General features: G+C 66.8%; 46 protein-coding genes and 1 tRNA gene. 36 read left to right on the top strand and 11 right to left on the bottom strand.

Features of this window, described 5'->3' with window-relative positions; all coding sequences use genetic code 11:
• Window positions 1-371: 371 nt before the first annotated feature.
• The 7 genes from B5G02_RS08075 (at window position 372) to B5G02_RS08045 (ending at window position 9289) form a co-directional block, all read left to right on the top strand.
• Window positions 372-1532 carry a linear amide C-N hydrolase gene (locus B5G02_RS08075; protein ID WP_094335852.1) on the top strand — a complete coding sequence of 387 codons (1161 nt, stop codon included), beginning with the start codon at window positions 372-374 and terminating at the stop codon, window positions 1530-1532.
• 243 nt (window positions 1533-1775) lie between these two features.
• Window positions 1776-2195 (top strand): DUF3830 family protein, encoded by a 420-nt coding sequence (locus tag B5G02_RS08070; protein WP_094335851.1) that lies wholly within the window; start codon window positions 1776-1778, stop codon window positions 2193-2195.
• Window positions 2196-2198: 3 nt separating this feature from the next.
• On the top strand, window positions 2199-2714 hold the full coding sequence (locus tag B5G02_RS08065; RefSeq protein ID WP_094335850.1) for a hypothetical protein: 516 nt from the start codon (window positions 2199-2201) through the stop codon (window positions 2712-2714).
• Between the two features lie 547 nt (window positions 2715-3261).
• Window positions 3262-4338 (top strand): phenylalanine--tRNA ligase subunit alpha, encoded by a 1077-nt coding sequence (gene pheS / locus B5G02_RS08060; RefSeq protein ID WP_094335849.1) that lies wholly within the window; start codon window positions 3262-3264, stop codon window positions 4336-4338.
• A 56-nt stretch (window positions 4339-4394) separates the two neighbouring features.
• Entirely contained in the window at window positions 4395-6866 is a 2472-nt protein-coding gene (pheT, locus tag B5G02_RS08055; protein ID WP_094335848.1) for a phenylalanine--tRNA ligase subunit beta, read from the top strand.
• A gap of 74 nt (window positions 6867-6940) precedes the next feature.
• Window positions 6941-7786 (top strand): hypothetical protein, encoded by an 846-nt coding sequence (locus B5G02_RS08050; RefSeq protein WP_094335847.1) that lies wholly within the window; start codon window positions 6941-6943, stop codon window positions 7784-7786.
• A gap of 642 nt (window positions 7787-8428) precedes the next feature.
• A complete protein-coding gene (locus tag B5G02_RS08045; protein WP_241146204.1) occupies window positions 8429-9289 on the top strand; it encodes a DUF559 domain-containing protein in 861 nt (286 codons plus the stop codon).
• 292 nt (window positions 9290-9581) lie between these two features.
• Here B5G02_RS08045 and pyk read toward each other — a convergent pair whose 3' ends face one another.
• Window positions 9582-11054, bottom strand: a complete 1473-nt coding sequence (gene pyk, locus B5G02_RS08040) for a pyruvate kinase (protein WP_094335845.1) — start codon at window positions 11052-11054, stop codon at window positions 9582-9584.
• Window positions 11055-11460: 406 nt separating this feature from the next.
• Between pyk and B5G02_RS08035 the strand changes: the two genes are divergently transcribed.
• The 15 genes from B5G02_RS08035 (at window position 11461) to B5G02_RS07965 (ending at window position 26400) form a co-directional block, all read left to right on the top strand.
• On the top strand, window positions 11461-14142 hold the full coding sequence (locus B5G02_RS08035; RefSeq protein WP_094335844.1) for a cation-translocating P-type ATPase: 2682 nt from the start codon (window positions 11461-11463) through the stop codon (window positions 14140-14142).
• A 363-nt stretch (window positions 14143-14505) separates the two neighbouring features.
• On the top strand, window positions 14506-15087 hold the full coding sequence (locus B5G02_RS08030; RefSeq protein ID WP_094335843.1) for a zinc ribbon domain-containing protein: 582 nt from the start codon (window positions 14506-14508) through the stop codon (window positions 15085-15087).
• 9 nt (window positions 15088-15096) lie between these two features.
• Window positions 15097-16248, top strand: a complete 1152-nt coding sequence (rsgA, locus tag B5G02_RS08025) for a ribosome small subunit-dependent GTPase A (protein WP_094335842.1) — start codon at window positions 15097-15099, stop codon at window positions 16246-16248.
• 340 nt (window positions 16249-16588) lie between these two features.
• The gene (cpaB, locus tag B5G02_RS08020) at window positions 16589-17362 is read left to right on the top strand and encodes a Flp pilus assembly protein CpaB (protein WP_241146203.1); all 774 of its coding nucleotides are present in this window, start codon (window positions 16589-16591) and stop codon (window positions 17360-17362) included.
• Window positions 17359-18783 carry an AAA family ATPase gene (locus B5G02_RS08015; RefSeq protein ID WP_094335840.1) on the top strand — a complete coding sequence of 475 codons (1425 nt, stop codon included), beginning with the start codon at window positions 17359-17361 and terminating at the stop codon, window positions 18781-18783. The genes cpaB and B5G02_RS08015 overlap by 4 nt, the downstream gene beginning before the upstream one ends.
• Entirely contained in the window at window positions 18780-20111 is a 1332-nt protein-coding gene (locus B5G02_RS08010; protein WP_019239379.1) for a CpaF family protein, read from the top strand. Before B5G02_RS08015 ends, B5G02_RS08010 begins: the two co-directional genes overlap by 4 nt.
• On the top strand, window positions 20090-21145 hold the full coding sequence (locus B5G02_RS08005; RefSeq protein ID WP_019239378.1) for a type II secretion system F family protein: 1056 nt from the start codon (window positions 20090-20092) through the stop codon (window positions 21143-21145). The genes B5G02_RS08010 and B5G02_RS08005 overlap by 22 nt, the downstream gene beginning before the upstream one ends.
• A 6-nt stretch (window positions 21146-21151) precedes the next feature.
• Window positions 21152-21784 carry a type II secretion system F family protein gene (locus tag B5G02_RS08000; RefSeq protein WP_019239377.1) on the top strand — a complete coding sequence of 211 codons (633 nt, stop codon included), beginning with the start codon at window positions 21152-21154 and terminating at the stop codon, window positions 21782-21784.
• 10 nt (window positions 21785-21794) lie between these two features.
• The gene (locus B5G02_RS07995) at window positions 21795-22022 is read left to right on the top strand and encodes a Flp family type IVb pilin (RefSeq protein ID WP_019239376.1); all 228 of its coding nucleotides are present in this window, start codon (window positions 21795-21797) and stop codon (window positions 22020-22022) included.
• Window positions 21986-22678 (top strand): hypothetical protein, encoded by a 693-nt coding sequence (locus B5G02_RS07990; RefSeq protein WP_232385519.1) that lies wholly within the window; start codon window positions 21986-21988, stop codon window positions 22676-22678. The genes B5G02_RS07995 and B5G02_RS07990 overlap by 37 nt, the downstream gene beginning before the upstream one ends.
• 100 nt (window positions 22679-22778) lie before the next feature.
• The gene (locus B5G02_RS07985; RefSeq protein ID WP_232385518.1) at window positions 22779-22985 is read left to right on the top strand and encodes a hypothetical protein; all 207 of its coding nucleotides are present in this window, start codon (window positions 22779-22781) and stop codon (window positions 22983-22985) included.
• A 24-nt stretch (window positions 22986-23009) separates the two neighbouring features.
• Entirely contained in the window at window positions 23010-23507 is a 498-nt protein-coding gene (locus B5G02_RS07980) for a TadE/TadG family type IV pilus assembly protein (protein ID WP_232385517.1), read from the top strand.
• Window positions 23491-25524, top strand: a complete 2034-nt coding sequence (locus B5G02_RS07975; RefSeq protein WP_094335839.1) for a hypothetical protein — start codon at window positions 23491-23493, stop codon at window positions 25522-25524. The genes B5G02_RS07980 and B5G02_RS07975 overlap by 17 nt, the downstream gene beginning before the upstream one ends.
• A 2-nt stretch (window positions 25525-25526) precedes the next feature.
• Entirely contained in the window at window positions 25527-26036 is a 510-nt protein-coding gene (locus B5G02_RS07970; protein ID WP_019239371.1) for a TadE/TadG family type IV pilus assembly protein, read from the top strand.
• A gap of 16 nt (window positions 26037-26052) precedes the next feature.
• Complete coding sequence (locus B5G02_RS07965; protein ID WP_019239370.1) at window positions 26053-26400, top strand: DUF192 domain-containing protein; 348 nt, start codon at window positions 26053-26055, stop codon at window positions 26398-26400.
• A 68-nt stretch (window positions 26401-26468) separates the two neighbouring features.
• Here B5G02_RS07965 and B5G02_RS07960 read toward each other — a convergent pair.
• A tRNA-Phe gene (locus B5G02_RS07960) sits at window positions 26469-26544 on the bottom strand.
• Between the two features lie 163 nt (window positions 26545-26707).
• Here B5G02_RS07960 and B5G02_RS07955 point away from each other — a divergent pair.
• The 6 genes from B5G02_RS07955 (at window position 26708) to B5G02_RS07930 (ending at window position 33823) form a co-directional block, all read left to right on the top strand.
• Window positions 26708-27769 (top strand): glycoside hydrolase family 5 protein, encoded by a 1062-nt coding sequence (locus tag B5G02_RS07955; protein ID WP_094335838.1) that lies wholly within the window; start codon window positions 26708-26710, stop codon window positions 27767-27769.
• 10 nt (window positions 27770-27779) lie between these two features.
• Window positions 27780-28688, top strand: a complete 909-nt coding sequence (gene rsmI, locus B5G02_RS07950; protein ID WP_094335837.1) for a 16S rRNA (cytidine(1402)-2'-O)-methyltransferase — start codon at window positions 27780-27782, stop codon at window positions 28686-28688.
• A 162-nt stretch (window positions 28689-28850) separates the two neighbouring features.
• Complete coding sequence (gene metG, locus B5G02_RS07945) at window positions 28851-30473, top strand: methionine--tRNA ligase (protein ID WP_094335836.1); 1623 nt, start codon at window positions 28851-28853, stop codon at window positions 30471-30473.
• Window positions 30474-30568: 95 nt separating this feature from the next.
• A complete protein-coding gene (gene rsmA / locus B5G02_RS07940; protein WP_094335835.1) occupies window positions 30569-31468 on the top strand; it encodes a 16S rRNA (adenine(1518)-N(6)/adenine(1519)-N(6))-dimethyltransferase RsmA in 900 nt (299 codons plus the stop codon).
• On the top strand, window positions 31465-32466 hold the full coding sequence (locus B5G02_RS07935) for a TatD family hydrolase (RefSeq protein WP_094335834.1): 1002 nt from the start codon (window positions 31465-31467) through the stop codon (window positions 32464-32466). Before rsmA ends, B5G02_RS07935 begins: the two co-directional genes overlap by 4 nt.
• A gap of 97 nt (window positions 32467-32563) precedes the next feature.
• Window positions 32564-33823, top strand: a complete 1260-nt coding sequence (locus tag B5G02_RS07930) for a PHP domain-containing protein (protein ID WP_094335833.1) — start codon at window positions 32564-32566, stop codon at window positions 33821-33823.
• 76 nt (window positions 33824-33899) lie between these two features.
• Here the strand turns inward: B5G02_RS07930 and B5G02_RS07925 are convergent, their stop codons facing one another.
• Window positions 33900-35246, bottom strand: coding sequence for a D-alanyl-D-alanine carboxypeptidase family protein (locus B5G02_RS07925; protein WP_094335832.1), 1347 nt, complete (start codon window positions 35244-35246; stop codon window positions 33900-33902).
• Window positions 35247-35395: 149 nt separating this feature from the next.
• On the opposite strand from B5G02_RS07925, the gene B5G02_RS07920 reads away from it, so the two are divergent.
• From B5G02_RS07920 to B5G02_RS07905, 4 genes are all read left to right on the top strand, one after another.
• Window positions 35396-36091, top strand: coding sequence for a response regulator transcription factor (locus B5G02_RS07920; protein ID WP_094335831.1), 696 nt, complete (start codon window positions 35396-35398; stop codon window positions 36089-36091).
• A gap of 9 nt (window positions 36092-36100) precedes the next feature.
• Entirely contained in the window at window positions 36101-37372 is a 1272-nt protein-coding gene (locus tag B5G02_RS07915; protein WP_342631708.1) for a HAMP domain-containing sensor histidine kinase, read from the top strand.
• Between the two features lie 212 nt (window positions 37373-37584).
• On the top strand, window positions 37585-38265 hold the full coding sequence (locus B5G02_RS07910; RefSeq protein WP_094335853.1) for a response regulator transcription factor: 681 nt from the start codon (window positions 37585-37587) through the stop codon (window positions 38263-38265).
• Between the two features lie 21 nt (window positions 38266-38286).
• Complete coding sequence (locus tag B5G02_RS07905) at window positions 38287-39708, top strand: sensor histidine kinase (protein ID WP_094335829.1); 1422 nt, start codon at window positions 38287-38289, stop codon at window positions 39706-39708.
• Between the two features lie 90 nt (window positions 39709-39798).
• Here the strand turns inward: B5G02_RS07905 and B5G02_RS07900 are convergent, their stop codons facing one another.
• Entirely contained in the window at window positions 39799-43368 is a 3570-nt protein-coding gene (locus tag B5G02_RS07900; protein ID WP_241146202.1) for a leucine-rich repeat domain-containing protein, read from the bottom strand.
• 237 nt (window positions 43369-43605) lie between these two features.
• On the opposite strand from B5G02_RS07900, the gene htpG reads away from it, so the two are divergent.
• Window positions 43606-45657 (top strand): molecular chaperone HtpG, encoded by a 2052-nt coding sequence (htpG, locus tag B5G02_RS07895; protein WP_094335827.1) that lies wholly within the window; start codon window positions 43606-43608, stop codon window positions 45655-45657.
• A 165-nt stretch (window positions 45658-45822) separates the two neighbouring features.
• Here htpG and B5G02_RS07890 read toward each other — a convergent pair whose 3' ends face one another.
• Window positions 45823-46044, bottom strand: a complete 222-nt coding sequence (locus tag B5G02_RS07890) for a hypothetical protein (protein WP_241146201.1) — start codon at window positions 46042-46044, stop codon at window positions 45823-45825.
• A 320-nt stretch (window positions 46045-46364) separates the two neighbouring features.
• A complete protein-coding gene (gene vsr / locus B5G02_RS07885; RefSeq protein ID WP_094335826.1) occupies window positions 46365-47330 on the bottom strand; it encodes a DNA mismatch endonuclease Vsr in 966 nt (321 codons plus the stop codon).
• Between the two features lie 128 nt (window positions 47331-47458).
• Between vsr and B5G02_RS07880 the strand changes: the two genes are divergently transcribed.
• From B5G02_RS07880 to B5G02_RS07870, 3 genes are all read left to right on the top strand, one after another.
• Entirely contained in the window at window positions 47459-47677 is a 219-nt protein-coding gene (locus tag B5G02_RS07880) for a hypothetical protein (RefSeq protein ID WP_019239355.1), read from the top strand.
• Window positions 47678-47853: 176 nt separating this feature from the next.
• Window positions 47854-48642, top strand: a complete 789-nt coding sequence (locus B5G02_RS07875; protein ID WP_019239354.1) for an ABC transporter ATP-binding protein — start codon at window positions 47854-47856, stop codon at window positions 48640-48642.
• Complete coding sequence (locus B5G02_RS07870; protein WP_094335825.1) at window positions 48632-50833, top strand: ABC transporter permease; 2202 nt, start codon at window positions 48632-48634, stop codon at window positions 50831-50833. Before B5G02_RS07875 ends, B5G02_RS07870 begins: the two co-directional genes overlap by 11 nt.
• A 490-nt stretch (window positions 50834-51323) precedes the next feature.
• Here B5G02_RS07870 and B5G02_RS07865 read toward each other — a convergent pair whose 3' ends face one another.
• From B5G02_RS07865 to B5G02_RS07845, 5 genes are all read right to left on the bottom strand, one after another.
• On the bottom strand, window positions 51324-51548 hold the full coding sequence (locus B5G02_RS07865) for a hypothetical protein (RefSeq protein WP_019239352.1): 225 nt from the start codon (window positions 51546-51548) through the stop codon (window positions 51324-51326).
• A 161-nt stretch (window positions 51549-51709) separates the two neighbouring features.
• Window positions 51710-53350: a hypothetical protein gene (locus B5G02_RS07860; RefSeq protein WP_094335824.1), complete on the bottom strand. Its 1641-nt coding sequence runs from the start codon at window positions 53348-53350 to the stop codon at window positions 51710-51712.
• Between the two features lie 12 nt (window positions 53351-53362).
• Window positions 53363-54154 carry an ABC transporter ATP-binding protein gene (locus tag B5G02_RS07855; protein ID WP_094335823.1) on the bottom strand — a complete coding sequence of 264 codons (792 nt, stop codon included), beginning with the start codon at window positions 54152-54154 and terminating at the stop codon, window positions 53363-53365.
• A gap of 109 nt (window positions 54155-54263) precedes the next feature.
• Complete coding sequence (locus tag B5G02_RS07850; RefSeq protein WP_094335822.1) at window positions 54264-54461, bottom strand: Arc family DNA binding domain-containing protein; 198 nt, start codon at window positions 54459-54461, stop codon at window positions 54264-54266.
• A gap of 168 nt (window positions 54462-54629) precedes the next feature.
• The gene (locus tag B5G02_RS07845; protein WP_019239348.1) at window positions 54630-55664 is read right to left on the bottom strand and encodes an SPFH domain-containing protein; all 1035 of its coding nucleotides are present in this window, start codon (window positions 55662-55664) and stop codon (window positions 54630-54632) included.
• Window positions 55665-56140 lie beyond the last annotated feature (476 nt).

Here is a 56140-nt window from a genome sequence, read left to right as displayed (position 1 = left end):
GGGACAGGTCGCTTTGAAGGCGGCCCCGCGGGGGCGCCAGCAGGTAGATGGGTCACCGCGCCGCGTACCGACATGGTATCCGCCGAACGGCGGTACGACCATATTGCAAATTATCAGTGCAGGTAGCCGAGTTGCCCGTTTGCCGGCTACTCGGCTACCCCCGCATAAACCGCTCGTTTCGCGCCATTTGGTATTCCGCTGGCGCGAAGAGGCCCACACCCCCTCCCTCAATTTGACGAAATTATAAATAACGTCAGCAAAATGACGAATCATGTTAGGATGATGCGCCGCTGCATCACGGCTGGCAGGCGCGCGGGCGCGTGTCCCGGCCACGAGTAGCGAAGATGCACGTCGAATCTGAGGGGGAATCAATGTCCGAAGAGAATACGTCTGGAACGGGTGCCACCGGCAACGCCAAGCGTCCCGGCCGCGCGCGGCGCATCGTCGTCCGCGTCATCATCGCGCTCGTAGTGCTCGTCGTGATCGCGGTTGCCGGCCTCGCGTTCATGTTCCGCAACGAGATCGCCACCGTCGCCTCGATCAAGAAGGTGAACGATTACCCGTCCTACACCATGACCTACCAGGGAGATTACGGCATCGATGAGTTCCTGGAGCAGGGCGGCGCCTCGAATGATGCCGAGCTCATCGACTTCGTGGTCCAGCACCTCATGAAGGGCCTGCCCGTCACCATCGAGTTGCCCGACCTCGCGTGCTCCACGTTCAACGCCGTGACGCCGGAGGGCGACGACATCTTCGGCCGCAACTTCGACCTCTCGTATTCGCCGAGCATGCTCGTGCGCACCGACCCCGATAACGGCTACGCGAGCATCTCGATGGTGAACCTGGGCTTCCTCGGCTACGGCGAGGAGAAGCTGCCTGATTCGCCCACCTCGAGCATCACGGCGCTCGCCGCGCCCTACGCCCCGCTCGACGGTGTGAACGAGAAGGGGCTCGCCGTGGGCGTGCTGCTCATCGACACCGACCCCACGGATCAGCGGACCGACAAGGTGGACATCACCACCACGACGGCCATCCGCCTCATGCTCGACAAGTGCGCCACGGTGGACGAGGCGCTCGAGCTGCTCGGGCAGTACGACATGCACTCGAGTGCGAACAGCTGCTACCACTTCCAGATCGCCGACGCGAGCGGCCGCACCGTGGTGGTGGAGTACATCGACGACGAGCTCTCGGTGCTCGAGGCCGACGACGCCACGACCGCGGGTACCCCCGCCGAGGGCCAGACGTATATGGCGGCCACGAACTTCCTGCTCACGCCCGGTGACTACGACTTCGGCGGCGGCCAGGACCGCTACGAGATCGTGATGAGCGGCCTCACCGCTGCCGACGGCGTGCTCAGCGAGGAGGATGCCATGGGGCTGCTGGCCGCCTGCGCGCAGGAGCCGCACACCAACAGTCGCGGCGAGGAGAGCGCGACGCAGTGGTCCGTGGTGTATAACCTGGACGATTGCACGGCAACCATCGCCACCGGCATGGATTACGAGAACACGTACACGGTGAGACTGGCGGAGTAGCGCCAGGAGCCATCGGGGGCGGGTTCACGTGACTCGAAATGGGTTGAAAGGAACCCGTCCCCACCGAACCCATCCCCAAGCTGCCGCGTTACTACGCCAGTGGTAAGATAGAGGAGCTAAACGGACAACACGGGCTGGGGCGACGGTTTTCTACCGGCGTGAAGTTGGGGCTCGGCGACCCCGTGCACCGTTTGCTCCTTATCCGCCAGCGAGCCCTTTGAGCGACGGATCAAGGAGGCTTCCATGGCACAAAAGCTCAAAATCACCCTTGGCGGCGAGTCGTATCTCGCCGACCTACTCTGGCAGGAGGCGCCGCGCACGTGCGAGGCGTTTATCGCCGCGTGCCCGTTCGAGTCGCGCATCTTCTCGGCGAAGATCTGCGACGCCGAAGTCACGTACCCGGTGCCCGGCGAGATCGCCGACCTCGACCTCATGGAGAACCCCAAGTTCGAGGAACCTGCGGGCGCTGTCGTGTGGTACGGCGCGTGGTCGTCGATCTGCATCTTCTTCGACATATGCGAGCCGTATGGCACCTGCAACATGTTTGCGCGCATCTGCGATGCCGACCGTGAGCGCTTCGCTGCCGCATGCCGTGCCGTGTGGGACGATCAGGGCGCGCCCATACGCAACGAAATCGTCGACGTCGAGGATGAGGAGGCGTAAGCCATGGCAACGATCGAGCATCTTTCGGGCTTGACGGCGGGCGAGTTGGCCTCGGCGCTGCGCGTCCTTGCGGATGATATGGTATGCAACGAGCCCGAGGACATCGAGCGCCTGCGCGCGCGAAAGCTGGATACCGGCCGCGAGTTCGCGGTGTGGGAATACGTCATGGGGTACTGCATGAACTTCTCCGACCAGATCTGCGTGCTGCGCACCCAGGCGGATGCCGTCGCGCGCGGCGAGGAGCCGGGCGACGCGGCGACGCTCGCGCGGAGCATGCAGCGCTTGTGCGCCTGGTATTCCGGCCAGTTCGACACGACGGCGAAGATGGACGACGCTGTGGCGATTCTGGCGCACGCGGGAGAGTGCTTCGGTGGCGTTTGCGACCTCGCGGCGTTCAGCGACTTGGCGCGCGGCCTCGAGCGATACCTCGTCCAGCTCATGTTCTGGGTCGACCGCCAGATTCCCTGGAGCGCGGTAAGCGACCTGGTGCATGGGTATAGGTTGCGCACGGCGAAGTAGAACCAGGCGAGCCGAGGGGTTGGTTGGAGACGTGTTCCGGCCAACCCCTTTTTGAGCTGGATGAACCTGGCCTCAATGACTCAAGCAGCGTTCGGTGCTCAACCGGGCACCTTTTGGAAGTTTCGACCTTTACTATCTAGCTGCGAATATCTTTCTCCTACCTGTACGCCATCTCCTCCGCAACCTGTGCTATCATTTCGACCAACGCGTTGACGGAGAGGGTTGCGCCCGCCGCGTCGCCGCACAGAGAGGGAGGGTCACCGGCTGAAAGCCTTCCTGCGGGGGCAAGGACGCAGCGTTCACTCCCGAGCAGCGACCTGAACGGAGCCCGCGCGGCGCACCCCGCCCGCGCACTGCTCTGAGTAGGGAAGCCGCCGGCCCGAGCGAGAACGGGCAAAAGCGGGCATGCCGGGCAGACATCCGGCAGCCAATCAAGGTGGTACCGCGGTAACTATGCCGTCCTTGGGTTCGTCCCAGGGACGGTTTTTTGTTCTATCGGGAAAGGCGCGTGCCCCTGGCGCGCGAAGCGATGAGGAAGAGGGAGTTCATGGGCTTGATAGAAGAGCTCGACGCGCTCGAGGCGCGTGCGAAAGACATGATCGCCGCGGCAGATGACGCGGCGGCGCTCGAGGCGGCGCGCGTGGCGCTGCTCGGCAAGAAGGGCGAGATCACGCAGGTCATGCACATGATGGGCAAGGTCGCGCCGGAGGAGCGCCCGGTGCTGGGCAAGCGCGCGAACGAGCTGCGCCGCATGGCGGAATCGCTCATCGAGCACGCGCAGGGCGACCTCAAGCGCCAGGCCATGCAGCAGCTCATGGCCACCGAGGCCGTCGACGTGACGCTGCCCGGCGCGCGCCCCACGATCGGCCACGCGCACCCCATCAACCAGATCAAGGAAGAGATCGAGGACGTGTTCTGCGGGATCGGCTACACCGTGGAGGCCGGCCCCGAGGTCGAGACCTCGTGGTACAACTTCACCGCGCTGAACGCCCCGATGGATCATCCGAGCCGCTCCGCGCGCGACACGTTCTACGTGGTGGACAACGCGCCCGGCAGCGTGCCGCACCCGGAGGAGCACGCGCACGGCGAGTCCGACGTGCTGCTGCGCACGCAGACCTCGGGCACGCAGATCCACATCATGGAGCACCAGAAGCCGCCCATCTACGCGATCGTCCCGGGCACGGTGTACCGCCCCGACACGGCCGATGCCTGCCACCTGCCGCAGTTCAACCAGGTCGAGGGCCTCGTGGTGGATGAGGGCATCACCTTCGGCGATCTCAAGGGCACGCTCGACTACTTCGCCAAGGCCATGTTCGGCCCGGAGCGCAAGACGCGCTACCGCCCGCACTTCTTCCCCTTCACCGAGCCGAGCTGCGAGCTCGACGTGTCGTGCCATGTGTGCGGCGGCAAGGGCTGCAGCTTCTGCAAGCACAGCGGCTGGATCGAGATCCTAGGCTGCGGCATGATCGACCCCAACGTCCTCGTGAACTGCGGCGTCGACCCGGAGCGCTACACCGGCTTCGCGTTCGGCATCGGCGTCGAGCGCGTCGCGGCGCTTCGCTACGACCTGCCCGACCTGCGCACGCTCATGACCGGCGACATGCGCTTCCTGAACCAGTTCTAATGTAGAAAAACCCCTGGGGTACTGTTGCATGCAGCATAGTTGAGAAGGACGATGAGATGAAAGTATCGTATAACTGGCTGAAGACGCTCATCGACGTGCCGGAGTCGCCGGAGGAGCTCTCGGCCGAGCTCATCCGCACCGGCACGGAGGTCGAGTCGATCGATACCGTGGGCGAGGCGTTCGACCATGTGGTCACGGCGCGGGTGGTCTCGAAGGAGCCGCACCCCGATTCCGACCACATGTGGGTGTGCAAGGTGGACGTGGGCCGCTGCAACCTGGGCGAGGACGGCGAGCCCGAGCCGCTCACCATCGTGTGCGGCGCCCAGAACTTCGAGCAGGGCGACCATATCGTCACGGCGCTCGTGGGCGCGGAGCTGCCCGGCGGCGTCAAGATCAAGAAGAGCAAGCTCCGTGGCGTTGTGAGCTGCGGCATGAACTGCTCGGCGCGCGAGCTGGGGCTCTCCGGCGACCACTCCGGCATCATGATCCTGCCCGAGGACGCCCCCGTGGGCGTGCCGTTCGCCGAGTACCACGGCAGCTCGGACACCGTGCTCGACTGCGAGATCACGCCGAACCGCCCGGATTGCCTATCCATGGTGGGCATCGCACGCGAGGTGGGCGCCATCTTCGACCGCGACACGCACATCGAGCTCCCGCAGATCCAGCGCGAGGACACCTCCGTGCATGTGGACGACATCGTCGACGTGCGCATCGCCGACCCGGAGCTCTGCAGCCGCTACACCGCGCGCGTGGTGCGCGGCGTGAAGATCGGCCCCTCGCCCGCGTGGCTTGCCGAGCGCGTCACCGCGGCGGGCATGCGCCCCATCAACAACGTCGTGGACGTCACGAACTACGTCATGATGCTCACCGGCCAGCCGCTCCACGCCTTCGACCTCGGCAAGCTCACCGAGCGCGACGGCCGCCGGCACGTGGTGGTCCGCGCCGCGTGCGACGGCGAGCAGATCGTGACGCTCGACGGCCAGGAGCGCGAGCTCTCGTCCGACATGTGCGTCATCACAGACGACGGCAACCGCCCCGTGTGCCTCGCCGGCGTCATGGGCTCGCTCGACTCCGAGATCGACGACACGACGCACGACGTGCTGCTCGAGGCCGCGTGCTTCGATTCGAGCCACATCTCGCGCACGAGCCGCGACCTCGCGCTCATCTCCGAGGCGTCCATCCGCTACGAGCGCCAGGTCGACCGCACGCGCTGCGACCAGGTTTCGGCCATCGCGGCGGCGCTCTTCGAGGAGTGCTGCGGCGCGACCGTCATCTCCGGCGCCATCGACGTGTACCCGTCGCCCATCGAGCTGCCCGAGCTCACGCTGCGCCAGAGCCGCGTCGAGCTCATCTGCGGCGCGCCGATCGAGCCGGAGTTCGTGGAGCGCTCGCTCACGCGCCTGGGCTGCGCGGTCGAGCGCGCGGAGGCAGACGGCGAGCCCGTGTTCCGCGTGGTGCCGCCCACGTTCCGCCCCGACCTCGAGCGCGAGATCGACCTCATCGAGGAGGTGCTGCGCCTGTGGGGCATGGGTCGCGTCGAGGCGACAATCCCCGCCGCGAGAAACCACATCGGCGGGCTCACGCACGACCAGCGGCTGCTTCGTCGCATCGGCTCGATCATGCGCTCCTGCGGCCTGAACGAGACCACGACGTACTCGTTCGCCGCCCCCGGCGACCTCGAGCGCACGCGCATGAGCGCCGAGGGCCGCGGCCTGCCCGTGGTGCTCATGAACCCGCTCGTGGCCGAGCAGACCGAGATGCGCCGCTCGCTGCTGCCCGGGCTTTTGCAGTCCGTGGCCTATAACGGCGCGCACGGCACGGCGAATGTGCACCTGTACGAGATGGGCACGCTGTTCTGCGGCCGCGAGCACGCGAGCCTGCCCAAGGAGCGCCATGCGCTCGCCGGCGTGCTGTCCGGCGCGTGGGGCGACGTGACGTGGAACCAGAAGTACAAGCCGCTGCGCTTCTTCGACGGCAAGGGCGTGGTGGAGGAGCTGCTCTCCCAGCTGCGCGTGGAGAAGGTGCGCTTCCGTCCCGCGGAGGGCGAGCGCTTTGCGTTCCTGCAGCCCGGGCGCGGCGCCGAGGTGCTCGCGGGCGGCGTCGAGCTCGGCTGGGTGGGCGAGATCCATCCCGCCGTGCGCGAGGCCTACGACATCGCGCTGCCCGTGGTCGCCTTCGAGCTGAGCCTCGAGGCGCTCATGAAGTGCGCGCGCGACCAGCAGGCCTACCAGGACTTCTCGATGTTCCCGTCGGTCGATGTCGACCTGGCGATCGTGGTCGATGAGGCCGTGACCTACGAGGACCTCGAGCGCCGGCTGCGTTCGGCGGGCGGCAAGCTCCTGCGCGACGTGCGCCTGTTCGACGTGTACCGCGACGAGGAGCGCGTGGGCGCGGGCAAGAAGTCCATGGCGTTCGCGCTCACGTACCGCGCGGACGACCACACGCTCACCTCGGAGGAGGTCGAGCGCGTGCACCAGAAGCTCGTGGCGAAGGTGACCAAGGCCGTCGGCGGCGAGGTGCGCGGCTAAGTTCGCGGCAGTAACGTGATGGGCGGCGACCCGATGCCAGGCGTTGGGTCGCCGCCCCTTTGAAGGGAGGGCGCGTGCCCAGCTGGAATATCCATATCGCGCATGCGGAGCACCTGTTCGCGCGCGAGGGCGCCGTGGCGCGCACGGTGCTCGACCGCAACGCGTTTTTGCTGGGCAGCCTCACCCCGGACATCCCGGTGGGGTACATGGTGCCGGGCGTGGAGCATCCTATCGCGTACCGCATCACGCATTTCGCGAAGCCGGCGTTCATCCCTAAGCCGCGTGAGCAGGAGTTTTGGGATGCGTACGTGGTGCCGGCCGCGGCCGCGCTCGCGGCGGAGGGGCTGGCGGGCACGCCGGCGACGGAGTGCCGGCCGGTCATCGCGGCCTCCTCGCTCAAGCTCGAGGCCGACCGCGTGAGCCGGATCCACTATCCGCAGCGCTACGAGGGCGTCCCTGAGCCGGTGCGGGAGGGCAGTCCGCTCGATGAGGCGGTTGCTCCCGCCGACATCGCGCGCTCGCTGCTCGATTTCGAGCTGGGTGTTTGGGTGCACCTGCTTGCGGACTGCCTGTGGAACACGCGGGTGAACGAGTTCCTCGACCGCGAGGGCATCGCCCCGAGCGAGCAGTTCCGCATCAAGAAGCAGGGGGATTTCGACGCGTTTGGCAAGACGCTGGCCATCGATTCCGTGCCGCGATCCACGCCGCGCCTCGTTGCGACCGCGGCGGCGTTCCCGCAGTACGCGATCGACGAGCGGACGCTGCTCATGACCATCGGCGTGGCGCACGAGGTCGTCCGCACGAACGCGCCGGCGCCCGTGCGGCAGCCATATCGCCTGCTCACCGACGAATTCTTCGATTCGGTGTTCGCTGAGGTCGTCGACCGCGCCGACGCGCTCCTGGCAGAGCGGCTGGGGTAGGGCTTCGGGCTGCGTTGGTCGTGCCGTGTGGGTCTTTGGATGTGTTCGAGCCTCGATACTGTGTGGGATTTCCCATCGTGTGAGTAGAGTGCCATTTCAGCTCGACGTGAGCTGGGCATTTCCTGCGATTTGCGGGTGTCTACTCGGCATTTTTGGAATCCCACACAGTATCAAGGCTCGAACATCTTTTCTTTGGGCTGATGTGCAGCCATACTGCATAATCTAAAAATCGAAGAACCGCTGGTATTATAAAAACCGTCACAATTACACCTCGTCTACCTGCGACGATGATAATTTGTCATCCCCGTGCCAGATACGTGCAAGGTCGCGCGTGAATACTTTTTTGTTCAGGAGCCGATCCGCTTGTCCGGTTGCTAAGCTCTGCTCATGTGCGCGGTCTTTTCACATACAACGGCTCTCAAGTACTTCAGGACTCCCCCTGAGGTACACGATCTATATGAGCACTATCCCGACCTCGATTACGAGCAGGGAAAGCGTTGGGTTGCGCGGAGCGCAAACGCCGGCGAGAGCCCGTTCGGAGCGATGGCACCGCCGTTTCACTTGCTTATATCAGAGAAGCGCGTGGGTTACCCCTCGGATTCGTTCATATACCACGTATGGGCGAACGAGGTTCTTCCTGGGATGATCTGGGATACCGAGCATGGCTTCTCGGTAACATCACCGATGTTTACGCTCATGAGCCTGGGACGCTGGCTTTCCACGCATCAGCTCACCATGCTGCTATACGAGTTCATGGGCAACTTCACGGTGTATAGGCCTACGGAGGAGGTGCGGGAGGCTCTCCAAAGCAAGATAGATTCGAATACGCTGTCTACGGTAGACGGATGGGTTCCAGCTTTGGATGCCGACGGCGACCTCACGGATTTATGGAAGCGTCCTCCCCTTATCCAGTGGAACGATTTCAATCGCTTCGTTTCGAGCGTGGAGGGAGTGCCGGGAGTGGGCAGGCTCAAAGCAGCTGCTCGCGACGTGTATGGCATGGCGTCGTCGCCGTTCGAGGTGCGGGCGGCAATGCTCCTGGGTATGCCGAGGCGCCGGGGCGGGCAAGGCTTTGCTCCGCTCGAGCTTAACCATCCGATACCGCTATCTGCTCAGGCCAGAAGGATATGCACCGAGCGGACGTGCTTTGCGGATTTGTATTTCGAAGGTGACGAGCGGCGCCCTCCGCTTATCGTCGAGTGCCAGGGAAATGCCTATCACGGTGGAGAGCGGGCTGCAGAGGATGATAACCGAGCGATGGCGCTCCAGAGTATGGGGCACACTGTTTTGCGCCTGCGCTCGCGGCAGCTCAAAGACGAATACCATCTGGATGACACGGCGAAGTGCATTGCCGGGCTATTGCATGTCGACCTGAAGCCAAAAAGCAAAGGGTTCAAGCGCGCAGAGCGATCGTTGCTGGCGGATTTGTCGATAGATTGGTGGAATCTCGGGGAGATTCAGCGTGTGTCGAGGGAGCAAAGCAAGTTCGGGGCTCGAAACTGAGTGGGATTTGCCAGGGACCGAGTACACGGCCATCACGAGTGTCTGTAAGCTGCGGTTTTGCCAAGAGAATCGAGTCTCTACTCGGCATTTCCGAAATCCCACACAGTATCAAGGCTCGAACGTCCGCCGCAACGCTTCCATTCGAAAACAGAACCGCCCCGCATGGCATAACCCGCTCCTCGAATGTCGAAAATCGGGTTCGACGCTCACGGCGTCATGCCATACGGGGCGAAAAGATCAAGCGCTCGCGGGGCGCATGCATCTGGCGTGCGCTGCCCGGCGTCTGTCGCTCTTAGCGCACCTGGGCGACGTAGACCACGTTCGTGGAGCTGCGCTTGCCGTCGCCGAGGGTGGAGTCGACGGCGGTCTTGGGGTCGCCGACGGTCACGACGGTGACGTCGCCGGGCTCAACGTAGCCGCGCTCCTTGGCGGTCTCGATGGCTTTCGCCACCGTGTCGTCGACGCTGCTGCCCTGCGTGATGGCGGCGAGGTGCGGCTCGATGCCCCAGTACATGAGCATCTTCTGCACGGCCCACTGGTGGCGCGAGAACGCCACGACTGGGACGGCGGGGCGGAAGTGCGAGATGAGGCGCGCCGTGCGGCCGGTGGTGGTGGGGCAGATGATGCACTTCGCGCCCACGGTGGTGGCCATGTTCACGGCCGAGAGGCCCACGACGTTGTTGATGACGCGCGTGCTCTGGCTGCCCTCGGGCACCTTGAGCTCGGCGTGCAGGCCCAGGTACTGCTCGGTCTCGTGCGCGATGCTCGCCTGCATGCGCACCGCCTCGACCGGGTACTTGCCGGCAGCGGACTCGCCGGAGAGCATCACGGCGTCGGTGCCGTCATAGATGGCGTTGGCGACGTCGGCGACCTCGGCGCGCGTGGGGCGCGGGTTGCGGATCATGGAGTCGAGCATCTGCGTGGCGGTGATGACCGGCTTGTACGCGGCGTTGCACTTCTTGATCATCTTCTTCTGCAGGTGCGGCACGAGCTCGGGCGCGATCTCGATGCCCAGGTCGCCGCGGGCGACCATGATGCCGTCGGACGCCTTCAGGATCTCGTCGAAGTTCTGGACGCCCAGCGCGCACTCGATCTTGGGGAAGATGCCCACGTGCTCGCCGCCGTTCTCACGGCAGAGCTCGCGGATCTCGCGCACGGCGGCGCCGTTGCGGATGAAGGAGGCCGCGATGTAGTCGATGCCCTCCTTCAGGCCGAAGAGGATGTCGGCGCGGTCGCGCTCGGTGATGGCGGGCAGGCCAATCTCGACGTTGGGGAGGTTCACGCCCTTGCGCTCACCGATCTCGCCGTCGTTCTTGACGACGCAGTGCATGTCCTGGCCATCGACGCTCTCCACGACGAGCTCGACGATGCCGTCGTCGATGAGGATGCGCGAACCGGGCTCGACCTCGCTGGGGAGGTTGAGGTAGTCGAGGGAGATGTGGCCGGCGTTGCCCAGGAAGTCCTCGGACGTGGGGCGCGCGGTGACGATGATCTTGTCACCGGTCTTGACGGCGACCTTCTTGTGGTCCTCGAGCAGGCCGGTGCGGACCTCGGGGCCCTTGGTGTCGAGCAGGATGCCGATCGTCATGTCGAGTTCGGCGGCGATGCGGCGGACGCGCTCGATGCGCTCATGGTGCTCGGCGTAGTCGCCGTGGGAGAAGTTGAAGCGAGCGATATTCATACCCGCCTTCATCATCTCGCGCAGCGTCTCGTCGTTGTCGCAGGCGGGCCCCATCGTGCAGACGATTTTCGTGCGTTTATACATGCAGACCTCCATAATCGGTGTCGTAAACGGCTCGATACATCTTTCTGGTGTGTGCATTATAGGTGAAACGGGGCTCAAATACGCCGTTCATCGGAGAATTTCGACCGATTGCCGATTTATTACCAAAAACGAGGCGCTTGCGTGGATTTGAGCGAAAGGTCGCACCAGTCGGCTGGCCGGCACCCCATGTAAAATTACCCCTGGGGTGTTTTTACATCTGCGCGGCTCTCGGCCCCGCCTGTTCCGCAGCCCAAAAAGGCAGGATTTTGCTGCTACCCCGATCTCAGTTCAGCTAATATATAAGTTTACGTGGCGAGCCCTTGCCTTCCTGGAATTATGATCGGGAGCCATGGTCGTATCGGGGCGCATCTGCGCCCGTCGTTCCTATGTATCAGGAGGGATACATTTGAAGGAATACCTTGCTTCCACTGAGGACGTGCTCAAAGAGCAGTCCACGAATGCGGAAACGGGTCTAACCTCGGCCGAAGCGCAGAAGCGCGAGGCGAAGTACGGACCCAACAAGCTCAAGGAAGAAGAGAAGACGCCGCTGTGGATCCGCTTCTTCCAGCAGATGGCCGACCCCATGGTCATCATGCTCATCGTCGCCGCGGTCATCTCGGCCGTGACCGGCATGATCCAGGGCGAGTCCGAGTGGGCCGACGTCATCATCATCATGGCGGTCGTCATCATCAACTCCGCCCTCGGCGTCATCCAGGAGGCCAAGAGCGAGGAGGCGCTCGCCGCCCTGCAGGAGATGAGCGCCGCCCAGTCCAAGGTCATCCGCGACGGCAAGCTGATCTCCCTGCACTCCTCCGAGCTCGTGCCCGGTGACATCATCCTGCTCGAGGCCGGCGACGCCGTGCCCGCGGACTGCCGCGTGCTCGAGAGCGCGTCCATGAAGATCGAGGAGGCCGCCCTCACCGGCGAGTCCGTCCCGGTGGAGAAGAACACCGAGGCCATCACCCTCGACAAGGACTCCGACGACGTGCCGCTCGGCGACCGCAAGAACATGTGCTACATGGGCTCCACCGTGGTGTACGGCCGCGGTAAGGCCGTGGTCTGCAGCACCGGCATGGACACCGAGATGGGCAAGATCGCCGGCGCCCTCAACGACGCCAAGGAAGAGCTCACGCCGCTGCAGATGAAGCTCGCCGAGCTCTCGAAGATCCTCACCATCCTGGTCATCGTGATCTGCGTGGTCGTCTTCGCCGTCGACGTGATCCGCGCCGGCTTCGGCACCGTCATGGCCGAGCCGCACATGCTGCTCGACACCTTCATGGTGGCCGTGTCGCTCGCCGTCGCCGCCATCCCCGAGGGCCTCGTCGCCGTCGTGACCATCGTGCTTTCCATCGGCGTCACCAAGATGGCGAAGCGCCAGGCCATCATCCGCAACCTCAGCGCCGTCGAGACGCTCGGCTGCACGCAGGTCATCTGCTCGGATAAGACGGGCACCCTCACGCAGAACAAGATGACGGTCGTGAAGCACGAGCTCGCCTCCTCCGAGGAGAAGCTGCTCGCCGGCATGGCGCTGTGTTCCGACGCGAAGTGGGACGAGGAGGCCGGCGAGGCCGTGGGCGAGCCCACCGAGTGCGCGCTCGTGAACGACGCCGCCAAGGCCGGCATGACCGGGCTCGACGTCGAGCACCCGCGCGTGGGCGAGGCCCCGTTCGACTCCGGCCGCAAGATGATGTCCGTGGTGGTCGAGGAGGCCGACGGCAGCTTCGAGCAGTACACGAAGGGCGCGCCCGACGTCATCCTGAACCTCTGCACGCACATCTGGCAGGACGGCGAGGTCGTCCCCATGACCGACGAGCGCCGCGAGCAGCTGCTCGCCGCCAACAAGGCTATGGCCGACGAGGCGCTCCGCGTGCTCGCTCTCTCCAGCCGCACCTATATGGAGAAGCCCGTCGACTTCAGCGCCGAGGCGCTCGAGCACGACCTCGTGTTCTGCGGCCTCTCCGGCATGATCGACCCCGAGCGTCCCGAGGTGGCCCCGGCCATCGCCGAGGCGCACGGCGCGGGCATCCGCACCGTCATGATCACGGGCGACCACGTCGACACCGCCGTGGCCATCGCGAAGAACCTCGGCATCGTCGAGAGCCGCGACCAGGCCATCACCGGCGTCGAGCTCGACAAGATGTCCGACGAGGAGCTCGACGAGCGCATCGAGCAGTACGGCGTGTACGCGCGCGTCCAGCCCGAGCACAAGACGCGCATCGTCGAGGCGTGGAAGTCGCGCGACAAGATCGTCGCCATGACCGGCGACGGCGTGAACGACGCCCCGTCCATCAAACACGCGAACATCGGCATCGGCATGGGCATCACCGGCACCGACGTCACCAAGAACGTCGCCGACATGGTGCTCGCGGACGACAACTTCGCCACGATCATCAACGCCTGCGAAGAGGGTCGCCGCATCTACGACAACATCCGCAAGGTCATCCAGTTCCTGCTCTCCGCGAACCTCGCCGAGGTGTTCTCGGTCTTCGCGGCGACGCTCATGGGCTTCACGCTGTTCCAGCCCATCCAGCTGCTCTGGGTGAACCTCGTGACCGACTGCTTCCCGGCGCTCGCGCTCGGCATGGAGGACGCCGAGGGCGACGTGATGAAGCGCAAGCCGCGCAACGCCTCCGACGGCGTGTTCGCCGGCCACATGGGCTTCGACACCGTGGTGCAGGGCCTCATGATCACCGTGCTCGTGCTCGCCAGCTTCTTCTGCGGCGTGTACTTCGACCTGGGCGAGATCGACCTCAGCCAGCTCGCGACCAGCATGGCCGACGAAGAGGGCGTCATGATGGCGTTCATCACGCTCAACATGGTCGAGATCTTCCACTGCTTCAACATGCGCAGCCGCCGCGCCAGCATCTTCCATATGAAGAAGCAGAACAAGTGGCTGTGGGGCGCCGCGTTCCTGGCGCTCGTGCTCACGCTCATCGTGGTCGAGGTCGACGCGCTCTCGATGATCTTCTTCGGCGTGGAGCACCTCGAGCCCAAGGGCATGATCACGGCGCTCGCGCTCGGCTTCCTGATCATCCCGCTCGTGGAGATCTACAAGGCCATCATGCGCGCGGTGGAGAAGGAGAAGTAAGCGCCGCCGCGTGACATCGTCCTGCTCGGGGCTCCCCGGGTTTCCTCCTCGCTTGTCCTCGCCGCTTCGCGGCTGCGGAATCGCTCGGAGGAAGCCCCGGGGAGCCCCTTCGTTTTCGCTGTCGGCGGCGGCGCGCATCGCTTCGCTCGCGCGCATGACGGACGCGGTGGTAGGGCGGTGGAAGGCACGGAGTTGTGGCGGGCTCGGGCGCTTCGCGCCGGGGGGCGGTGCGGGACGTGCGGCTGTGTATCCAAACGGAGTTCAGGCGCGCATGTGGGGCGCTTCGTGAGACAATAGGCGCAACGGTACGCTTGATGGGGCGCGAGGCTGGCGGTCGCGCCCGCGCATGGGAGGCGGTTGGCAATGGACGAGATTCAGGAGCTTGAGCAGCAGATCGCCGAGCTCGAGCGCACGCTGGCGGCTGCGCACACCGATGTCGACGACGCGACGGCCGAGGTCGAGCGCGAGAAGCTGCTCATCGAGCAGACGCAGGCATCGATCGCCCAGCTCGAGGACGGCATCGAGGCGAAGCGGCAGCTCATCGCCGAGCTGGACGAGCAGCTTGCCGGGCTGCATGCCCGCATCGAGGAGGCCCGTGCGCGCGAGGCGGCAGAGGCCGCAGCGCTGGCGGCTGCCGCGCAGGCGGAGGCCGAGGCTCAGGCAGCGGGCGAGGTCGTGGTGGAAGCTGCGGGCGCGGCCGTCGTCGAGGAAGCCGCCCCTGCCGAGGAGCCTGCTCCGCAGCCTGCGGAGACCCTGATCTGCCCCGTGTGCGGTAGCGTCATCGAGCCGCACTTCAAGTTCTGCCCTGGGTGCGCGCATCCCGTCGAGGAGCTGTTCGCGCCCGAGCCGGTCGAGGTGCACAAGCGCTGCCCGCAGTGCGGCAAGATCTGGGACGACGACATGAACTTCTGCGCGGACTGCGGCGTCCCGCTGATCGTGGGCTAACGGCTGGGTATGGCGAAGCGGGCACGTAAAACGTCGGCGCACGGCGGGAAGCGCCGGTCGTCCGCTGCGAGCGAGGCGCAGGCGGTCGCCGCGCTCCCGAAGATCGATGCGCTGCACGACGTGCCCGCCTTCGACGACTTGCGGCTCGACGATGCGCAGCGCACCGCCTTCGACGCGTTCTGCGCGACCGCCGAGGATCCCGCGCAGATGCAGCTCGGCTGCGTCGTGCGCCTCGACCGCGGGTTCCCCTTGGTGGCAACCGAGCACGAGACGCTGCGCGCCGAGCATGCCGTGGGCTTCGCCAAGCGCCGCGGCGAGGAGGAGGTCCTGCTGCCCGCCGTGGGGGACTGGGTGGCGGTGCGCTTGGCCCCCGGCCACGATATGGGCGTGATCGAGCACGTCCTGCCCCGGCGCACGGTGTTCGAGCGCTGGCGCGGCAAGAACCGGGGCGAGCGCCAGGTACTGTGCGCGAACGTCGACACCATCCTCATCGTGCAGCCGCTCGGGGCCGGCGAGGTGCTGCTGGGCCGCATCGCCCGGTCGCTCGTGCTCGCGGAGGATTGCGGCGCGACGCCGGTCGTGGTGCTCACGAAGGCGGATCGCTGCGACGCCGACGGGCTCGCGCGCGAGCTCGGGCGCGTCCGGCGGCTCGTGGGCGAGGGGGTGCGCGTGGTCGTGACCTCGTCCGCGACGGGTGCGGGCCTCGACGAGGTGCGCTCCTGCGTCCCGCCGAAGACCTGCGCGATGATTCTGGGGGAATCGGGCGCGGGCAAGTCGACGCTGCTCAACGCGCTGCTCGGGCACGAGGCGCTTGAGACGGGCGCGGTGCGCGCACGCGACGATGCCGGCCGGCATACCACGGTGGCGCGCGTGATGGTGAAGCTGCCGGGCGAGAACGGGGTCATCGCCGATGCGCCCGGGTTGCGGAGCCTGCCGCTCGTGGGGCACGAGCGCGGCCTCGCGCGGACGTTTCCCGAGGTCGTCGTCGCATCACGCGACTGCCGCTTCAACGATTGCACGCACACCCATGAGCCAGGGTGCTCGGTGCGCGCGGCGGTCGAGGCGGGCGAGATCGACGAGCTGCGCCTTGAGGTGTTCCGCGGCCTCGCCGAGGAGATGCGCGTGAGCGCTCAGAGCCTCGACCCGGATATCCATCTGTAGGCGCCGGGTCAGGCCGCGCGGGCGCGCGTGGGGGAATGTGCGCAGTGTCGCATGCATACATAGCAGGGAAAACTGAATATTTTCGTCGATTGCGCAGGCCGGCGCCGTGTGAAGCGCTTTAGAAAAGCTTGTCACCCAACCGGCCGGTTCTGGCACGTTTCTGGCACGCCCTGCCAGAATGCGACAAGGCTTTTGCAAGGTCGCGACGGACTTTCTGAAGTTCTTCCCCGGTAGCTCCACGCGGCTCCCGACAATGGGGCTACGGACAGGGCCGTACGGACGGGGGTGGACGATGAGGCGCGGGGTTCGGTTTGCGCTGAGCGCGGTATCGGGAGTCCTGGTGCTCGTGCTGGTCTCGTGGTACGGCTCGTCCATCCGCGCCGAGGCGGAACGCGAGCGCCAAGACCTGCTCGCATCTTACGGCGGGGACGTCGTGAGCGTGTGCGTGGCGTCGCATGACATCGCGGCGGGCGAGATGCTCGACGAGGGCGATGTGCGCATGGAGGACTGGGTCGCGGGGCTGCTGCCCGCGGACGCGGCGACGTCGATCGAGGACGTCGTGGGAAAGCGCGTCAGCTCCAGCGTGCCCGAGCGCGCGGTGCTCTGCCCGGTCTATTTCCAGGAGCGAACGGGCGGGCTCGAGGTTCCCGAGGGCGCGGTGGCGGTATCGGTCGCCGTCGACCCGGCGCATGCCGTCGGGGGTTCGGTCGCGTCGGGAGATGCCGTCGATGTCTACCTCTCGGGCGCGGGGCTCGCGGATCGGATATGCCGGGCGACCGTGATCGACACGAGCGCCGAGCAGGCAGGCGGGGCATCCGGCGACCTGAGCTGGGTGACGCTTGCCGTGGAGCCCGACCGCGTGTCCGAGTTGCTCGCGGCTGTGGCGCAGGGGACGGTCAGCCTGGTCGCGCCCGGCTCCGGCGTCGATGAGTCATTGGGGACGGGTTCAAATGACTCATCGGAGTCACTGGGGACGGGTTCAAATGACTCATCAGCGGCCGAGGACGTGAAGGATTCGGAAGGGGCTGCGGATCCCGAGGACGCGGGCGAGGCGTCCGACGCGGAAGCGGATGCCCAGGACACGAGCTCAGAACTTGGAGGGGATGCGCGATGAAGCCGTTGTGGTTCGCATACTGCACCTGCGAGGAGTACCCGGTCGTGCAGCGGGAGATCGAGCTGCGGGAACATGGGGCGTGCGTGCTGCGTGTCGACGACCTTGAGCTGCTCGGGCGCATAGCGGGTGCGCTCGATGCCAAGGTCGCGGGGACGGTGGTGCTCGCGCGGGGTCTTGGCATCGAAGCCCATGCGGCGCTCGTCGAACGCATCGCGCGAACCGATGGCACGGGTCGCGTCGTGGCGCTCGTGGAGGCGATCGATCCGGCACGCATCGCCCCGCTGTTCTACGCGGGTGCCGATGAGGTCGTGCCGCTCGAGGAAGCCCGTCGCACGGGTGCGGCTGCGATGACTGCGGAGAAGCAGAGTGAAGACGGCGAAGGGACTGCTGCGGAGAAGCGAGCCGAGGACAGCGAAGGGGTTGTTGCGACGCCGATTGAGGCGCAGCGCACGCAGATAGAGACGGCGTATGGCGCTGCGAAGGGCATGAGCCACTCGAACGGCGTGGACGACCTGGATGAGCCGGACGATCAGCCGCGCCCGCGTGCCAAGGCGCCGTGGGAACGCGACCGGCCGAAGCATCGCGCGCCCGTCGTGTGCGTCGCCTCCGGCCGCGGGGGCGTGGGCAAGACCACGATCGCGACGGCGATGGCGTGCGACGCGGCCCGCATGGGGCTGCGCGCCGCGCTCGTCGACCTCGACCTCATGTTCGGCGATGCCTACGGGATGCTGGGCGTGGAAGAGCCCCGCGACCTGGAGGGAATCGTCCAGGCAGCTTCATCGGGCTCGCTTTCGGAGGCCGATATCGTGCGCGCGTCGATGCGCGTCGCCCCCGGGTTGACGGTCTGGGGGCCGATCGGCGTACCAGAGCGGGCGGAGCTGCTCGGGAAACCGGTCGAGGTCTTGCTCGAGGTGCTTCGGGCCGAGGCGGACGTCGTGATCGTCGATACTTCGGCGACGTGGACGGATGCGGTCGCCGCAGCGGTGTCCCAGTGCGACCGGTGCCTCATGGTCGCCGACGGCGCGACGGGCACGGCTCCCGCGCTGCAGCGCGCCATCTCCCTGGCGGGGCGCTTCGGCCTCCCGCGCACGCGCATGACCTGCGTGGTCAATCGAGTCGGCGCGCGCTCATGTCCAGAGGATATGGCCATGCGCATCGAGATGGCGGCGGCGCTGAGCTCGAAGGCGCGCGTCATGGATGGCGGCGGCGACCTCGCGGGGCTCGCGGAGATCGGTCATATGGACGAGGCAGCGCGGGCGCAGACCCCGTTCGCCCAGAGCGTGCAGGTTCTTGCCGTGCGCGTCCTGCGCGAGCTGGGGTGCACGCTGCCGGAGGATGCGCTGCGCATCGAGGCGCGGGGCGTGGATGCGGGTCGCAAGCGGCTGCGCCTGCCATGGAAGAACGTGGGTGAGGCGGCATGAGCGTTTTGCAGCGCGCGCAGGTCGTTCGGGCAGCGGGACGGCCCCGGAAGCGCGACGGTGCGCGCTCCACAGCGCATCGCGCGGCGCTGCGGTCGGTGAAGCGCGAGACGCTGGAGCGCATCGGGTTCGATGAGGTCGCGCGCATCGTGGCGGATACGGACGCGGACCAGGCGCGCGGCGAGCTGCGCCCCGCGATCGAGGCCGTGCTCAACGCCCAGGTGCGCGAAGACCTGGACGACGGGGAGCGCGAGCTCATCGTGAACGAGGCGCTCGACGACGTGGTGGGCTTAGGGCCGCTCCAAGCGCTGCTCGAGGATGAATCGGTGAGCGAGATCATGGTGAATGGGTGCGGCTCGGCCTTTTTCGAGCGCAAGGGCACCCTGCACCCCTTGGGCGCCCTGTTCGAGGATGACGAGCAGATCCGCATCCTCATCGATCGGATTCTCTCGCCGCTCGGGCGCCGCGTCGACGAGCGGAGCCCCATCGTGAACGCGCGCCTGCGGAGCGGGTATCGCGTCAACGCGGTGGTTCCACCCGTGGCCATCGACGGCCCCGTGCTCACTATCAGGAAGTTCTCCGATCGCATCAGCTCGCTCGCGGAGCTCGTCAGGCTCGGCTCGCTTCCCGATTGGTACGCGCGCCTGCTGTCGTGCGCCGTCGCGCTGCGGCAGGATCTTGCCGTCGCGGGCGGCACGGGTTCGGGCAAGACGACCCTGCTCAACGCGCTCTCGTGCGAGATACCCACCGGCGAGCGCATCGTGACCATCGAGGATTCCGCAGAGCTCAAGTTCTCCCGGCACCCGCACGTGGTGCGGCTCGAGGCGCGCGCCGCGTCCATCGAGGGCGAGGGCGCGGTGAGTATCCGCGACTTGGTGACGAACGCGCTCCGCATGCGGCCCGATCGCATCGTGGTGGGCGAGGTGCGCGGCGCGGAGTGCATCGACATGCTCCAGGCCATGAACACCGGCCACGACGGGTCACTCACGACGCTGCATGCGGGGACGGAGGATGAGGCGATCGTGCGTCTCGTCCTGCTCGCGCGCTACGGCATCAACCTGCCCTCGGAACTCATCGAAGAGCAGGTGGCGATGGCGCTGGACGGGATCGTCATGTCGGAACGGCACCCGGATGGCAGGCGATTCGTGTCGTCGTATTCCGGGGTGAGCAGAGCGGAACACGGCGGCGTGAAGCTGGAACGGTACGTTTCGTTCGATCGCGCGACGGGGACGTGGGAGCTCGTGCGCGAACCCCCGTTCATCGAGGAAGGGCTTCGTTCCGGCGCACTCACGAGCGAGGAGGTGCAGGCATGGCGGACTATGTGCCCATGATGACGGCCGCGCTCGCGGCGGCGGGCGTGTATGGCGCCTTGGGCGGAACGGGCGTGCGACGGGGCGTTGGCAGCGGCATCGGGTCCGCGGCGTGTTCGCGCGGGGCGGGCGATGCCGTGCGATCCGCGCTTCGCCGCCTGGGTGCGGCGGTTCCCGCGTGCGTGTGCGACACCGCTGTGATGCGCGCGTGCTGCGCCGAGCTCGCGCGGACGAAGGCGTATGCGCGGGCGATGCGCGTGCTCGGGGCGGAAGCGCCGCGCGGCACGGCGAAGGCGTGCCCGGCGGACGACGCGGTGGAAGCGGCGGATGCTCCGCCGTTGTCCCTGCATACCCGGGCTGAGACGGAACTGCAGCGGGGCATGCTCGTCGCCGCGCTCTGTCTGGGCGGCATGGCGGGCGTGCTCGCGCTGGGCGGCGTCATCGGGTTTGCCGCGGGCGCTGCTGCTATCGCCATCGTCCTGGTGGTGCGCGCGGCGCGGCGGGCGCGCGAGGAGCGCCAGCGCATCGCGTCGGCGATGCCCGAGGCGTTCGCAGCCCTCGCGATCGCGCTCGGCTCGGGCCATACGCTCGCGCAGGGCATGCGCTTCGTGGGGAGCCATGCCGAGGAGCCGGTTCGCGGCGAGTTTCTCCGCGTGGCATGCGCCGTTGACTGCGGCATCTCCGCATCCGATGCCCTGGACGACCTGCTTGCTCGCCTTCCCGCCCCGGGTCTCGGGCTCGTATCGCTCGCCCTCAAGGTCTCGCAGCGCACCGGGGCACCGCTCCGGGAACTTTTGGCGGAGGCGGCGGAGATGGCGGGTGAGCGCATCGCCCTCATGCGCCAGCTGGACGTGAAGACATCCCAGGCGCGCATGTCGGCCCGACTCGTCGCTTTGATGCCCATCGCCATGGTCGGCGCGCTCGCAGCGGTTTCGGTTGACTTTCGAAACGGTCTCGCCACGCCGGTCGGCGCGGGCTGCGTGGCCGTGGCGCTGGTGCTCGATGCCTGCGCATGGGTCATCATCCGGCGCATCATGCGCATCGATGTGGGGTGATGCGGAATGGGTGTGGTGGTTGCCGGGGTGCTCTCGGCATGGCTCTGCTGGCTGCTGACGGGTTTCGGCGCGGCCGATCGCGCGTGGGCGGCCTCGATGCTGCGCCGCGGCCTCGTGGGCGCGGAACGCACGTTTGCGCATATACGGCGCTCGATGCGCGCTCGCATGAGGCCGCGCCGCGCGAGGGCGGCGCAGGAGGCAACGCTTGGCCAGATCGCGGAGATGATCGATGTCGTGCGCCTCGGGCTCTCCGCCGGGCTGTCGTTCGATGCCGCCCTGGAGCTCTTCTGCGCCCATCGCTCCAGCGCGCTTGCCAAGCGCATGGAGCGGGCTCGCCTGTCGTGGCAGATGGGCATCGCGACGCGCGGGGAGGAGCTGGAACGCGTGGCGCGCGACCTCGGCGAGCGGTCGCTGGAGTCGTTCGGCATCGCGGTCGACCAGGCACTCAGCCTGGGCTCGCCACTGTCCGAGACGCTTGCCGCGCAGGGGCGCGAGATACGGGCGGCGCACCGGGCGCACGTCGAGCGCGAGATCGAGCGCGCACCCGTCAAGCTGCTCATCCCGACCGGGACGCTCATCCTGCCGGCGCTGTTGCTTTCCATCGTGGGTCCGCTGCTCGCGGCGAGCGGCATGGTGTAAGGAGGTTCGTATGGAGAAACGGGTACTGCACGGGTTCGGTAGCAAGGTGGCCTGCGGGGCGTCTCGCGGATTGCGCAGGATGCGTTCGCTTGCTCAGGAGGAAAGCGGCCAGGGGACGACCGAGTATGCGATCCTCGTGGGCGTGCTCGTGGTCATCGCGATCCTGGCGATCATCGCCTTCCGCGACAAGGTGAGCGAGCTATGGAACGCCATCTCAAGCGGCATCAACAGCCTGTGACGGATGGCGCCGCGCGCGGGGCGGGCGAGCCGGCCGCCTCAAAGGCGGCTCGGGGGCGGGATCGCCTGCGCGGGCGCTGGCTCGCCCCCATGTTCTGCGTGCTCGCGGCGTTGTGCGCACTCGTGCTGGGCGCGGGGTATATTACCGGGGCGACCGGCGGGCTTGCCTCCGATCAGGCTGAGCCGACCCCGCAGGCGAAGGCGGGCTCGTCCCGTGCTGCGGAGGGCTCCGACGCGTCGGGTGATGCGGCCGAGCCAAAGGGTGATCGGGAAGCGGGAAGCGATGCCGCGGCGGGCGATGAGCTCGCAGATGAATCGGATGCCGCCCCGGTCGATGCGAGTACGTTCTTGAGCGTGCTCGAGCGCTCCGCGGCGGCGGATGCGCAGGGAGAGGCATCGTGTATGTGGACGGCCGATGAGCCCATCGACGAGCTCGCCGCCGACGTGCTCCGCACGTACCGCGACACGGCTGGGTGCCAGCTCATGACAAGCGGCTACCTGGATTTGAAGGGCAACGCATGGGGCGGCATCGTTCTCAACGCGGAGGGGTGGGTCGACGTCATCGTCGTGGCAGCCGAGGAAGGAGATGCCTCGTCGACGGCGCGGATCGCGCGCATGAGCGCATCGTCTGCCCCGGAGGACACGGGCTCGCGATGAGGTGCAAGCAAGGAGGTTGATGCGTATGCGTGCATGTGCGCAACGCGTGCTGGGGGGCATGGCCGCGCGGCGTGTCCACGGGGGAGCGTCGGCACGAACCGTGAGCGCTCTGCGACACCTCGCGCGGGAGGAACGCGCCCAGGCGACGCTCGAATATGCCCTGACCCTGTTCGCGCTCATGGCGCTCATCTCCGGGGTCGCCCTGCTCTGGCGCGCGGGGGAGCAGGGCGTGCTCGCGCGGCTGGTGGAGGACGCCTGCTCGCATGCGCTCGACGGGTTGGGCGTGCTCGATATCGCATTGTTTTGAGCATGCGCGAGGGGGGTGCGGGATATGACGCGAATGATGGGTGCGCTCGCGCGCGAGGACCGGGCGCAGGCGACGGTCGAGGCCGCCCTGCTGCTCCCGGCGTTCCTCACGGTGCTCCTGCTCGCCTTGCAGCCGCTGTGCATGCTGCACACGCGCTCGGTGATGGAGGCGGCGGCGAGCGAGACGGCGCGGCTCATGATCACCGCGGGCGACGAGACGCAGGATGGCTGCGAAGCGTTCGCGCTGCGGCGCCTCGCGGCCGTCCCCGACCTCTCGATCTTCCACGCGGGAGGTTCGCAGGCGTGGGACATCGAGCTGAGCGCATCCGATGCGGGCGAGGGGCGGGTGAGCGTGGCGATTTCGGGCGCGGTCACCCCGCTGCCCGTCCTCGGGGCGTTCGCGGGCGCGCTGGGGGAGACGAACGGATGGGGGGATGTCGAGATGCGCGTGGAGGTGAGCTATGCAGGCAGACCGGAATGGCTCGAGGGGGACTACGAGGCATGGATTGCGCGGTGGGATTGACCTGTTCATCGAGGAGGGGGCGTACACGAGCCTGGCGGCCGCCGTGTCGATCCTCGTGACGCTGTCGCTGCTGTTCGCGGTCGCGAGCGGCATCTGGAGCATGTCGCGTTCAGGAGATGTCCAGGTGAGCGCCGACGCGACGGCGCTCGCGGGCGCGAACGTGGTCTCGTCGTACCATACGACGGCAACGGTGCTCGACGCCGCGGTGCTCAGCATGGGGCTGGCGGGGATCTGCGTGACGGGCGTCGGCCTCGTTGGCCTCCTCATCCCCGGGGCCAACGCGCTCGCGCCGCAGACGATCGACGCGGGGATTCGCATGCTCGATGCGCGGAACGACTTCGCGGCATCCGCCTCGCGCGGCCTGCAGACGCTCGAATCGTCCCTGCCGTTTCTCGTGGCGGCGAACGGAACGCGCACGTGCTCCGCGCAGTCGGGTGAGGCGACCACATACACAGGGACGGCGCTCGCTGTCCCCACCGCTTCCGCCTCGGAGTTCCCTGCGCTCGAGGGCAACGAGGTCGCGACCGATGAACTCGAGGCGACCTCGGGCGAGCTCGAGGTGGCGGCAGACGAGCTCACCGAGGCGCAGGAGGAGACCGCGCGCGCGAAGGAGGCGGCCTGGCTCGCCGACTGCGGAAGGGATGGTCGCAACATGCAGGAGCGCGCGGGCAGCCTGTCCGGCATCTCGGCGGCCGAAAACCCCGATTACGCCTCGAGCTTGACCTGGGATCCGAACGTCGCGCTCGACCGCACGCGCGCGTACTACGCGTGGCGCTACGCGCATGAGGCTCCCGAGGGGAGCGGCGTCGAGGCGGCGGCGGATTCCGCTGCCCGCAAGGCGTTCTACGCATATGCGTCCGAGCAGTTCGCCACGGCGGCGGTGATCGAGACAGAAACCGGCGTGACCATCTCGGTCCCGCTGCTTCCGAAGAACACCGATGAGGCGCGGAACACGACGCTCTATACCGATGCCGAGTGGCCGACGACCCAGGAATCGAGGGGAAGGACGCTTCACTACTCCCTGGAATGCCCGGGCGCGACCGGGGCGTCTGCCGGCATGGGGTCGCTCGCGGACGCAGAGGCAGGGCGCATCAAGGAGTGCCCGACCTGCGCGTTCGGCATCGGCGACGTGGGCAGGGTTCCCGCTGCCTCCACATCCATCGACAACGGATACGAATGCCACCTCCGGGAGTTCACGCTCGCGCTCGAGGACTACGCCGCGTGCCGCGGGCGGGAGATCGAACTCGAGCGCGAAGCACGCGGCGCGAGCGAAGACGCGGCCGATGCCTTCGATGCGGCGCTCGAGACGCTTGCCGCCCACCGGCCGCATATCGCGCCGCCGGGGAGATACGGCGTGGTCGCGGTGGTGGTCTCAAACGCGACGGAAGCGCCCGAGGAACTCTCGACCTCCTTCGCCGCCCAGCCGGAGGGCGAGATGCGCGGCGCCATCTCCGCGGCGGTGCTCGCGCCCGACGAGGCGACCGATGAGAGCAACGTCCTCGCCTCGTTCTTCTCGTCGCTCTCATCGCGGACGGGCGGGGGCGGTGCCGTGGGGCTCATCGACGACGTGATGGGGCTGTGGGGAAAGCTGCTCATCGCGTACGGCGATGTGGCCGAGGGGCTCTCGCAACTCATGGACGACCTGCTCGGAGGGCTTTCGATGCTCGGCCTGGGCCCGCTCGCGACCTGGATGGGGAATCGCATCGACGGCGCGGTGAGCGCCCTGGGGTTCGAGCCCGTCGACCTGAGCTCGATGAAGCCCGTGCTAACCGATAGTGCCAACGTGCTCGCCCATGCCGATGTTCCCGGGCTCTCCGATGCACAGGAGCTGCTGCGGTCGCTGCCCGTGGGCAGCACGGATCCGGCGGCGCTCCTCGAGGCGCTCGAATACGACGTGGGCGAGCGCCTGCTCGATACGACCATCACCATCGCGGAGATTCCCTTGCCGGGAGGGGTCACGATCCCGCTCACGGTGCGCGTGGGGGATGTGGTGGGCATCGTCGGGGGAGGTGGATGAGCATGGCGGGCGAGGGTTCAGGCAGATGGTCGCGCCGCGCGCGTGCGCTCGGCAGCCGCCTGCTCGAGGAGCGGGCGCAGGCGACGGTCGAGATGGCGGTCGTGGTGCCGGTGCTTATCGTGCTCGCGCTCATCACCTACAACGTCATGGTCTTCCTTGCGGCGTCCGCGCGCTTCGACCGCGTCGCCCCCGACATCGTGCTCGCCCACGCCGTCGCCCCCAGTGGGTTCGGCGATGCAGCGTCGGCGGTCTCGGATGATGTGGCAGGCGCACTTGCCGACGCGATGGGGTCGTACGACGTCGATATCGAGGTGACGTGCCTCGAGGACGGGGACGGCGGCGGCTCGGTCTTCTCGCTCGTCGGCGGCCAGCGGACGTATCGCTGCGTCATGCGGTTTGAGCCATGGCCGAGCAGGCTTTCCATCGCCGGCGTCGACATGGGCGCGCCGGTCGCGCTCGAGCACGTCCGCGAGGTCGTCGTCGATCCATGGCGGCCGGGGGTCGTGATGTGAGATGAGGGGGTTCGGCATGGATGAGGGAAAGGTGGCGCGGTGCGCGCTCGACCCGTATGGGTTCAGGCGCGCCCTGCGGATGCTGGGCTGGGAGCCTGCGTGCCTCGTGGTTGCCGAGGCGCCGCTTGCCCGGCTCGCCGGGATGATCCCCCGCTCGTATGGGGCGGCCGGCGCCCCTGGGGAGGTGGTGATGGGATTTCCCCGCTGCCATGCGGTGCACACGTGCTTCATGCACCGCGCGCTCGACATCGCATTCCTCTCCAAGACGGGGGAGGTGCTCGCGGTGTGCCGGGCCGTGGAGCCATGGCGCATGCTCGCATGCCGCGGCGCGGCATCGGTGCTTGAGCGGTTCTCGATACCTTAGGGCGGCGGCTCCGCCCGGGACAGTCAAAAAAATAGGCGACCACGAAGGCCGCCTATCTGCGAATGCGATGGTGGTCAGAGAGGGAGTCGAACCCCCGACACGAGGATTTTCAGTCCTCTGCTCTACCAACTGAGCTATCTGACCAAGGCTGTGTTTAACAGCTTGATAACTATACCAAATTGAACGTGCCCGTCAAGGCAAAAAGCCCGAATATCCGATAAAGTGGGAACGAGACGGTATACTCAAAGGTCAACGCGAGCGACGAAGCCATGCGGGAGCGCGTCTCCAGGGCGGAAAAGAGGACATGATGGAAAGGATCCGCGGTGTCAACCTGTCGGGCTGGTTCATCCCCGAGCCATGGGTAACGCCTTCGCTGTTCGCTGCAACCGGCGCTACCAACGAGGTGGAGCTCCAGACCGCCATGGGCTCCGTCGCGTACAACGAGCGCATCCGCCAGCACTACGAGACGTTCATCACCGAGAACGATTTCCGGCGCATGGCGGCGATCGGGCTCAACGCCGTTCGCCTGCCCGTGCCGTGGTACACCTTCGGTTCCCAAGGCGAGTCCGAGGTGTACATCCCCGCCGTCGACTACATCGACCGCGCGTTCGAGTGGGCGCGGAAATACGACATGCGCGTCCTGCTCGACCTCGCGACGGTTCCCGGCGGCCAGGGCGATTCGAACAACTCGCGCAGCACGCCGGAGTCCACCGCCGACTGGCACTCCTCGACGAACGGCCGGCACATCGCGCTCTCCGTCCTCGACCAGCTGGCGACCCGGTACGGCATGCGCGCCGAGCTCATCGGCATCGAGCTGCTCGATACGCCCATCATGAGCGTGCGCACCGGGCTCTTCCGCACCTCGAACGGCATCCCGAGCCACTATCTGCGCAACTTCTATCGCGACGCCTACGAGATCGTGCGCCTGCACATGCCCGAGACCAAGATGGTCGTGTTCTCCGCCTCCGGCCATCCCAAGGCGTGGAAGCGCTTCATGAGCGGCGGCAAGTACCGCAACGTCTGCATGGACATCCATCTCTACCACTATCGCGACGATATGGCGCTCGACATCACCACGCCGAGCGGCCTCTCCCATGCCATCGCGCGCAACCGCCGGCTCATCGACGAGGCGCATGCCTCCGGCTTCCCGGCGATCGTGGGCGAATGGTCGGGTGCCGCGGTCTTCACCAACACGTCGATCACGCCGGAGGGGCGCGCCGCGTTCGAGCGCGTGTTCATCGCGAGCCAGATGGCCTCGTTCGCGAAGGCGCGCGGCTGGTTCTTCCAAACGTGGAAGACCGAGAAGCGCATCGCGGCGTGGGACGCGCGCGTCGCGCTCGGCACGCTCGAGCGCGGCATGCTCGATTAGCGGGGAAGCCGTGGCGAGCGCTATGGAGCAGGGCGGGCTCATCGTGGTGGGCACGCCCATCGGGAACCTGGGAGATCTGAGCCCGCGAGCGGCGGAGGCGTTCCGTCGCGCCGATGCCGTGTGCTGCGAGGACACGCGCGTCACCGGGAAGCTGCTCGCGCACATTGGCGTCGAGAAGCCGCTCGTGCGCTGCGATGAGAACGTGATCGCCGCGCGCGCGGCGGGACTGGTCGAGCGCATGCAGGCGGGCGAGGTGCTCGCGTACGCGTCGGACGCCGGCATGCCGGGCATCTCCGACCCCGGGCAGGTGCTCGTGGAGGCCGCGCGCGCGGCGGGGGCCGCCGTGGAGGTCGTGCCCGGCCCCGTGGCCTGCGCGACCGCGCTCGTGGCATCGGGCATCCCCTGCGACCACTTCTTCTTCGAGGGCTTCCTGCCGCGCCGGGCGGGCGAGCGCGAGCGGCGGCTGCGGCAGCTCGCCGCGGTGCCCGGCGCGCTCATCTTCTACGAATCCCCGCATCGCATCGCCGCGACGCTCGAGATCGTCGCCACCGTGTTCCCCGCACGCGAGGCCGCGCTCTGCCGCGAGCTCACGAAGCTCCACGAGGAGGTGCTCCGCCTGCCCGCACCCGAGCTCTTCGCCGATGTCGCTGCGCGCGACCAGGTGAAGGGCGAGATCGTGCTCGTGGTGGCGCCGCCCGCCGCGGACGAGCTCGTGGCGCTTGCGGCCGGCGCGCCCGCTGCGGCAGCCGTGGGGACACCAGGTGAGGCTGCGGATGCCGATGCCGCCCTGCGCCGCGACATCGCGGATGCCCTTGCTGCTGGCGAGCCCGCCTCCGCCATCGCGAAGCGCCTCTCCCAGCGCTATTCCCGCCGTCGCCGCGAGGTCTACGCCCTCGTCCTCGAGGTGCAGGGCTCTTGAGGTGAGCATGATAAAAACCCGGCTTGCTAAATGATAAAAACCAGCCTGTCTGCTTTTTATCATTTTGGGTTGCGACGCGCTGCGCCCCGCGCGCGACGAACCCCCGCGCCATGCGGTAAACTATCACCCTAGATGCCACGACCACGCAAGGAGATTCCCAGCATGGAGCACACGAAGCCCTCGTATTACATCACGACCCCCATCTACTACGTGAACGCCAAACCGCACCTGGGCACGGCGTACTGCACGATCCTCGCCGACGTCCAGGCGCGCTTCCGCCGTGCCTGCGGCTACGACGTCAAGTTCCTCACCGGCATGGACGAGCACGGCGAGAAGGTGGCCGAGGCGGCCGAGAAGAACGGCTTCGATACCCCGCAGGCGTGGTGCGACTCCATGGAACCCGCCTTCCGCGACCTGTGGGAGACGCTCGAGATCTCCAACGACGACTTCATCCGCACCACGCAGCCGCGTCACATCGCGGGCGTCCAGAAGTTCCTGAAGGCGCTCCTCGACCGTGGCTACATCTACAAGGATGCCTACGACGGCTGGTACTGCCGCCCGGACGAGACGTACTTCACCGAGACGCAGGTGCGCCACCACGAGGAGGAGCGCGTCGCCGCCGGCGAGACCCCGGCCGACCCGGAGCACCCGCTCTGCCCGGATTGCGACCGCCCGCTCGAGCGCATCCAGGAGGAGAGCTGGTTCTTCAAGCTCTCCGCCTTCGAGCAGCCGCTGCTCGACTTCTACGAGGCGCACCCGGACTTCATCCAGCCCGAGACGCGGCGCAACGAGGTGATCTCCTTCGTGAAGGGCGGCCTCAAGGACCTCTCCATCAGCCGCTCCACGTTCGACTGGGGCGTGCCGTTCCCGTTCGACGAGAAGCACGTGGCCTACGTGTGGGTCGACGCGCTCATCAACTACCTCTCCGCCGTGGGGTACGGCGCGGAGGGCGCGGAGGCGGCTGAGACCCTCGCGTACCGCTGGCCGGCGCAATGCCACGTTGTGGGCAAGGACATCATCCGCTTCCACTGCGTCATCTGGCCGGCGCTCCTCATGGCCGCGGGCCTGCCCCTGCCGGAGAAGGTCTTCGTCCACGGCTTCCTCACCGTGCGCAACGAGGAGACCGGCAAGGTCGAGAAGATGAGCAAGAGCCGCGGCAACGCCATCGCGCCGGAGGAGGTCATCGATCTTCTGGGCGTCGAGGCGTATCGCTACTACTTCATGAGCGACGTGACGCACGGCGCGGACTCGCCCATCAGCTGGGGCCGCATGCGCCAGGTCTACAACGCCGACCTGGCCAATAGCTGGGGCAACCTCGTCTCCCGCACGCTCAACATGAGCATGAAGTACTTCGACGGGTGCGCGCCCGTGCGCCCCGCGAACTTTGACGAGCCGAGCCCGCTGCGCGACGCCTGCGACGGCGTCTTCGAGCGCTACGCCGCATGCATGGAGGTCATGGATTACAGCGGCGCGACGGCCGAGGTGCTCAAGATCGTCTCCGCCGCGAACCACTACATCGAGGACATGGCGCCGTGGGCGCTCGCGAAGGATCCCGAGAAGGCGGACGAGCTCGCGAGCGTGATCTGGAACCTGCTCGAGGTCATCCGCATCGCGAGTGAGCTCTACGACCCGTTCATGCCGCGCATCTCCGCCGAGGTGCGCCGCCGCCTCTCGCTCGACCCCGCGCCGACGGCCGACCTCGCCGCCGCCTGCGCCTGGGGCGGCCTCGCGGGCGGCGCGCCGGTCGAGAAGGGCGAGCCGCTCTTCCCGCGCCTGGTGGATTAGGCGCCCGCTGCAAGGTTTCCTGAAGCGCCCATATGTTGTGACCTGACGGCTCCATCGCGTCGCGGCGGGGCCGTTCCTACCATCGGGAGAAGACCGTGACCACGTCCCCGCTTGCCAACCTCACCGCCACGCGCGAGCTGCTCGACGAGTTCGGCCTGGCCACCAAGCACCGCTTCGGCCAGAACTTCCTCATCGACAACCATGTGATCGAGCGCATCTGCGAGCTTGCGGAGCTCACGGGCGCGGAGCGCGTGCTCGAGGTGGGGCCGGGCATCGGCACGCTCACGCTCGCGCTCGTGCAGGAGGCGGCGGGCGTCGTGTCCATCGAGATGGACTCCGCGCTCGAGCCCGTGCTCTTCGCGCATGCCGCGGACCACGCGAACTTCACCTATATCATGGGTGACGCCCTGCGCGTGCCGGTCGAGCGCATCGAGGAGGCGGCGGGAGGCGCGCCCACGCACCTCATCTCGAACCTGCCCTATAACGTGGCGGCGACCATCATCCTCGACTTCTTCGAGCGCATGCCCGCCCTCGAGCGCGCCGTCGTGATGGTACAGAAGGAGGTCGCCGACCGCATCGCCGCGCAGCCGGGCTCGAAGGATTACGGCGCCTACACCGTGAAGCTCGCCCTGCGGGCGCGGGTGACGGGGCGCTTCGAGGTGCCGCCGCGCTGCTTCATGCCCGCCCCGCACGTGGACTCCGCCGTGGTGCGGCTCGACCGCTATGCGCCGGGCGAGGCGCCCTACGCGGCCGCGGCGGCCGGCGGGAGCGACATCGATCCCGCGGAGGTGGCGCGCGTCGTGGACGCCGCGTTCGCCCAGCGCCGCAAGACCATCCGCAACTCCATGAGCGCGAACGGCTTCGCCAAGCAGGCGCTCGACGCCGCTTTCGAGGAGACGGGCATCGCACCCACCGCGCGCGCTGAGACGCTCTCGGTCGAGGACTTCGTGCGCCTTGCCGTTGCGCTCGCCGGGGCTGAGGAGGGCGCCCGATGAGTGCGGAGCAGCAGGAGAAGCCGGAGCGGCGGGAGCCACAGGAGCCGCAGGAGCCGCTCGCGTTCGTCAAGCACACGAAGCGCGGTGACAAGGCGTACGCGGTGCCCGCCGCGCCCGCGCCGCTCTTCGACACGCACGGCCACCTCACGTGCTTCTGGTCGAAGGATCCGGCCGAGGTGCTCGTGCGCGCCGGTCGCGCGGGCGTCCGCCGCCTCGTGACGCTCTTCGACCCCATCGCGGACGAGATGCCGCTCGAGGAGTTCCGCCATAGGCTCGCGGAATGGCGGGCGCGCGCCACGGCGCAGGCGGCCGAGGCCGGCATGCCGGCGCGCGGGCTGCCCGACGTGTCGTATCTCGCGGGCGTCCACCCCTACGGCGCGCCCGTCTTCTCGGACGGGGCGCTTTCCGTGGTCGAGCAGGCGCTCGCCGACCCCCGTTGCGCGGGCGTGGGCGAGATCGGCCTCGACTACCACTTCGATGCGGACGACAACATCGAGGCCGCCCCGCACGACGTGCAGATCGCCTGCTTCGAGCAGCAGCTCGCGCTCGCCTGTTCGCGCAACGTGCCCGTCGAGCTGCACGTGCGCAACGACGGCGCCGACGAGGCGCGCGCGGCGCACGCGGATGCGTACCGCGTCCTGAGCGAGGTGGGCATCCCCGCGGCGGGCTGCGTGCTCCACTGCTTCACCGAGGATCGCGCCACCATGGAGCGCTTCGTGGAGCTCGGCTGCCACATCGCGTTCGGGGGAGCCGCGACGTTCAAGCGCAACGCCGACATCCGCGAGGCCTTCGCGGCGTGCCCGCTCGACCGCATCCTCTTCGAGACCGATTGCCCCTACATGGCGCCCGAGCCCCTGCGCGGCATCGAGTGCGAGCCGGCGCTCATCGCGTTCACCGCCACCGCCCTCGCGCAGGATCGCAGCGAGCGCACGGGCGAGGATCCCGCCGACATCATGCGCGCCGCGTGGGAAAACGCCACCGCCCTGTTCGCCGGGTGAGGCGCATCGAGCGCCCGCCGGGCCGCCGCGGGGCGCGATGTCGCGTGGAGCGGGTATAAGCATCTCACGAAGCAGGGGTCGTCGGCGAGGGGGCAGCATGTCGAAATCGGATGAGAAGAAGCGCGCGGGACTGAGCGGCAAGGCGGACCGGGCGGCGAAGACGACGAAGGCGGACAAGGCCGCGAAGGCTGCGAAGGGTGCTCAACCGGGCAAGGACGCCAAGGCGGATAAGGCCGGCAAGGCGAAGGCCAAGGCCGCGCGGAAGGCCGAGAAGCGCGCCTTGAAGAAGGAAGCCGCCGAGCAGGCGAAGGCCGGGCGCGCCATTCGCAAGGCGACCGACCGGGCGCTCCGCGACCTGGTGCGGCAGACCACGGCCGAGGCGACGGATACCGCCGCGCGCAGCGCCGTGCGCACCGCGCAGCAGGCGGTCAAGCGCTTGTCGCCGCGCTACGAGGCGCCGCATCCCGTGAGCGGCCGCTCGGTGGTCGGCTCGTGGGACCTGCACATGCATTCCGTCTTCTCGGACGGCTCGCGCACGGTCGACGAGCTCATCGCCGAGGCGCGCGCCGCCGGCATCACGCGCATCGCCATAACCGACCACGATTCGCTCGCGCGCCTCTCGTACGTGCGCGAGCGGGCGCACGAGCTGAGCTTCCCCGTGCTCGCGGGCGTCGAGGTTTCCGCGCGCGACATGGCGACGGGGCGCAAGGTGCACATTCTGGGCTTCGGCCTGAGCGCGACCGAGGACGGGTCGGGACCGGTAGAGCGGCTCGTCGCGCCCACGCTCACGGCTCGGACGGCGAACACGCTCTGGCAGGCGTGGGTGCTCCAGCGCCAGGGCATCGAGTTCTCGGGCAAGCACCTTTCGCTCGATGAGCTCGTGGCCACGGCGGGGGAGAGCACCGGCGTGTACAAGCAGCACGTCATGGAGACGCTTACGCATCGCCCCTACACCGACCCCGATTACCAGTTCTGCTACGCCTGCTGGTTCAAGGGGGAGAGCCCGGCGAACCGCGACATCCCCTACCCGCCCGCCATCGACGCGGTGCGCGCCATCCGCGAGCAGGGCGGCGTCCCCGTGCTCGCGCATCCGGGGCAGACCGATTCCTGGACGCTCGTCTCGGATCTTGTGGGCGCGGGTCTTCTGGGCATCGAGGCGTACCACCCCGACCACACGGAGCGCGACCGGGAGCTCGCCTTCGAGCTCGCCGGACGCTACGGCCTCTTCGTGACGGGCGGCAGCGACTACCACGGAAAATACGGCGCGGCACCGAGCGTGGGCACGTGCTTCGTGTGTCCCGAGGAAGCGGGCGCGCCGGTGGAGGGTCTGTTCGCCACGGAGGCCTCGCTCAAATGATAAAATCCAGACAGGCTGGTTTTTATCATTTTGCCGCACGCGCGCCGCGGCGGCGTCGCCCCTAACGACGTCGCCCCTAGGACAGGCTCGGCGCCTCGGCAAGCACCTCGGCGGGCGCGCTGCCCGGCTTGCCGGTGATCCAGCGCGTGAAGCGATCGAACTGCACGAGCAGCCATTCGAGCGGGCTCGGCTCGGCGATGTCCTCGGCTGCGACCAAATCCACGGAGGCCAGGGCCTCATCCCCTTGGGAGAGCGTGAGCGTCCCCGCGGCATCGCCTGCGCGTACCGCGCCGGAGAACTCCTCGAGGTCGACATCGAGTGAGAGCTCGCCCGCCAGGTCGAACACGCGCACGGTGGCGTCCGGGTCGGCGGCGACCACGTCGACGGTCTTGTCGGTCCAGGCCGCATCCGTCGCGCGCCCCACAAGCGCCGCGCCGTCCATGGTGGCGTACTCGCTCTGCACCACCTCGACGGTCTTCATGTGGTCGTAGTACCAGTTCGCGAGGGCGAGGGTGTCGGCGAAGCGGTCGGCGTCCTCCGCGCAGCCGAGTACCACGACGTAGACCTCCTCGCCGTCGCGCACGAACGTTCCCGCGAAGCACTTGCCCGAGATGTACGTCGTCCCCGTCTTGCCGCCGATGTTGCCGTCCCGCCCGAGGATCTTGTTCCACACCTCGAACGTCACGGTGCGCTCGGCGCCGTCCGCGCCGGTCACCGTGATGGAGTTCTCGCCCGAGCCGTCCGCCGCGCGGAACGTCTCGCTCTGCATGGCGTAGGCGAGCATCGTGGCCACGTCGCGCGCCGAGGCGTGCATGTCCGCCTCCCATGCGCCGAAGTCGAGGCCGTGGGGGTTGGCGAACACGGCGCCGAGTCCCAGCTCGGCAGCCTTCGCGTTCATGGCGTCGACGAAGACGCCGTAGGGGTCGTCGCTCGCGGGATCCATGAGCGCGCCCACACTCGAGGCGATGGCCATGGCGGCGTCGTTGCCCGAGGGGACGAGCAGCGCCTTGAGCGCCGTCTCGAGCGGCATCGTGTCGCCCTCGCGCAGGTTCGCGCTCGATTCCCCTACGGTGGCGGCCGCGTGGTCGACCGTGATGGTGTCGGTGGGCTCGGCGTTCTCGATGGCGACGATGGCGGTCATGAGCTTCGTGAGCGAGGCGATCTTCACCTGGTCGTCCGCCGCGCGCTCGAAGTAGACGGTGCCGTCCGCGCCGACCACGATCGCGTGCGGAGCGGTGATGTCGGGGAGGTCGCTCGCGGCGAGGCCGCGCTCCTCGGCCGTCTCCCCCAGGACGACGTCGGTCCCGAGGGTCTCGGCGTGCGCGGCGACGGGAGGGGCGAGGCAGGCGCCGGCGCACATGAGCAGCGCGCACAGGGTGCATGCGATGTGCCGCGCGAGCGGCAGGGTTTGCGTGCGGTTCACGATCTTGCTCCGATTGCGATGGGGAATGTGGCAACAGGGGGTTTTCATCGGTCGCATTCTACCATACAGGAACTTATGGCTTGCTTAACGAGCGCTTCACCGGTGCGCGCGCGGGCATAATACTTCAAATGGGGAAGGGAGATACGCTGGTGAAGCTGCGCATCCTGGTCGTTGACGACGAGAAGACCATCGCGGACCTCGTGGGAATCTACTTGCGGAACGAGGGGTACGAGGTGACGATCGCCTATACCGGGGCGGACGCCGCGAGCCTCATCTTGAGCCGGGAGTTCGACCTCGCGATCCTCGACGTCATGCTGCCCGACATCGACGGGTTCGAGCTGCTGCGCACCATCCGCGCGGACCACACGTACCCCGTCATCATGCTCACGGCGCGCGATGCGCCGGCCGATAAGATCGAGGGCCTCTCGCTCGGCGCGGACGACTACGTGGTGAAACCGTTCCGCCCGCTCGTGCTCGTCGCGCGCGTGAAGGCGCAGCTGCGCAGGTACACGAGCTATGGGAGCCGCGACGAACAGGGGTCGCGCATCATCTCCATCAACGGCCTCGAGATCAACCCCGACGCGCACAGCGTCACGGTCGACGGCAAGGAGGTGCGCTGCACGCCCATCGAGTACTCGATCCTGCTGCACCTCGCCGAGAACCGCGGCCGCGTCGTGCCCGTGGAAGACCTGTTCCGCGCGGTGTGGAACGAGGAGTTCATGCCGGGGTCGAACAACACGATCATGGTGCATATCCGGCACCTGCGTGAGAAAATCGGCGATGACGCTCAGAACCCGCGCTTCATCAAGAACATCTGGGGCGTGGGGTACACGATAGAAGGGTAGGGGATGCGCATGGACGCACGGCCGGATCGGCCTGCCGAGAGCGCGCCGCAGACCCCCGATTCGCTTGCGCCCGAGGCGTTCGGGGGTAACGTCTTCGTCTCGCGGCTCCTCAAGCTCACTGTCAGCAAGTCGCTCGCCACGATCACGATGCTCGTCTTGCTCGTCATGCTCTTGGGTGCTAACGAGCCGTTCGCGATCATCGTGATACTCTTCGTGAGTTACCTCGTGGCGGATCGCTACGTCGAGGTGCGCCGCTGCATCGTGCTTGGCGGGGCAGCGTGGATCGTCGTGCTGTTCCTGGGCGGCCTTTTCATGGGGAACAGCCAGTTCCCCATCCTATTCGGCGCGGGTTACCTCTTCTCGCTCTGCGGCTTTCTGCTCGCGCTCGCCGTGTGCCTCGCGTTCTTCGTGGGGCGCGCGATGTACTATTACGGGCTCGATCAGGGGCATCGGGAGGCGGACGACGCGATCGCGCGCTGCATCACGGACCGGCTCATCGACCACCCGGACGATTGGGGCCAGCTCGATGGCGATTACCTGGAGACGGAGAGCGCGATCAGCCGCGTGCGCCAGCGGCGGCGCGCGGGCGAGCAGGCGCTGCGCAACGAGGCGCGGCGCAAGGACGACCTCGTGACCTACCTCGCGCATGACCTCAAGACGCCGCTCGCGAGCATCGTGGGCTACCTCTCGCTCCTCGACGAGGCGCCCGACCTGCCGGCGGACCAGCGGGCGCGCTTCACGTCCGTGGCGCTCGAGAAGGCGCACCGGCTCGATGCGCTCATCGAGGAGTTCTTCGACATCACGCGCTTCGACTTCCACGGCATGGTGCTCACGCGCGGCTACGTGGACCTGAGCCTCATGCTCGGGCAGGTGGCGGACGAGTTCTACCCCATCCTCGCCGAGCAGGGCAAGCGCGTGGAGATCGAGTGCGAGCCGGGGCTCAAGGCGCTCATCGATGGCGACAAGATGGCGCGCGTGTTCAACAACGTGATGCGCAACGCCATCGCGTACAGCTACGAGGGCACGACGATTCGCATCACGGCGGAGCGCCGGGACGACATGGGGGTCGTCATCCGCTTCGAGAACCACGGCGATCCCATCCCGGAGCCCAAGCTCAAGCTCATCTTCGAGAAGTTCTACCGGCTCGATGCCGCGCGCACCACGAACCGAGGCGGCGCGGGTCTGGGACTCGCCATCGCGAAGGAGATCGTCACCGCGCACGGCGGCACGATCGAGTGCACCTCCACCGCGGAGAAGACCGTCTTCACCATCACCCTGTGAGTCATTGGAGTCATTGGGGACGGGTTCAATTGACTCACCGAGACATTGGGGACGGGTTCGTTTGACTCGGCGAGTCAATTGAACCCGTCCCCAATGACTCAAGGCGGCTTACGCTATCTTTACAATGTGCTTTCTGCCTCATGAAGCGCGGTACATAACGTGTACTATGAAGAAAACTCACGGTCACAGCTGTTCTTGGGGTGACGTTTCCGATGATCTATTACGTGGAGGATGACGACAACATCCGCGGGCTCACGCTCTATGCGCTGCATCAGCAGGGCATCGAGGCCGAGGGGTTCTCGAACGATAGCGAGTTCAAGGCCGCCGTGGCGCGCCGCGTGCCCGATGCGGTGCTCCTCGACATCATGCTGCCCGACACCGACGGCCTCGAGATCCTCCGCCGCCTCCGCGCGGACCAGGAGACCGCGACCGTGCCCATCATGATGCTCACCGCAAAGGACACCGAGCTCGACAAGGTGGTCGCGCTCGACGGCGGCGCAGACGACTACCTCACCAAGCCCTTCAGCCTCATGGAGCTCACGAGCCGGTGCCGTGCGCTGCTGCGCCGCGGCGGCATGACGAAGAAGACCTCCGACGTGCTCTCCAACTCCGGCATCGTGCTCTCGCCGAGCCATCGCGAGGTCACGGTCGACGGCAAGCCCGTGAAGCTCACGCTGCGCGAGTTCGACCTGCTGGAATACCTCATGCGCAAGCCCGGCGTGGTGTTCAGCCGCGAGGCGCTGCTGCAGAGCGTGTGGGGCTGGGACTTCGACGGCGGCTCGCGCACGGTCGACGTGCACGTGCAGACGCTCCGCCAGAAGCTCGGCGACCGGTCGAGCTGCATCGAGACGGTGCGCGGCGTGGGCTATCGCTTCGCCGACCATGCAGCCTAACGAGGCGAGGGGAGCGCGCGCGTGAGTCCGCTCGGAAGCAAGAAATCGCTCTTTCGCCGCGTGTTCGGCACGATCTTCGTGACCGTGCTGCTCGTGGTGATCGTGCTCACCATGGTGGGCGCCGTCTATCTGCAGAACCAGGTGAGCGACATCTCGCGGCGCGAGCTGTATGACGAGGCGCACATCGTCGCGTCCATGCTCAACGAGACCGAGGATGACGTGAGCCTGCTCGATCGCCTCGAGGCGGACCGCGTGCGCGTGACGCTCATCGCGCCCGACGGCACGGTGATCTTCGACAACGAGGAGCCGGCCGCGGAGATGGAGAACCACAGCGGCCGCCCCGAGGTCGCCCAGGCGCTCGAAACGGGCTCCGGGTACTCGGAGCGCTCGAGTTCCACGCTCGGGGAGATCATGTTCTACCAGGCCGTCCGGCTCGAGAACGGCACGGTCATCCGCCTCGCGCAGGAGCAGGACGGCGTGCTCGCGATCCTCATGTCGTTCGCGGTGCCGCTCGTGATCCTCGCCGTGGTGCTCCTCGTGATCTCGTTCTTCTCCGCGCGCCGCTCCGCCCACGCGATCATCGCGCCGCTGCTCGAGGTGGACCTCGACCACCCCAAGCGCAACGACGACAAGATGTACTCCGAGATGGCGCCCATGCTCGACCGCATCGAGAGCCAGCGCCAGGCGCTCAAGCAGCAGATGCGCGTGCTCGCCGATAACGACCGCATGCGCCGCGAGTTCACCGCGAACATCACGCACGAACTCAAGACCCCGCTCACCACCATCTCGGGCTATGCCGAGCTCATCGCCGGCGGCATGGTGGCCGACGAGGCGGACCTGCGCGACTTCGGCCACCGCATCCACCGGGAGGCGGGGCGCCTCACCGCGCTCGTGAACGACATTCTCACCCTCTCCAACCTCGACGAGGCCGAGCGCTCCGATTCCGAGACGTCGGCCGCGGTGCTCGGCACCACCGAGCCGATCGACATCCCGCGCATGCTCGAGTCGATCCGCCAGCGGCTCGAGCAGCTCGCGGAGCGCAACGAGGTGAGCTTCATCATGGACACGAAGCCCGCCATGGTGATGGGCGTGGCGCGGCTGCTCGACGAGCTCGCGTACAACTTGGCGAGCAACGCGATCCGCTACAACCTGCCCGGCGGCACGGTGACGCTCGGCTGCGGCATGGACGAGGCGGGACGGCCGTACATCCAGGTCATCGACACGGGCATCGGCATCGCGCCCGAGGAGCAGCAGAAGGTGTTCGAGCGCTTCTACCGCGTGGACAAGAGCCGGTCGAAGGCGCGCGGCGGCACTGGCCTGGGGCTCGCCATCGTGAAGCACGCCGCGGTGTTCCACGGCGCGAGCATCGATCTGGCGAGCGAGCTGGGCATGGGCACCTGCATCACCGTGACCTTCCCCGTCCAGCAGTTCCCCGCCATGTAAATTTACCCCAGGGGTTATTTTACATGGAAGCGGCCTGTGCTCCGGATGGGGCACAGGCCGCTAATCGTTCTCGCGTACGCCGCCGCAGGGTTACATCTCGCCTTGGCCGCCGTTCTGGAACCACTCCTCGAGTGCCGAGGTGTCCTCAATGGGGTTGTTCTTGCAATGCAGGAATCTCAGGTTCGGGCAGACGCTGATGTCGAGCTCCGTGAGCTGGTTATTCTCGCAGTCCAACGTTTCCAGGAGCGGGCAACCGGAGAGGTCGAGCTCCGTGAGCTGGTTGTCTGAGCAGCCAAGTGACGTCAGGTTGTTGAGCGCGCTCACATCGAGTTCGGTGAGGTCGCAGCCATGGCAGTCAAGGCTTTCAAGCTTTGGTACAGCGGAGAGGTCGAGCTCATCGATGGGGCTGTTGACACAGGTCAACGTAGTGAGATTCGGGCAGCTTGAGAGATCGAGCTCACTTAAGTTAGTGTCACTGATGAGCAAATCTTCGAGCATGGGATTGTCGAGCATGAGCGTCGTGAGAGCTGGGCTGTCAAAGCTGAGGAGTGTGAGCTTGGGGCAGTGGGAGACGTCCAGAGCAGTGAGCGAGCACTGATCGCCCCAGAGTTCCTGGAGTTTTGAACAACCTGAAAGATCAAGCGTTTCGATGGGCGTCCTACCGATATCCAATACCGTCAGATTCGGGCACCCGGAAAGGTCGAGTTCGCTGATATCCGTTCCAGAGACATATAGTTTGGTGAGGTTTGGATGGTCACCTAGCTTGAGCTCACTTATGAGGTTGTCCCAGCTTGTGTATGTGCTGTTGACCTCCACGGTCTCTAAGTACCGATATTGTCGCAGGTCGAGGTTGTTCGTCGGCAGCGCGCTGACTTCGCGCAGGTCGGGTGAATTACCTAGCAGAAGTTCTACGGGACGATCGTTGCCCAGGAAGATGACCTCAAGCTTTTCGGCATTGCCGGTGTCGAAGCTGTCAAGTTTGTATTCCCAATTGCCCACGCCGCTGCCCTGGCTCTCGTTCCAGATGCGGAACTCAACGAGCTGCGAGCCTTCCTCTAGGGAGACGCGCTCAACATTGTTCGCCGTGGGGTACATGCCGGAGAGACTGCTCTCGACGCCCAGGCATGCGTACACGACCGGCTTGCCCTCGATGTTCGCGGGAATGATGACCTCGGTATCGTCGCCGATGTAGCGCTCGATGTGCACGCCGTCGTTCTCGATGGTGTACTCGAAGTCCTCGGCGGGCGTTGCGCCGCTTCCCGGAACGTCTTTCTGCGTGCATTCGTCCACAAGTTCGAGTGCGCCATCCTTACCAGTGCTTTCGAAATGCCAAGACCCCTCGAAGGGCGTGGAGCCCTGTTTCCAAACGTCCTTGGTGTAGGTGAGGTGTGCCCACTTCATCCAGCTGGTGTTTGTGCCCACAGACAGGCTGCCGTACACATAGGCGTTCGCGTCGATGCAGGTGATGCCTGTTGTGCGGGTGATGGCCTCGCCGTCGCCGGCTCCGCCCAGCTCGGCGGAGATGTCGAAGAGGCCAATCTTGGTGAAGCGCAGCTGCACGATGGGAACAGCTCCCAGAGCGAACTCGGCACGCACGGCGCAATGCGTGTTCTCTTCGTCGACCGTGGTCTTCGAGATTTTTTGGAAGGCGTCGTTGCGGTAGCGTGCGCCGATTTTCTGGTCGAACTCGACGTTCACCTCAGCGGAGCCGTCGGCCTTGATGTGGAGCTTGAGGTCGAAGGCGATGTTGGCGCCCGAGGCGATAGGCACGGTGATGGGGTGCTTGAGCAGATCGACCGTTTCGTCCACACCGTCGAAGTCCGCTGTGACGTTCACCGTGGTATCGAGGTTCACCACGGCACGGGCGCGCTTGATGGTGGCAGGGAACTCCCAATCGAAATCGACGTCGATGGAGGGGATGATGTTCACCGAGCCCGAGACAGAGCCCGCATCCTTGATCTTGAGGTCATCGAAGGAGATGGTAAAGTCGTCTTCGCCGCTGATGTCGATGGCGCGACCGCTTTGCTGGGCACTCGCACCATCAGCGGGAAGGATGGTGGCGCCGTCGACGGGCTCGACGTTGGCCAGGCGGTCGCCCTGATCGGTGGCGGTGACCTCGATGCTCTGGTAGATCTCACTGGGGTCGGTGGCCTGCGCGTAATCGAAGAGCGTTCGGTTGCCGTCCTCGTAGGCGTGCAGCGAGAGCACCGTGCCCGCGAAGCCCTCGTCGCCCTCGCCATCGCCCAGGTAGGCGACCTTGCTGCCCACGCTGGGGAACTTAAAGGGCGCGCGGGCAGCGCGGTACGTGGCAGCGCTGTTGTCCTGCTGGGTTGCGGCTCCCGCCACCTCGTCATAGGGGACATCGAGCACGAAACTGTCGTCATCGATCTGCTCGCAGGAATCGAGCAGGATGACGTCATCCTGCAGCGCGTAGTTCACGACGGGATCACCGCTGGCGGGAGCATCCGCGTCGAAGTCGAGTGCAGCGATACGCCCTGCGACCGTATCCGCTTCGGATACCGTGGCGGCATCCTGCGGGCGCAGCGCACCGTTCTCGTCGGGCTCGGCGATGCCCTGCTCTACCGCGATCTGCAGGAGGCTCGGATGGGTTGCGGCATCCGCGTCGCTGGCGTCCAGGTCGGCACCGGTGTCATAGAAGCCGGCATGCAGCACGGCGGTCGAGAACATGAAGTCGCGCGTAGCGGGCTCGTCGGGGGAGAACGTGTCCGCGTTGGCGATGTCATCGGGCAGCGAGCCCAGCGCATATGCGGTCTTGATCTGCTCCGCATACGGACTGTCCGCGATGTCGGTGAAGGGGCAGGCGGCATCGGCGGCGGGGTCGGCTTCGAAATCGCCGGTATTCGTCGCGTTGAGGAGTTTCGCGAGCCATTCGCCGCGCGTGATGGACGTTGTGTCGCCCGGGTCGGGCTCTTCTGGCTCGTCGGTGACCGTATAGGTGACGGTGGCCTGGACGGTGAGATCTTGGCCATCGACCGTGACGGTTTTGCTGCAGGTGAGCGTTTGAGTGGTTTCTGCGGCGTATGCCGTGCTTGTCATCGCGCCGCAAGCGAGCGTAGCCGCGAGTGCGACGGTACCGATGATGATGAGTGAGGCGTTCGAGTTATGCAAGCGCCTACCTACGAAGAGCGCGATGCAGCCGCCTGCGGCGAGTGCGAGCGCAACGACGGCGAGGGTGTTGCCCGTACCCGGGAGGCTGGTGTCTGCCGCATCCGTATCTGCGGCGGGCTGGCTCTCATCGCCTGTCTGCCCGTCCTCGTCGGAGGGAGGTGCCTGCTCGCCATCGTCCTCGATGCCGCCGGGTTCCCCGCCCTGCTCGCGAGCCGGCAGCACGACCTGGATGGCGGCTTCGGTGCTGTCGCCAGCATCGATGGCGCCGATAGAACCATTGAGCTGAGAGCCATCTGCGAGCGTCATGCCCTCGGGGAGCTCGAAGCGATATTCGACGTCGGTGACCGACGTGGCGCCATCGTTGATGAGCTCGAGCGTGAACGTCGCAGTGTCTCCTGCTTCGTAGCTATCGCGGTCGCTCGAAAGGGTTGCCGTCAGCGAACCTTCCGATGTGGCGAATGCGATGGCGGGTGCCAGCAGCGCAACCACGCAGAGCATGATTGCTGCGAGCAGCTTTCTCGTCCTTCTCATAGTCCCCCCAAGTTCCCAGCTAGGTATGCGCATTGTGGTGCAGTTGCTACCAGTGTAGTGAGCGCGCGAGGGGGGGGTCAAGGCCAAATAACCGAATGTAAATTTACCCCAGGGGTTATTTTACATTGCATTCTCTCGTGAAGATAATCTAAGTCTTGGGCACTTAGGTTTTATGCGTGCGCCGAGCGGGTACCATGATGCTCGGTATCTACGCAAGCTTGAAAGGAACGGCAGCACATGCGCAAGTTCAAAACCGAGAGCAAAAAGCTCCTCGACCTCATGATCAACTCGATCTACACCAACAAGGAGATTTTCCTGCGCGAGCTCATCTCCAACGCCTCCGACGCGGTGGACAAGCTCAACTTCAAGAGCCTCACCGACGACTCGATGCACGTGGACCAGGGCGACCTGGCCATCCGCGTCTCCTTCGACCGCGATGCGCGCACCATCACCGTCTCCGATAACGGCATCGGCATGACGGCTGAGGAGCTCGAGAAGAACCTCGGCACCATCGCGCACAGCGGCAGCCAGGAGTTCAAGGCGGAGAACGCCGAGCACCAGGGCGACGCGGTGGACATCATCGGCCAGTTCGGCGTCGGCTTCTACTCCGCCTTCATGGTGGCCAAGCGCGTGCGCGTGGTGAGCCGCGCCTACGGCCAGGACGAGGCGCATGCGTGGGAGTCCGACGGCCTCGAGGGCTACACCATCGAGCCCGGTGAGCGCGCCGAGCACGGCACCGACGTCATCCTCACCCTGCGCGACAACGAGCCCGCGAAGCCCACGCAGCCCGGCGAGCCCGCGGAGCCCGGCGAGAACTACGACCGCTTCCTCTCCGAGTGGACGCTCAAGGACCTCATCAAGCGCTACAGCAACTACGTGCGCTATCCCATCCAGATGATGGTCACCAAGACGCGCGAGAAGCCCAAGCCCGAGGACGCGGGCGACGACTATCAGCCCGAGTACGAGGAGTACCAGGAGCTCGAGACCATCAACTCCATGACGCCCATCTGGAAGAAGCGCTCGGATGACGTGAGCCAGGAGGACTACAACGAGTTCTACAAGAGCACGTTCCACGATTTCGAGGACCCAGCGCGCACCATCAGCTTCCACGCCGAGGGCACCCTCGAGTACGACGCGCTGCTCTTCATCCCCGGTCGCGCGCCGTTCGACCTCTACAGCAAGGACTACGAGAAGGGCCTCGCGCTCTACAGCTCCAACGTCATGATCATGGAGAAGTGCGCCGACCTGCTGCCGGATTACTACAACTTCGTGCGCGGCGTCGTGGATTCCGAGGACGTCTCGCTCAACATCAGCCGCGAGACGCTGCAGCACGACCGCCAGCTCCACGCCATCGCGCGCCGCATCGAGAAGAAGATCACCTCCGAGCTCGAGGCCATGCGCGACGACGACCGCGCGGCGTACGAGACGTTCTTCGAGAACTTCGGTCGCGGGCTCAAGTTCGGCATCTACAACAGCTACGGCGCCAAGGCGGCGGAGCTCGGCGACCTGCTGCTCTTCTGGAGCGCCAAGGAGCAGAAGCTGGTCACGCTCGCCGAGTACGCCGCGGCCATGCCCGAGGGCCAGAAGGCCATCTACTACGCCGCCGGCGACGACCGCGAGCGCCTGGCCAAGATGCCCGTGGTGACGGGCGTGCTCGCACGCGGCTACGACGTGCTGCTGTGCACGCAGGACGTGGACGAGTTCACGTTCCAGGCCATGCGCGAGTACGTGGCGCGCGACATGCCGAAGGTCTACGAGGACGAGGCGGCGCGCGAGGCGGCGGCGAAGGCCGTGGCCGATGGCGCCGAGCCGGAGCTCGAGGATCGGCATCTGGAGCTCAAGAACGTCGCGACGGGCGACCTCGACCTGGCGACCGAGGACGAGAAGAAGCAGGCTGAGGAGGCCACGAAGGAGCACGGCGACCTGTTCGCCGCGATGAAGGAGGCCCTCGGCGACCGCGTGGAGAAGGTCACCGTGTCGTCGCGCCTGGTGGGCGAGGACGAGGCGCCCGCGTGCATCACGACCGAGGGGCCGCTCTCGCTCGAGATGGAGAAGGTGCTGAAGCGCGGGCCGGAAGCGGAGGTCGCGGGGCTGCCCAAGACGCAGCGCGTGCTGGAGCTCAACGCGCAGCACCCGGTGTTCCAGAAGCTCGTGGCCGCGCAGGAGGCGGGCGAGACCGAGAAGCTCGGCCGCTACGCGGGGCTGCTCTACGACCAGGCGCTGCTCGTGGAGGGCATCCTGCCCGAGGACCCCGTGGCGTTCGCGACGAACGTGTGCGCGCTCATGTAGGGCGCGCGGGTCTCGGGGCGGGCGCGGTGCCGCGCCGGTGTGCCGCGCCCGTACCGGCCGCATCGCGCTGGCCGCAGTGCTCATATGAAAAGGCTCCCGACGAGGGAGCCTTTTTGTTTGGATGATGATGCTGGGCGCCGGGCGCGCCGGACGCGGTGCCGCGGGCTACTGCAACGCGATGAAGTCGATCGGATCCACGGCGAGCGCGTCGCGGGCGACGTCCCACGAATGCATGAGGTGCAGGCGCTGCTTGCGCAAGCGCGCGGAATCGACGGCGGTGGAGCCGGGGAGGCTGAATCTCTGTGTCGGGGGGAAGGAGATCCGGGTAGCACGGGGAGAGGTCTGCTGCTGCACGCCCGTGCTTGCTGCGTTTTCTGAGGAATGCACGATGCGCCTCCCCGCTCACCGCCTAAACGCGCACCCGAGTGCTGCTCTCGAATGCGTCGATATCATTATCACCGGCGGGGTGCGCGGCATAACATAACAAACGCTTACGCTGTTCTGTGCGTACCATGGTGCGGCCTCTGACCTGCGAAAACGCCAGTCTCGGGGTCGGAGTCTACCGTAGTTCTTAAGTGATTCGGTAAAGATCGTCCATGGACGAGGCGCCGGGGGGAGGCTTGCCGACCCGAACCGCCGGGTTGCCCGCGTCGGGCTTTAGGGGCGCCGCCGCGCGCACGTTCGCCCGCCGCACCCGCGCCCTGCGCCTAGGCCTTGCCCGTCCGCCGCGGCCGCTCCGCCGCGCGCACCTGCTCGATGACGCGCGCCATGGTCTCGTCGATGCGGTCGCGCTTGAGCTCGCATTCCCAGATGGTGATGGGCGTCCATCCCATGGCCTCGAGCTCCGTGATGGCGCGCTGGTCGCGTTCCACGTTGCGGCGGAACTTCGCCTCCCAGAACTCGGTGTTGCGGCGCGGCATGGACGGGTTGCAGTGCGGGCAGCGGTGCCAGAAGCAGCCGTTCACGAAGATGGCGACCTTGCGCCCCGGGAAGGCGATGTCTGGGCGGCCGGGCGCCTTCTTCCACTGCAGGCGGTAGCCGGTGAGCCCCGCCGCGCGCAGGCGCTGGCGCACGAGCAGCTCGGGCTTGGTGTTCTGCCGCTTGTTGCCCTGCATGGAGTGGCGGCTGTCGTGTCGGCGCTTCGCGAGCGCGCACAGGTCCTCGCGGCTCTCGGCGCCGGCGAGGGCGTGGACGAGCTCGACGTCGGCGGGCATCCATGTGAGCGTGGCGAGCGAGCGGCGCTCGACCCAGCGGATCTGGAGCTGGCGGTCGCTCTTCTGGGGCTCGCCCTCCTCGATGCGGCAGAGGAAGCATTCCATGGAGAGGTGGAAATCGGGGTAGTCGTACTCCACGGTATAGATATCCTGCAGGTCGGTGATGCGTACCTTGAGCTCCTCGGCGAGCTCGCGCCGGCAGGCGTCCTCCGCGGTCTCGCCGCGCTCCAGCTTGCCGCCCGGGAATTCCCAGAGCCCCTTCATGTCGCCGTAGCCGCGCTGCACGGCGAGCACGCGCTCTGCGGGCTCGGACGCGGCCGCGGGTGCGCCCGCCGCCGTGCCTGCTTTGGCCGCCGTGTTTGCGTTGGCCGTCGTGCCTGCGCCTTCCGCGCCGCCCGCGCGGTCTTCGCCGCGCCCGTCATCGCAGATGATCCCCGCTGCCACGCGGATCGTTTTCATGGGGCTCCTCTCGCGTTCGCCTGCGTGCCCTATGGTAGCAAACCTTACAAAAACGCAATCCAAGCGTAAGGCAAATCGATGGCACCGCCGACCCCCTCCTGCGAGGATATGCTTAGGAGGTGGTTCGGATGAAGACCACGAACAAGCAGCAGCGTGAACTCCGCCCGACCGCGGCGCGCACCACGGGGCTTGCCTATGCGAGCCCGTACGACCGGCCGACGCAACCCGCGCCGAAGAACCCGGTGGTGCGCGCGGGCATGTCGCTCGTCGAGATGCTCATCTGGATCGTCGTGATGGCGGTGCTGTCCCTCGGCATGATTGTTATGCTGTGGAACGTATCGCGCTGACCCGCCCCGCGTGCAAAAAGGGACGGGTCCAACGTGATGTAAAAGGTAACGTTTTGAACCCGTCCCTTTATGACGCATCGGGCGGCGCCCCGCGCGGCAGGACCAAAGCCTGTCCCCAAATGTAGCAAAAAGTAACGTTTTGAACCCGTCCCTTTATGACGCAAGGAAGGAAGATCATGGAGTATTCCACGCAGGCGCAGCATCCCGTGCTCGAGGTGCGCCACATCGAGAAGGTCTACGGAAGCCGCAACAACGTCACGCACGCCCTGCGCGACGTCTCGTTCTCCGTCACCCAGGGCGATTTCGTGGGCATCATGGGCGCCTCGGGCTCCGGCAAGTCGACGCTGCTCAACTGCGTCTCGACCATCGACAAGGTCACGGGCGGCAGCGTGCTCATCAACGGCGAGGACGTCACGCGCCTGAAGTCGCAGAAGCTCACGAAGTTCCGCCGCGAGCAGCTGGGCTTCATCTTCCAGGACTCGAACCTGCTCGACACCCTCACCGCGCGCGAGAACATCGCCCTGCCGCTCACCATCAGCCGCACGCCCGCGAAGGAGACGCTTGCCCGCGTGGGCGAGGTCGCGCTGCGCCTCGGCATCCAGGAGACGCTCGACAAGTACCCCTACCAGCTCTCTGGCGGCCAGCAGCAGCGCGTGGCGGCGGCGCGCGCCCTCGTGACCGACCCCGCCATCATCATGGCCGACGAGCCCACCGGCGCGCTCGACTCCAAGAACGCGCGCCTGCTGCTCGAGAGCTTCGAGACCATGAACCGCAGCTACCAGGCGACCGTCCTCATGGTCACGCACGACAGCTTCGCCGCGAGCTACACCAAGCGCGTGCTCTTCATCCGCGACGGCCGCATCTTCACCGAGCTCCGCCGCGGCGACACGAGCCGCCAGGAGTTCTTCGATCGCATCATGGGCGTCGTGGCCATGATGGGCGGGGAGGGTTCCGATGCTCTGTAAGATCGCGCTGGGCAACGTGCGCCGCGCAGGCAAGGACTACCTCATCTACCTGCTCACGCTCACGCTTGCCGTCACGGTGTTCTATGCGTTCAACACCATCTCCGTCCAGGTGGACGTCGCGGGCGTCACCGAGCAGAACGCAGGCATGGGCGAGACCCTCGGCGGCATCATCAGCGGGCTCACGATCTTTCTGGGCTTCGTGATGGGCTTCCTCATGGTGTATGCGAACAACTTCATCATGAAGCGCCGCAAGAAGGAGTTCGGCCTGTACCAGGTACTCGGCATGAGTCGCGGTCAGGTGGCGCTCATCATGGCCATGGAGACGCTCTTCGTGTCCGCCGCCGCCCTCGTGCTGGGCATCCTGTGCGGCCTGGGGCTCTCGTGGCTCATGGTGTTCTTCACGGCCAGCATATTCAAGACGCAGATCGCCGACTTCCACTTCTTCTTCTCGCTCGGCGCCTTCATGATCACGGTGGGCTGCCTCGTGGCGATCTTCATCGTGACGCTCATCTTCAACCTGCGCGTGGTGGCGCGGGCGAAGATCATCGACCTCATGAGCGCGGGCCGTAAGAACGAGGTCGTGCGCATGCGCAACCCCTGGGTCTCGGCCGCGGTGTGCCTCGTGGGCGCGGTGGCCATCGGCGTGGCGTACGCGCGGCTCCTCCATGACGGCCTGCCCTACGACGGTGCGCCCGAGGCCATGACGAACTTCCTCATCACCACGATCACGGTCGTGGTGGGCACGATCCTCTTCTTCTTCGGCCTCTCGGGCTTTTTGCTCAAGGTGCTCCAGGCGGCGCGCGGCCTGTACTGGCGCGGGCTCAACATGGTCACCATGCGCCAGCTCGCGGCCAAGGTGAACACCGTGAGCTTCTCGATGGCCATGATCGCGATGATCCTCTTTTTGGCCATCACCTCGGTCACGGCGGGCATGTCGCTCGCGAGCGTGATGAACGAGACCGTGGAGCGCGGCACGCCGGTGGACTACTCGCGGACGCTCGTGTATTTCTCGCAGGAAACCGCGGACGAGATGAACAGCATTTCCGCGAGCGAGGACGGCGAGGGCAAGCGGTACGCGCCGGCGACCGGCCCGGTGGACATCATCGAGGCGAGCGCGAACGACACGGTGGCGTTCGATACCTCGAAGGAGCACGCGTTCGACCTCGCCGCGATCGCGGGCAAGCACGTGCAGATCGACGCCTACGATTCGAGGCCGCGCGGCGAGAGCATGCCCGTGGTGACGCTGAACGAGCTGTGCGACGCGGTGCACATGGACCTGCCGGCGGGCACTGAGAACTCCGATGCCACCTCGCAGGGGCTCATGGTGGTGAAGGAGAGTAATTACAACGAGTACCTGCGCTTCCGCGGGATGGAGCCCCTCGACTTGGGCGAGGACGGCTACACCATCACCTCGGACATGGGCGCGACGGTGAACGACGTGTACAACGCGGTGCTGCGGGAGGGCGTCGAGCTTGAGATCAGCGGGCGCACGCTCAAGCCGGTGCAGGACAAGGTGAACGAGGACGCGAGCACGTTCATCAACGCGATGTTCGGCATGAACGCGGGCACGATCATCCTGCCGGACGATTTGGTGGACAGCCTCGATCTGCCGCCGTACAACAGCTACCTGCTGCTCGACTACGCCGACGGCATCTCGACCGAGGAGGGCGACGCCTTCATCAACGAGTACCGCTATTACGGCGACGTGACGGATGGCCAGGGGCAGATTATCGGCAGCTGGGGCACGGAGGCGACGCGCACTGAGAGCTACGAGAGCGTGGACTCCATGAACGGCCTCATCAGCTACCTGGCCATCTACATCGGCTTCGTGCTCGTGGTGGCGTGCGCGGCGATCGTGACCATCCAGCAGCTCTCGGGCGTGGCGGACGCGAGCGAGAACTACCGCATCCTCTCCGAGCTTGGCACCGAGCGGCGTGACATCGCGCACTCCGTGCTCGCGCAGCAGACGGTGTTCTTCGTGTTCCCGCTCGCGCTGGGGGTGGCGCATTCCTGCGTGGCGCTCTCGGTGATCGTCAAGCTCGTCGAGCTCTTCGGCGGGTTCTCGATCGGCGGCGCGGCGGCCTTCACCGCGGCTATCTTCGTGGTGGCCTACGGTGGCTACTTCTTCGTGACGTACCTCATGAGCAAGGGCATCATCCGCGATGCCACGCGCATCCGCCGCAGCCTGTGATGCGTATGGGTGCGGGTTGGGACGTCCTGGTGCAGGGCCTCTTTGATATTTGGCTGCCGCTTTTGGGATGGGTCGCCGCGGCGGTGGCGCTGTGGCTGGCGTTTCGGAGCCTGTGGCACCGCGACTAGCGGTTTCGCGCGGCTCGGGACGGGCGGGTTCTTCGGGATCCGCCCGTTTTTCGTGCGACACGGGGCGTGCGCGGGCGGCTGCGAAGATGTTCGAGCTCCGAATCTGAGTGGGATTTGGGAAGCTGCGAGTAGACAGCGCGTCCTGATCAGAAAAAGCGCTGGTAGCGAGGATGGGCATAGCGAGGCTACTGAGCGATTCCCAAATCCCACTCAGATTCGGAGCTCGAACTTGCGCGCGAGTCATTGGGGACGGGTTCAATTGACTCATTGAGTCAATTGAACCCGTCCCCAATGACTCAAAGCGAAGCGCCCGCGTTGGGGAGAGACGCGGGCGCTTCTACAAGGAGGACTAAGACCAAGGGCTAGATCGATGCGGCGTAGGGGCGCACCGGCCAGGCCTGGTACGGGGAGGAACCGGGGTCGCCGGAGGCCAGCTTGCGCAGGAACGCCTGGTAGGAGCGGCGTAGGTTGGCGCGCTGGTCTCCGGAGCGCTTGCGCGGCGTGCGCAGCGAGGTGATGCTTCCGCCTGCGCGGCGGTTTCGCGGCGCAGGCTGAACTCGGTCCGCATCCTTGTTCTGGGTTCGCATACGATCTGCTCCTGTTCTGCGTTGCCGGGCTGCAGCCGCGCGGCGGCGCACCCGACGGTCGTGTATCGAATGCTGTTATATATGTACCGCAGCGCGCCGCCGCTAATCGCCGTTCACAGCGAACACATGAGCCGGCAGCGCAGGGGTGCAGTGCGCTCGCGTTACGCCAGGCGCGCGGTGCGGCAGGTGAAGCGGAAGACGAGCCAGCCGCCGAGCATGCCGAGCGCCCCGATGCCGAGGTTCCAGAGCACGCCCGCCGTGACGCCCAGGTTGAGCGAGAGCACGAAGCTCACCGCGCCGCCGCCGAAGGCGAGCACCATGCCGCCCAGGATGACGATCATGATGGGGAAGCCGCGCTTCACGACCTCGTTCGGCGACATCCACGAGAAGTTGGGCTTGCGCGCGTCGCTCGAGAGCCCGATGTTCACCATGAGGAAGAACGCGCCGAACCCCGTGACGAGCACCTCCGCCGCGCCGAGCGCATCGACCTGCCCGCTCACGAGCAGCACGAGGGCGCTCACCGCGAGCGTCGCCGCGACGGGCAGCGCGTTCGACGCGAGCTTCGCGCCCAGGATCGTGCGCACGGGAAGCGGCGCCGCCGCGAGCACCCAGGCGTTCTTCCCCTCGATGGAGACGGAACACGCCGCGCTCGGGCACATGATGCCGCAGAACACGAACGCCCAGGGAAGCGCGTTCGCCACGACGCCCGAGATGGCGCGGTATTCTGCGGCGCTGAGCTCCACCCCGTCGATGACGCCCGAGCCCAGCATGCCCTCGAGCCCTACCACGCTCAGCGCGACGGCGATGACGAGCATGAACAGGTAGCCGAACAGGCAGTTGAACGCGTAGGACGGGATGCCCAGCAGTGTGCGGAACTCCTTGAGGACGATGGCCTTGAAGGGGGAAGCGGTGCGCCCGCTGCGGTGCCGGAGCTCGCCGGCGGTGAGGGCGCGGCAGCGCGCGTGCGCGGTGAGGGCGGCGTTGATGCGCAGGTAGTTGCGCTGCATGATCTCGAGGGCGAGCGCGGGGACGGCGAGCGAGACGCCGATGAACGCGGCGAGCGCGGCCACCGACCCGTTCGCCACGGCGTCGCCCATCCAGGCGGCGGGCGGCCACCCGAGGCTGAGCAGGCTGCTCATCGCCGCGAGGCCTCCTGCGAGCTGCTCCATGGCCGCGTCGCCGTCCGCTCCCGCGGTGAACGAGAACCCGTAGAGCACGACGACGAGCGCCGTGAACGCGATGAGCGAGATGACGATGTAGACGAGGTTCGCATGGCGGAAGCGCGAGGCGAGCGCGTTCACGCCGAACGCGAGGAAGGTCGCGATGGCGGTGGGGACGGCGGGAGCGAGCAGCACGCTCAGCGCCGCGCACGCGACCGCCCACGGGCTGCATGCCACGCACGCGAGGTAGACCGCCCACACCGGCACGGAGGCGACGGCGCCCATGAACATGGCGCTGGTGTAGAGCGCCGCCACGCGCGCGGCCACCACGGTGCGGCGCGGAACGGGGAGGGACATGACGAGGTCGAAGTCCGTGAGACCGAAGAGCGTGCCGTTGGCCTTGAGGAACGTGAAGACCACGCCGACGAGCGCGCTGAGCGCGACCGCGAAGGCGGGGAGGGCGGAGCCCAGGCCGAAGCTCACGAGCGTGAGGCCCAGCACGGCAAGGTAGAGTGCCGCGAACGCGACGAGGAGCACACCGGCTACCACGGCGAGCGCCATGCCGATGCGGCGCGATCCCGGCGTGAGCGAGCGGATGAGCGCATGCATCTGCACGCGCATGAGGATGAGGAAGGTGCGCATGGGTGCCTCCTGTTAGCGGTGCTCGGACGGGCTGCTGGGGGCAGGTTTGCCCATGGCGCCGGTGCCCGCGCCGCCGTCCTCGACGAGTTCCAGGAAGACCTCCTCGAGCGTGTCGTCGCCGCGCACCTCGTCGGTGGTTCCCGCGGCGACGATCTGGCCGTGGCGGATGATGGCGACCTTGTTGCAGAGCTTCTCGACCACCTCGAGCACGTGCGACGAGAAGAACACCGCGCCGCCGCGCGCCGCGAGCTCGTGGAGCATCGCCTTGAGCTCGTGCGCGGCGAGCGGGTCGAGGCCGACGAACGGCTCATCGAGCACGAGGAGCCGGGGCTCGTGGATGAGCGCGCCGATGACGACGAGCTTCTGCCGCATGCCGTGGCTGTAGCTGGCGATGGGGCTCGCGAGCGCGTCCGTAAGCTCGAGGCGGGGCGCGTACTCCTCGATGCGCGCCTGGCGGTCGCGGACGGGGACCTCGAAGATGTCGGCGATGAACGTGAGGTACTGCAGGCCCGTCATGAAGTCGTAGACGTCGGGGTTGTCGGGCACGTAGGCGCAGAGCCGCTTCGCCGCCACGGGATCGGCGGTGACGTCGATGCCCGCCACGTGGATGCTGCCGCCGTCGATGGGCTGCACACCCACGATCGAGCGGATGAGCGTGGTCTTGCCCGCGCCGTTATGGCCGATGAAGCCGTAGATGTCGCCGGGTTCGACGGTAAGGGAGAGGTCGCGCACGGCGATGGTGTCACCGTAGCGCTTCTGGAAATGGGAGACGCTGAGGACCGGTGCGTCGGTGGGGGAGTTCATGGGGAGTCGTACCTTTCTGTATGGGGCACGGCGCGCCGGTGCCCGCTGCGGCGCGTTCGACGGCCGCGGGCGCGACGCACGCACAACCGAAGCGAGCGCGCGGCGGGCGTCAGTCGTCAGCCTGGTCGTCCCGGTTCTGCGGCGCGTTGTCGCCGTCCCGCTTCGGCAGGCGGCCGGCGCGCTTGAGCGCGTCGCGCAAGATCCACTCCACCTGGCCGTTCGCGCTGCGCATCTCGTCATCTGCCCAGCGCTGGACAGCCTCCCAGATAACGGGATCGATGCGGAGTGGATACTGTTTGCGCGCCATACCATCAACTACTTACATATCGAGCGCTCTGGATATCTTCGTTTCGAGTCTGGCTAACCCGCGTCGGGTCTGCGGCACCTTCCCTTGCGCGCATTCCCGCAGCCGCAGGCGAGGACGCGCGCGAGGGAAGGCGCCGCAAACCTCGCCCAAGTGGTTAGTGCAGCGAGCCTAGTACAGCGAGCCCGCGTTCACGATGGGGTGCGCCTCGCTCTCGCCGCAGAGCACCACCATGAGGTTCGACGCCATCTGCGCCTTGCGCTCATCGTCGAGGTCGATCTTGCCGTGGCTGCCGAGTTCGTCCACGGCCATCTCGACCATGGTGACGGCGCCCTCGACGATCTTCTTGCGCGCGGCGATGACGGCCTCGGCCTGCTGGCGGCGGAGCATCGCCTGGGCGATCTCGGGCGCGTAGGCGAGGTGCGTGAGGCGCGCGTCGTCCACGGCGACGCCGGCGGGCGCGAGCCGCTGGGTGAGCTCGTGCTTGAGCGCGGTCGAGACTTCCTCGATGTTCGAGCGCAGCGTAATGGACTCCATGGAATCCGACGAGTCTTCCGCGTGGTCGTAAGCGTAGATGCTCGCCACGTGGCGGAGCGCCGTCTCGGCCTGCGTGGCCACGAACTGCTCGTAGTTGTCCACGTCGAAGAGGGCCTTGGCGGTGTCGGACACGTGCCATACCACGACGTTGGCGATCTCGATGGGGTTACCCATCTTGTCGTTCACCTTGAGGATCTCGCCGTTGAGCGTGCGGGCTCGGACGGAGATTTTGGTGGAGAGGCCGCTCGCCGCCTTGGACGCCGCCGAGATCTGCTTGCCGAGCGAGAGGCCGGACTTGCTGAGCACCTCGGCCGTGGCCTCCTCGGAGGAGGAGCTGCCGCCCATGCTGCGGCTATAGAAGGGGTTCGCCCAGCGGAAGCCCTCGTCGCGGACGGTGCCCTTGTAGTTGCCGAAGAGGATGCACACGCGCGCCTGGCCGGGCTGCAGCGTGAAGAAACCGGAGACGGGGATCCAGATCAGGCAGAACGCGGCGATGCTGAGGCCCAGGCCCCAGCCCGCGAGGGGGCTGATGGGCAGGCCGGCCTCGTCCGCGGTCGCCATGCTGATGATGCTGAGAACGAACGCCGCGATGATGATCACGAAGGCGACGAGCACCCCGATGAGCACTCCCCAACCGGCGGTCGCTTTGATCTTCTTCTCTACGCTCACTGTGGTTCCTTTCGAAATGCGCCGAGCTGTTCCGTTCGGCGTCGCCCCGGTTTCCTTCGGGGGGGGGCAGCTCCCCGGCCACGTGCCCGTGCGCTCGTGGTGATGCCATTGTGATATCACATTGCAATCAGGTCAACCACCGTTCGCCGAATCGGTGAACGGTAGGGCGGGGTGCTGGGCGCGGGGTTGTGCTCGGTGGGCGGGAAATCCGGTGCGACCGGGCGGTTCGGTGGGTCGATTTCCCCGTGAAGCCCCTCCATTACACTTCCGGAGCCGTCTTCTGATTCCCAAAGTGAGCGAAACGAGCGGTTTATACGGGGGTGGCAAAGTAGCCGGCAACGTGGCAGCCTCGCTACCTGCACTGATAATTTGCAATATGGTCGTACCGCCGTTCGGCGGATACCATGTCGGTACGCGGCGCGGTGACCCATCTACCTGCTGGCGCCCCCGCGGGGCCGCCTTCAAAGCGACCTGTC

The organism is [Collinsella] massiliensis (genome assembly GCF_002161605.1).
GTDB lineage: Bacteria > Actinomycetota > Coriobacteriia > Coriobacteriales > Coriobacteriaceae > Enorma.
Note: the sequence above shows the minus strand (reverse complement) of the source record. Positions and strands in the feature narration are given on the sequence as shown.

Coding starts and splice junctions, on each gene's coding strand:
- htpG (WP_094335827.1), top strand. CDS start 43,606: ATGCGCAAGTTCAAAACCGAGAGCAAAAAGCTCCTCGACCTCATGATC.
- B5G02_RS07965 (WP_019239370.1), top strand. CDS start 26,053: ATGGATGAGGGAAAGGTGGCGCGGTGCGCGCTCGACCCGTATGGGTTC.
- B5G02_RS07860 (WP_094335824.1), bottom strand. CDS start 53,350: ATGCGCACCTTCCTCATCCTCATGCGCGTGCAGATGCATGCGCTCATC.
- B5G02_RS08075 (WP_094335852.1), top strand. CDS start 372: ATGTCCGAAGAGAATACGTCTGGAACGGGTGCCACCGGCAACGCCAAG.
- pheS (WP_094335849.1), top strand. CDS start 3,262: ATGGGCTTGATAGAAGAGCTCGACGCGCTCGAGGCGCGTGCGAAAGAC.
- B5G02_RS07915 (WP_342631708.1), top strand. CDS start 36,101: ATGGACGCACGGCCGGATCGGCCTGCCGAGAGCGCGCCGCAGACCCCC.
- B5G02_RS07935 (WP_094335834.1), top strand. CDS start 31,465: ATGAGTGCGGAGCAGCAGGAGAAGCCGGAGCGGCGGGAGCCACAGGAG.
- B5G02_RS08065 (WP_094335850.1), top strand. CDS start 2,199: ATGGCAACGATCGAGCATCTTTCGGGCTTGACGGCGGGCGAGTTGGCC.
- B5G02_RS08070 (WP_094335851.1), top strand. CDS start 1,776: ATGGCACAAAAGCTCAAAATCACCCTTGGCGGCGAGTCGTATCTCGCC.
- B5G02_RS07995 (WP_019239376.1), top strand. CDS start 21,795: ATGGAGAAACGGGTACTGCACGGGTTCGGTAGCAAGGTGGCCTGCGGG.
- B5G02_RS08005 (WP_019239378.1), top strand. CDS start 20,090: ATGGCGGACTATGTGCCCATGATGACGGCCGCGCTCGCGGCGGCGGGC.
- B5G02_RS07855 (WP_094335823.1), bottom strand. CDS start 54,154: ATGAACTCCCCCACCGACGCACCGGTCCTCAGCGTCTCCCATTTCCAG.
- B5G02_RS08010 (WP_019239379.1), top strand. CDS start 18,780: ATGAGCGTTTTGCAGCGCGCGCAGGTCGTTCGGGCAGCGGGACGGCCC.
- B5G02_RS07930 (WP_094335833.1), top strand. CDS start 32,564: ATGTCGAAATCGGATGAGAAGAAGCGCGCGGGACTGAGCGGCAAGGCG.
- B5G02_RS07870 (WP_094335825.1), top strand. CDS start 48,632: ATGCTCTGTAAGATCGCGCTGGGCAACGTGCGCCGCGCAGGCAAGGAC.
- pheT (WP_094335848.1), top strand. CDS start 4,395: ATGAAAGTATCGTATAACTGGCTGAAGACGCTCATCGACGTGCCGGAG.
- B5G02_RS08030 (WP_094335843.1), top strand. CDS start 14,506: ATGGACGAGATTCAGGAGCTTGAGCAGCAGATCGCCGAGCTCGAGCGC.
- pyk (WP_094335845.1), bottom strand. CDS start 11,054: ATGTATAAACGCACGAAAATCGTCTGCACGATGGGGCCCGCCTGCGAC.
- metG (WP_094335836.1), top strand. CDS start 28,851: ATGGAGCACACGAAGCCCTCGTATTACATCACGACCCCCATCTACTAC.
- vsr (WP_094335826.1), bottom strand. CDS start 47,330: ATGAAAACGATCCGCGTGGCAGCGGGGATCATCTGCGATGACGGGCGC.
- B5G02_RS07850 (WP_094335822.1), bottom strand. CDS start 54,461: ATGGCGCGCAAACAGTATCCACTCCGCATCGATCCCGTTATCTGGGAG.
- B5G02_RS07955 (WP_094335838.1), top strand. CDS start 26,708: ATGGAAAGGATCCGCGGTGTCAACCTGTCGGGCTGGTTCATCCCCGAG.
- B5G02_RS08000 (WP_019239377.1), top strand. CDS start 21,152: ATGGGTGTGGTGGTTGCCGGGGTGCTCTCGGCATGGCTCTGCTGGCTG.
- B5G02_RS07865 (WP_019239352.1), bottom strand. CDS start 51,548: ATGCGAACCCAGAACAAGGATGCGGACCGAGTTCAGCCTGCGCCGCGA.
- B5G02_RS08015 (WP_094335840.1), top strand. CDS start 17,359: ATGAAGCCGTTGTGGTTCGCATACTGCACCTGCGAGGAGTACCCGGTC.
- rsgA (WP_094335842.1), top strand. CDS start 15,097: ATGGCGAAGCGGGCACGTAAAACGTCGGCGCACGGCGGGAAGCGCCGG.
- B5G02_RS07900 (WP_241146202.1), bottom strand. CDS start 43,368: ATGAGAAGGACGAGAAAGCTGCTCGCAGCAATCATGCTCTGCGTGGTT.
- B5G02_RS07980 (WP_232385517.1), top strand. CDS start 23,010: ATGACGCGAATGATGGGTGCGCTCGCGCGCGAGGACCGGGCGCAGGCG.
- B5G02_RS07970 (WP_019239371.1), top strand. CDS start 25,527: ATGGCGGGCGAGGGTTCAGGCAGATGGTCGCGCCGCGCGCGTGCGCTC.
- B5G02_RS07880 (WP_019239355.1), top strand. CDS start 47,459: ATGAAGACCACGAACAAGCAGCAGCGTGAACTCCGCCCGACCGCGGCG.
- B5G02_RS07990 (WP_232385519.1), top strand. CDS start 21,986: ATGGAACGCCATCTCAAGCGGCATCAACAGCCTGTGACGGATGGCGCC.
- B5G02_RS07910 (WP_094335853.1), top strand. CDS start 37,585: ATGATCTATTACGTGGAGGATGACGACAACATCCGCGGGCTCACGCTC.
- B5G02_RS07875 (WP_019239354.1), top strand. CDS start 47,854: ATGGAGTATTCCACGCAGGCGCAGCATCCCGTGCTCGAGGTGCGCCAC.
- B5G02_RS08045 (WP_241146204.1), top strand. CDS start 8,429: ATGATCTGGGATACCGAGCATGGCTTCTCGGTAACATCACCGATGTTT.